Here is a 57,284-nt window from a genome sequence, read left to right as displayed (position 1 = left end):
ACGAGGGGGCGTCATATGGACGCGTTCACCACCGGAATCCTGCAGCGCATACACAGCACCGAGTCCGACCTGCGTCTTGCGAGGGAGTCAGGGGACGACTTCCTTGCCGAGGTCGAGCAGGCCGAGCTCGAGGATCTACGTCGTCTTGCCGCCGAGCACGGCGTCGACGTCCTGCCGAAGATCGCCTGACAGGTCCCGGCCCGCTCGCCCCGGACACCCACTGGGTGCCGGGGCGTTTGCGTGTCTGCGTCTACGCACGTAGACAGTCCCGGGGGCCGGCCTGGCTAGTCGTGCCAGGCGCCTAGGTCGTCCAGCAGGCGCTGCAGGCGCTCGAAGGTGCCCGGGACGGCCGCGACGGTCAGGTCGGGGTTGGGCGGCTCGCCGGGGCGGCCACCGGTCAGGGCGCCGCCCTCGCGGGCGAAGAGCGCGCCGGCTGCGTAGTCCCAGGCATGGAGACCGCGCTCGTAGTAGCCGTCCAGGCGGCCCGAGCCGACGTCGCAGAGGTCGATGGCGGCGGATCCGGCGCGGCGGATGTCCCGCACCTGCGGGATCAGGCGGTGCGCGACCGCGGCCTGGTGGGTGCGCACTTCCAGGCGGTAGCCGAAGCCGGTGGAGACCAGGGCGTGCTCGAAGGGCGGGGCGGGGCGGCTGTGCACGCGCTCGCCGTTCACGAAGGCGCCCTCGCCGAGCACGGCATGGCAGGTCTCGCCGCGCATCGGGGCCACGACCACGCCGACGACGGTCTCGCCGTCGACCTCGGCGGCGATGCTGACGGACCAGGAGGGCAGCCCGTAAAGGTAGTTGACGGTGCCGTCCAGCGGGTCGATGACCCAGCGCACTCCGCTGCTGCCCTCGCTGCTGGCCCCCTCCTCGCCCAGCAGGCCGTCGTCGGGCCGGCGGTCGGTGATGACGCCGGTGATGAGCTTCTCGGCGGCGATGTCCATCTCCGTGACGACATCGATCGGGCTGCTCTTGGTGGCGGCCACGCCGAGATCGGCCGGCCTGCCGTCGCGCAGCAGCGCGCCCGCCCTGGCGGCCGCCTCCAGGGCGATGGCCAGAAGCTCATCCTTCAGGCGGCCGGTCACTCGGCACCCGCCGCGGCGGGGCGCGGGCTGCGGCCCGGGCAGCAGCCGACCGGGCAGACGTCGTGGCTCGCGCCCAGCGCGCCCAGCGCGCAGCGCTCCACCGCGAGCCCCCGCTCGGTCGCGGCGCGCTCGAGCACCAGCTCCCGTACGGCCGCCGCGAAGCGCGGGTCCGCTCCGACGGTCGCGGCGCGGGCGACCGGGAGGCCGAGCTCTGCGGCCTTGGCGGTGGCCTCGGTGTCGAGGTCGAACTTGACCTCCATATGGTCGGAGACGAAGCCGATCGGCACCATGACGGCGGCCGGGGTGCCGGCGGCGTGCAGCTCCTCCAGGTGGTCGCAGATGTCGGGCTCCAGCCACGGGATGTGCGGGGCGCCGCTGCGCGACTGGTAGACCAGCTTCCAGGGGCGGTCGACGCCGGTGGCCTCGCGTACGGCGTCGGCGATCACCCGGGCCGTGTCGAGGTGCTGGGCGACGTAGGCGCCGCCGTCGCCGTGGGCCTCCACCGGGCCGGAGGTGTCGGCGGCGGCCGTGGGGATGGAGTGGGTGGTGAAGGCGAGGTGCGCGCCTTCCCGTACGTCCTCCGGCAGTTCGGCCAGCGCGGCGAGCACCGCTTCCGTCATGGGCGTCACGAAGCCGGGGTGGTTGAAGTAGTGCCGCAGCTTGTCGACGCGCGGTACGGGCCGGCCCTCGGCCTCGAGGGCGGCCAGGGAGTCGGCGAGGTTCTCGCGGTACTGGCGGCAGCCGGAGTAGGAGGCGTAGGCGCTGGTGGCCAGGACGAGGATGCGGCGGTGGCCGTCGTCGGCCATATGGCGCAGGGTGTCCGTGAGGTAGGGCGCCCAGTTGCGGTTGCCCCAGTAGACGGGGAGGTCGAGGGCGTTCTCCGAGAAGTCCTTGCGCAGCGCGTCGAGCAGCTCGCGGTTCTGCGCGTTGATGGGGCTGACGCCGCCGAAGAGGAAGTAGTGCTGCCCCACCTCCTTCAGGCGTTCACGCGGGATGCCACGGCCGCGCGTGACGTTCTCCAGGAAGGGGACGACGTCGTCGGGCCCTTCGGGGCCGCCGAAGGACAGCAGCAGCAAGGCGTCGTAGGGGCCGGCTGTGGTGGGATCGAGCTGATCGGACATGCCTCCGATCCTGCCACTCGTCAGGCGGCCCGCGAGCGGACCCCATGCCGACAAATGGCTTGCGCCTGCTCCGTAAGCTGTGTCCAGCAGCTACATTCCTGACCAACTTCGGCAACGCCGCTGTGGAGACCCCTTGCCCAGCCCCTACCGCGCGATCTTCGCCGCCCCCGGCACCAGGGGCTTCTCCGCCGCCGGGTTCGTCGGGCGGATGCCGATGTCCATGCTTGGTATCGGCATCGTGACGATGATCTCCCAGGTCACCGGCCGCTACAGCCTCGCCGGCGGGCTGGCCGCGGTGTTCGCGCTGACCGAGGCGGCGGCCGGCCCGCAGATCTCCCGCCTGGTCGACCGCTACGGGCAGCGGCGCGTGCTGCGCCCGGCGGCGGCGGTCACCGTGGCGGGCGTCGCCGGGCTGCTGGCGTGCGTACGGGCCGGGGCACCGGACTGGACGTTCTTCGCCTGCACCGTGGTCGCGGGCTCCAGCACGCCGACCATGGGTGCGCTGGTGCGGGCCCGCTGGGCGGCGATCCACGGGGGCTCGCCGGAGCTGCTGCACACGGCGTACGCCCTCGAGTCGGTCGTGGACGAGATCTGCTTCATCATCGGCCCGATCCTGTCCATCGGGCTGTGCACGGTCTGGTTCCCGGAAGCCGGCCCGCTGCTCGCCGCGCTGTTCCTCGCCGCGGGCGCGTATCTGCTCGCCGCCCAGCGCTCGACCGAGCCGCCCCCGCATCCGCGCGGGCCGCACTCCGGCGGCTCGGCGCTGAGCTCGCGCGGGCTGCGGGTGCTGGTGCTCACGTTCGTAGCGACCGGGACGATCTTCGGGGCGGTCGATGTCGCCACGGTGGCCTTCGCCGCCGAGAGCGGTCACAAGGCGGCGGCCAGCCTGGTCCTGGCGACGTACGCGGCCGGATCGTGCACGGCGGGCGTCCTGTTCGGGCTGTTCCGCCCGAAGGGTCCGGCGGCTCTTAGGTTTTTGCTGGGCGTTTCCCTGATGGCGGTGAGTATGATCCCGCCACTACTGGTCGGAAACTTGCGGTTCCTGGCCGTGGCGCTGTTCGTCTCGGGCCTGACCGTCGCACCGACGTTGGCGACCGCGATGGGCCTGGTCGAGCAGCTGGTACCGCGCGCGAAGCTCACCGAGGGCATGACGTGGACGATCACCGGGCTGGCGGTCGGAGTGGCGCTGGGCGCCTCGCTGGCCGGGTCGGTGATCGACTCGGCCGGCGCCCGGGCGGCGTACGCGGTACCGGCTTCCGCAGCGGCGCTCGCCGCAGTGGTGGCCTTGCTGGGGTACCGCCGGCTCCGGCCGGTGCCGGAGCTGGAGCTGGAGGGGTCTCGCAGTGATGAGCAGCAGCACCACGAGCACGACGGGCACGACCGCCGGGAAGGCCGTATGGCGTAACTGGGCCGGGAACGTCGCCGCCCGGCCGCGTCGGGTCGTCTCCCCGGCCTCCGTGGACGAGCTGGCCACGGCGGTCGTCAAGGCCGGCGAGGACGGGCTGACCGCCAAGGCCGTGGGCACCGGACACTCCTTCACCGCTGCCGCCGCGACGGGCGGTGTGCTGATCCGGCCCGAGCGGCTCAGCGCGATACGCGCGATCGACCGCGCGGCGGGCACCGTCACCGTCGAGGCGGGCGTGCCGCTCAAGCAGCTCAACGCCGTCCTCGCCGCCGAGGGGCTGTCGCTGACCAACATGGGCGACATCATGGAGCAGACCGTCGCCGGCGCCACCAGCACCGGCACGCACGGCACCGGCCGCGACTCCGCCTCGATCGCCGCCCAGATCAAGGCACTTGAGCTGGTGATCGCCGACGGCTCGGTGCTCTCCTGCTCGGCGGACGAGAACGCCGACGTTTTCGCCGCCGCCCGGGTCGGCATCGGCGCGCTGGGCGTCCTCAGCGCGATCACCTTCGCCGTCGAGCCGCTGTTCCTGCTGACCGCGCGCGAGGAGCCGATGACCTTCGACCGGGTCGTCGGGGAGTTCGACCGGCTCGCCGCCGAGAACGAGCACTTCGAGTTCTACTGGTTCCCGCACACCGACGGCTGCAACACCAAGCGCAACAACCGCAGTCAGGGCCCCGCCGCCCCGGTCCCGGCCGTCCGTGGCTGGATCGACGACGAGCTGCTGTCCAACGGCCTCTTCCAGGCCGCCTGCGCGGTGGGCCGCGCCGTGCCGTCGGTCATCCCCGGGATCGCCCAGCTCAGCAGCCGTGCCCTGTCAGCGCGTACGTACACCGACATCCCGTACAAGGTCTTCACGCATCCCCGCCGGGTCCGCTTCGTCGAGATGGAGTTCGCGGTGCCGAGGGAGGCGGCGGTGGCGGTGCTGCGCGAACTCAAGGCTCTCGTCGAGTCCTCCGACTTCCGCATCAGCTTCCCGGTCGAGGTCCGGATCGCCCCGGCCGACGACATCGCCCTCTCGACGGCGTCGGGTCGCGACAGCGCGTACGTCGCCGTGCACATGTATCGCGGCACGCGCTACCAGGAGTACTTCACGGCGGTCGAGAAGATCATGACCGCCCATGAGGGGCGTCCGCACTGGGGCAAGATCCACACACGGGACGCGGCGTATCTGGCGGGTGTGTATCCGCGCTTCGGCGAATTCACCGCCCTGCGGGACCGGCTCGACCCCGTGCGGCTGTTCGCCAACGACTACCTGCGGCGGATCCTCGGCGAGTAACGGGGCGCCGGGCCGACACTCCTTCCGTTCGCTCCACTTTCGAGTGACGTGTGAAGATCGCCCACTCAACTCCCTTGAGACGGGAGAAGTTCGGCGGCGCGGCGGCCCACCCGCGTGGCCCAAATGGAGTACTGTGACAAATCCTGGCTCCGGGAACCTTCCGGTTGCCCGGGCATGGGAGGGAACCCGAGTCGGCGCTCGTGACGCTGGGTGATTCGGTTGGTCACGCAGAGTTGCAAATAGGTAACCGTGCCATAACGGCGAGTCACGGCACATGCCCGACACGCCGGGAAACTCAGCAAGGTTGTGGCAGGCTGCACCCGGGCAGGTCACACTCGTCCATCGGGAGCAGCGACGCACGTGACGTCGGCAGGCACCACCCGGGAGGTAACCGTGCCCGAACTGCGTGTCGTGGCCGTCAGCAACGACGGCACACGACTGGTGCTCAAGGCTGCCGACAGCACGGAATACACGCTTCCCATCGATGAGCGGCTGCGCGCCGCCGTGCGCAACGACCGGGCACGGCTGGGCCAGATCGAGATCGAGGTCGAGAGCCACCTTCGTCCGCGCGACATCCAGGCGCGGATACGAGCCGGTGCCTCCGCCGAGGAGGTCGCACAGCTCGGCGGCATCTCCGTGGAGCGGGTCCGTCGCTTCGAGGGGCCGGTGCTCGCCGAGCGGGCCTTCATGGCCGAGCGGGCGCGCAAGACGCCGGTACGTCGCCAGGGCGAGAGCACCGGACCACAGCTCGGCGAGGCCGTCGCGGAGCGGCTGCTGCTGCGCGGCGCCGAGAAGGACACCGTCCTGTGGGATTCGTGGCGGCGCGACGACGGCACCTGGGAAGTGCTGCTGGTCTACCGGGTGGCCGGTGAGCCGCATTCGGCGAGCTGGACGTACGACCCGCCGCGGCGGCTCGTCCAGGCCGTCGACGACGAGGCTCGCGCCCTGATCGGCGAGACCACGCCCGACACGCAGGAGCCGAGCTTCCCCTTCGTGCCGAGGATCGCCCGGCTTCCGCGGGACCGTCCGCTCGACCGTGCGATGGACCGCCAGCTCGGCGGACCCGACCGGCCCGCGCCCTCCACTCCGGAAGAGCGCGGTGCGGCGTCCGCGTCTGCGTCTGCCTCCGGGGTGGTCTCTGCGGAGGACGAGCGCGACTCGCTCACCAGCCTGCTCGAGGCTGTGCCGAGCTTCCGCGGCGACATGGTCGTGCCGGCGTCGGCCACCGCGCCGGACGTGGTGCCGGGAGCCGAGCCCGGTGAGGACGACGAGTCCGTCGAGGACGCGCCTGCGGCCCCGGCCGCCAGTGCTGGGGCCGGTTCGGCCTACGCCGACGTCCTCATGCCGCGTGCCGTCGCCGGCCACCGCGACCGCCTCGTCGGCACCACGGACCGCCAGGCGGAGGCGGACGGGGTCCGCCCGGGTCGGCGTGCGACGGTGCCGAGTTGGGACGAGATCGTCTTCGGCTCGCGCCGCAAGAAGCAGGAGTAGTCGGCGAGGGTTCCGCTGCGGCGCTGTTGCGCCTGCGGCGGGCTCCTCCCACCCTCCCCCAGCCTTCGGCCGGGGGACTCCCATCTCGCTTCGCTCGCCCCTTCGCCCAACAGTTGGCTTCTGGCCTGTCGTGGGTGGCTGATCACCGTCGGCGACTGCACCGCCCTCCCGGGTCGGGGGTAGGCCGTCCGTCCAGCAGTTGGCTCTGGCCTCTTGTGAGGCTGATCTCCGTCGGCGACTGCACCCAACCTGGTTGGGGATAGACCGCCCTCCCCCGCTAGATCCGTACTTCGCGGGTGGCTGATTCAGGTGAACCGGGCCGCTCCCGGAAGCTACGGCGCGATCGGATTCAATCGACATTCATGCTTCCTCACACCGACTCGATACACGTCGATCACCCGACCCGTCACACTCGGTCGCGCACTCCCGGGGAAACCAACTGAACGGGTGACCCGCGAAGTACGAAGCCAGACACTCGGTGGAGGTCCTCCCCCAGGCCGAAAGGCTGGTGGGGGTCCCCCCAGACGGAGTCTGGGGGAGAGTGCCCCCAAGGCGAGCGAAGCGAGGTGGGGGTCCCCCCTCGCGAAGCTGAGGGAGAGGGCCGGCCCAACCCGGCCACGGACACGAGGCCGCCTACGCACCCCCGGCCACTCGCTTTCGGGGTGCGGCCGTTGCCGGGTGGCCAACCCGCCATGGCGGGCTCAGCCGGGCTGGGAGCCCGTTGCTACGGGGCGGTTCGGGTCGGAGGACCAGTCACTCCAGGAGCCGATGTACAGCCCAGCAGGAATGCCCGCGACTGCGAGGGCGAGCACCTCGTGGGCGCCGGAGACGCCGGAGCCGCAGTAGACGCCGACCTCGGCGTCGGGGGCGGCGCCCAGGTCGGCGAAGCGGAGCGCGAGCGCGTCGGCGGGGAGGAAGTGGCCGTCGGGGGCGAGGTTGTCGACGGTGGGGGCGCTGATGGCACCGGGGATGTGGCCGCCGACGGGGTCGATGGGCTCGAGGTCGCCGCGGTAGCGCTCGGCGGCGCGGGCGTCGAGGAGGACGCCGCGGCGGGCGAGGGCGGCGGCGTCATCGGCGGAGAGCAGCGGGAGGGCGCCGGGGGCGGGGGTGAAGTCGCCCGGGGCGGGGGCGGGGGTGTCCTTGGCGAGGTCGTGGCCGGCGGCGAGCCATGCGGGGAGGCCGCCGTCGAGAACGCGGACGCGGTCGTGGCCTGCCCAGCGGAGCAGCCACCAGGCGCGGGCGGCGGCCCAGCCGAGGCCGCCGTCGTAGACGACGACGTCACGCCCGGCGCCGACCCCCGCGCGCCGCATCGCGGCGGTGAAGACCTCCAGGCCGGGCAGCGGATGCCGGCCCCCGGCCCCGGGCGCGCCGGCGAGTTCGGAGTCGAGGTCGACATAGACCGCGCCGGGGAGGTGGCCGGCATCGTAGTCCGAGCGGCCGGGCGGGCCGCCGAGCTGCCAGCGGACGTCCAGCAGGACGGGCGCTGAAGGGCCGGACAGTTCGCTCGCCAGCTCGGCGACGTTGATGATGGGATGCATACGTCCATTGTGGGCGCCCGGAGGACAACCTTTGGCGGATTGTCACTGCACGGCAACGGTCGCGAAATGGACCGGAAATGCCAAATCGGGCATTCTCCTGCGGGAACACGGTGATTGCGGCGCGGCCGGAGCGCGCGCCGCACCAGGTGGTGGAAGCATCGGCTCTGGCACCTCCCCCCACAGCCCCGTGCGCTGCTCCCCAGGAGAGAACCGATGACCGAGGTACCGACCCGCCGCCCCCCTGGCGCACCGTGCTGGGTCAGCCTGCTCGCGCACAATCTGGAAGCGACCCAGGACTTCTACGGCCAGCTGTTCGGCTGGGAGTTCGAGTCCGCGCCGCAGCCCTTCGGTCCGTACGCACGGGCCACCCTGAACGGCCGCGGTGTGGCCGGGATCGGCGGCATGCCCAGGGACCGGCATCTGCCGATCGCCTGGACGACCTACTTCGGCACCGACGACGCCGACATGACGGCAGAGCTGATCAGGGGCTGCGGGGGCACGGTCGGCGTCGGGCCGCTGGACGCGGACGACGCGGGGCGGATGGCGATCGCCTCCGATCCGCTGGGCGCGGTGTTCGGGATCTGGCAGCCGCTGCGGTACACCGGCGTCGAGGTGCTGGGCGAGCCGGGGTCACTGGCCTGGAACGAGCTGATCACCCGGGAGACTTCGACCGTGGGGAAGTTCTACGCGGCGGTCTTCGGCTTCGATACGGAGGCCGTGGTGTCCGCCAACTTCGACTACCTCACCCTCCACCTTCAGGGGCAGCCGGTGGCCGGGATTCACGGCGTGGGCCAGGCGCTGCCGCGCGACCGGGGCGCGTACTGGATGACGTACTTCGCGGTGGCCGACACCGATGCCGCCGTCCGGCACGTCGCCGAGCTGGGCGGCCGTGTGGTGCGCGGGGCGCGCGATTCGGCCTACGGGCGGCTGGCCACGGTGGCCGATCCCGAGGGCGCGGTCTTCACCGTGATCCGTACGGCTCACTGACCGATCGGCAGGACGTCCGGGGAGATCGCGGCCGCGCGGGCCGTGGCGGCGGTCATACGGCGGATGTGGTGCCGGCGGCACAGCACCTCGTAACCCACCTCGCCGCCCTGGCCGTTGACGTCGCCGACGACGACCTGCTCGCCCTCGACGACCATCACCCCATCCACCGTACGGCCGTTGTGGGTGGCGCGGGCGCCGCACCAGCACAGGGCCTCGACCTGGAGGACCTCGACGCGGTCGGCCATTTCGACCAGGCGGCGGGAGCCGGGGAAGAGCTTGGTGCGGAAGTCGGTGGTGATGCCGAAGGCGAAGACGTCCAGGCGGAGATCGTCGACGATGCGGGCGAGCTGGTCTATCTGGTCGGGGGTGAAGAACTGGGCCTCGTCGACGAGTACGTAGTCGGCGCGGCCGCCGCCGGAGAGGTGGGCGACGAGGTAGGCGTAGAAGTCGAAGTCGTCGGTGGCCTCGACGGCCTTGGTCTCCAGGCCGAGGCGGGAGGACAGGACGCCTTCGCCGGCCCGGTCGTTGCGGGTGAAGATCATGCCTTCCAGGCCCCGGGCGGAGCGGTTGTGCTCGATCTGGAGAGCGAGGGTGCTCTTTCCGCAGTCCATGGTTCCGGAGAAGAACACGAGCTCGGGCATGAGGTGGCAACGGCCTTTCGGGCGGGCGGCGATGAGGTTCAGGAGCGTACTTCGAGCAGCGGGACGAGCTGCTCCCCGGGGGCCATCGAGCCGTGCAGGCCCACCATGGAGGACTCCCCCGGCTCCGTGCGGGTGGCGACGATCGCGATGTCGTCGCGGGCCACGGCGACGACATCGCCGATCCGGCCCCGTACCCGCTCGTCGACGACCGGGCCGAACCAACCGGCCTCGATCGCCTCGTCCCGGGTGGCGACCCACATCTGCTCGCCCAGGACCTCGCTCCAGACGGTGTGCACGTCGGTGGCGGCACCCGGCACCGCGTAGACGTGGCGGGCGCGGGCCTCGCCGCCAAGGATGGCGACGCCGGCGCTCAGCTCCCAGTCCTCGTCGAAGTCGATCCGCGACTCGGGGTCGAAGGGGATGTCGATCATGCCGTGATCGGCGGTAATGTACAGCGCGGAGCGCGGCGGCAGCTGCTCGGCGAGGCGCTGCGCGAGCCGGTCGGCCATCATCAGCTGGCCGCGCCAGGCGTCGGAGTCGACGCCGTGGCGGTGGCCCATGGAGTCGAGTTCGCTGTAGTACGTGTAGACCAGCGCGCGGTCGGCGGCGGCGAGCCGGTCGGCGGCGAAGTCCATCCGCTCGTCGCCGGTGAGGCGGCCGTGGAAGCTGCCGCCGCTGAGGGCGATCTTGGTGAGCGGGGTGTGCTGGAAGGTCGGCGAGGTGACCTGGCAGGTCTCGATCCCGGCGGCTTCCGCGAGCTGGAAGACGGTCGGGTACGGCTGCCACTTGTGCGGGTCGGTCCAGGGCTGCCAGCGCAGCTGGTTCATCAGTGCGCCGCTGTCCGGGTCCAGCACGGTGTACCCGGCGAGGCCGTGCGCGCCGGGCGGCAGGCCGGTGCCGACGGAGGCGAGCGAGGTCGCGGTGGTGGACGGGAAGCCGGCGGTGAGGGGCTGCCCGGTGCGGTTCAGCGATGTGCCGAGGAGGGAGTTGAGGAACGGCGCCTCGTCTGGGTGCGCACGCAGCAGCTCCCAGCCCATGCCGTCGACCAGCAAGACGCACACCCGGTCGGCGGGAGGCAGGTCGAGGCCGGTCGGCGGGCCGGTGGTCACGCCGAGGCCGGCGCTGACGGCGGGCAGCACGTCGCTCAGGGAGGCCGTGCCGTAGCGCGGGGCGGGGGCGGCGCGGGGATCCAGCGGTTCGTAGGCCGGTGCGGGCTGGATCATCAGCCGGCGGAGGCAGGGGTCGCCGCGGTGGCCTCGGACAGCGCCTGCGCGAAGGCCAGCGTCTGGCGGACGGTCTCCGGGCCGTCGCCCGCCTCGCTCACGCGGAGGCTGAGGTCGTCGGCGGTGGAGGAGCCGGTGTAGCCGTGGTCCGCCTCGCAGTTGGGGTCACCACAGGCCGCGGGCTCCAGGTCGAGGCGGCTGACGGCGCCCCAGCCGATCGTCAGCACGACCTCGCGCGGCAGCGTGCCGGGGGTGTACGACTCCGGGTTGGCGACGACGCGGCTCAGCACCACCGAGGAGATCCTGGCGAGCTTCACGGACTCGGTGGAGGTGGTGGCGTAAGGCGACGGGGACGTGTCGTCGGCGGCCTGCTCGTCGGTGTGGCTGACGATGAAGCGGGTGGAGGTGAGCACCAGGACCGTGACATGCCGGCGTACTTCGTTGGCGTCGAACGTCGTCTCCTGATGCACCAGGTACGACGCAACCGGCTCCCCGCCGACCGCCGCCTCCACGGCCTCGGCCACGAGGGTCGGGTAGTAGCCGCTGCGCTCGATCGCCGCGCGCAGCCCCTGGGTCGTCGTACCGGTCTTCGCCATGCGCACCATCCTAGTGCGGCCCGCGCCCCCAGCCGCGCGCCGTGCGTCGGCCTCCCGCCCGCCGGGGGCTCCGCCCCCTGCCCCCCGTGCCCGAGGGCTCCGCGCCGGGTGCCTTTCTTTCCACCGGGTTGTGGGAGAACGTTACACAAGGCGAGCGAAGCGAGGCGGGGGCACCTCCCAGACGGAGTCCAGGGGTGGGGGCACTCTCCCCCAACCTTCGGTCGGGGGGTGCCCCCACCAGCCTTCGGCCGGTGGGGGTACCCCCGGCGAAGCCAGGGGGAGGACCCCCACCCAAAGGAAGCTTTGGGGGAGGCTCGCACAACCCGGCCACGGACGCGAGGCCGTCGACGCACCCTCGGACACCCACCGTCGGGGCCGTCGCCGGGTGCGGGCGGGTTGGGCCAATCTCCCCCAGCTAGACGCTGGGAGGTGCCCCCACGGGCGGCCTACTACCCCCAACCCGGTTGGTTTGATCAGAAGGAGGACAGGGCCCGCGGCCCTAGGTCCGTGCGGGCGGGCGGCCTCGCCAAGCGCACCGTCGCGCCCAGGACCGCGAGGCCCCGGGTGGCGACGACGACGGGCTCGAGGTCCACGGAGACGACCTCGGGGAGGTCGTCGGCGAGCAGGGAGACGCGGAGCAGAAGCTCCTCAAGGGCGTCGGTGTCGACGGGGTCGGAGCCGCGCCAGCCGAAAAGGAGGGGGGCAGCTTTGATGGAGCGGACCAGCTCGGCGGCGTCGCGGTCGGTGGCGGGGACGAGGCGGTGGGCCATGTCGCCGAGGAGCTCGGAGGGGGCCCCGGCGAGGCCGAAGGAGAGCACCGCGCCGGCGGCGGGGTCCACCGTGGCGCGGACGACCGTGTCCACGCCGCGCGGAGCCATCGGCTGGACGACGAGCCGCAGCTCCTCGGGCTTGCCAAGGCGGGCGGTGAGCTCGTCGTAGGCGCGGCGCAGATCGTTCTCGTCAGCCAGGTCGAGACGTACGCCGCCGAGGTCGGCCCGGTGCCGCAGGTGGGGGGCGGTGGTCTTGAGGGCCACGGGATAGCCGAGGCGGCGGGCGGCGTGGGTGGCGGCGGCGATGTCGGGGGCGGGGAGGGCGGCGCGTACGGCGATGCCGTACCGGCCGAGGAGGGCGGCGGCCGCGGTGTCGTCCAGGGTGAGCTGCTCCTCCCCCGCCCCGCTGATCAGCCGGGCCACGTCCTGCTGGGCGGCGCCCTCCTGGGCGTCCTCGAACTCCGGTACGCGGCCCGGCTGCCCGGACTCCCGGCGCCACTTGGCGTACGCCGCCGCCTCCGCGAGGGCCCGGGCGGCCCGTTCGGCGGCGGGGTAGGCGGGGATACGGGCGCCGGTGCCGTCCGCGGCCGCGAGGCGTGCGGCCATGGCCTCCAGGGCGAGGTGGACGACGACGAACGGTTTCGCGGCGGACGCCTCGGCCGCCGCCTGGCGGAGCGCGGCGGCCAGCGCCGGGTCGTCGCCCGATTCGGGGTCGGAGACGTCCTCGGAGCCGACCCGGGGGATGGCGGTGACGACGACGGCGTCGGAGGCCGGGTCGGCGAGGGCGTCGGCCAGGGCGGCGCGGAAGTCGCCTGGGCCGGCGAGGGTGGTGAGGTCGAGCGGGGCGGCGGGGGCCAGGCCCGCGGTGAGGCAGGCGTCGTACGTCAGCAGGCCGAGGGATTCGGAGTTGCCCAGGATCGCGATGCGGTCGCCGGCCTCACCGGCCTCGCCCACCGGGAGCGGCTGGGAGGACAGCAGCAGCCCGACGTCGGCCAGCTCGGTGACGGTGTCCACGCGGATCACGCCGGCCTGCCGGAAGAGCGCGGAGACCGTGCTGTCGGGGATCCGCCCGGGCGCGACCAGCTGGCCGGGCGGGACGGCCCCGGAGTGACGGGCGCCCTTGACGACGACGACCGGCTTGGCGACGGCGGTCCGCCGGGCGAGGCGGTTGAACTTGCGCGGGTTGCCGATGGTTTCGAGGTACATCAGCACGACATCGGTGGACGGGTCGTCGTGCCAGTACTGGAGGATGTCGTTGCCGGAGACGTCCGCGCGGTTGCCCGCCGAGACGAAGGACGACAGCCCGGCGCCGCGCCGGTGCAGGCCGCTCAAAACGGCGATGCCGATCGCGCCGGACTGGGTGAACAGGCCGAGCCTCCCGGTGGCGGGCAGTTCGGGCGAGAGCGACGCGTTGAGCCGTACGGCGGGCGAGGTGTTGAGGATGCCGAGCGCGTTGGGGCCGATGACCCGCATGCCGTACGAGCGGGCCTGCCGTACGAGCGCGCGCTGCCGTTCGCGGCCTTCCGGGCCGGACTCGGCGTAGCCGGAGGTGACCACGAGCAGGCCCTGCACGCCGTGTTCGCCGCAGTCGGCGACGGCCTCGGGGACCCGCTCGGCGGGCACGGCGATGACCGCGAGGTCGACGGGCTCGGGGATCTCGGAGATCGAGCCGTAGGCGGGGACGGCGTCGACGGTGCCCTGGTCGTCCGGGAAGGAGTGGTTGACGGCGTGCAGCCGACCCGTGAAGCCGGCGGCGGCGATGTTGCGCAGCAGCGTGCGGCCGACCCCGCCGGGGCGGCGGCCCGCGCCGATCACGACGACCGACTGCGGGGCGAGCAGCCGCTGCACGGAGCGGGCCTCGGCGCGCTGCTCGCGAGCCCGCATGACGGCGAGGGAGGCGTCCGTGGGTTCCAGGTCGAGTTCGAGGCGTACGACGCCGTCGGTGAAGCTGCGCTGCTGGGTGTAGCCGGCGTCCGTGAAGACCTTGATCATCTTGCGGTTGGCGGGCAGCACCTCGGCGATGAAGCGGCGGATCCCGCGTTCCCTGGCGACCGCCGCGATGTGCTCCATCAGCGCCGAGGCGACCCCCCGGCCCTGGTGCGCGTCCTGGACCAGGAAGGCGACTTCGGCCTGGCCCTCCTCCGTACGGTCGTAGCGGACGGTCGCGATGAACTCGCCGCCGACGGTGGCCGCCAGGCCGACCCGGTCGTCGTAGTCGTGGTGGGTGAAGCGGTGCACGTCCCGGTCGGACAGGCGGGGGTACGGCGCGAAGAAGCGGTAGTACTTGGACTCGTCCGAGACCTGCTCGTAGAAGCTGACCAGCCGCTCAGCGTCGTCCGAGGTGATCGGGCGGACGTGGGCGATGCCGCCGTCGCGGAGCACGACGTCCGCCTCCCAGTGCACCGGGTAGGGCCGCGCCGACGGCGGAGTGGTCATGGGGCCAGCGTAAGGGGACGTACCGGAACAGTGCGACGATATGAGAAGACCAGTCTCCCACTCGTGGGAGACTGGTCTAGACAACTTGGAACGACCCGGAGGGCAACACCATGGCTGAGCGCCACGTCACCGTCGGCTGGCCGGAGGGCCTGCACGCACGTCCCGCTTCGATCTTCGTCCGCGCGGTGACGGGCCTCGGCGTCCCCGTGACGATCGCCAAGCCCGGCGGCAACCCCGCCAACGCCGCGTCCATGCTGGCCGTCCTCGGCCTCGGTGCGCACGGCGGCGAGGAGATCGTGCTGGCCTCCGACGCCGAGGGCGCCGACGCGGCCCTCGACCAGCTCGCCGAGCTCGTCACCAAGGGGCTCGACGAGCTCCCGGAGACCGTCTGACCCGGTCTCCCCGGCAACAGAGGCGGGGCCGCGTAAATCCGGTGGATTTACGCGGCCCCGCCTCTTCGTCATTCGGCGCAGGATTCAGCGCACGGCGCAACAGAATTACGGACGCGAATAGCGCGAACACAATTCCCCCAGTTGTATACGGCACTTCTGTTAAACGCGGCCGCTCGGCGTGTGTACGCCATGTTTCCAATTCCTCACCGCGCTTGTCAGCGCGCCGACGCGCCCCGCGCGACCCGTTCCGGACGCCGCAGCCGGTGTGCCCCGGCCGACCGCTCCACATGCCCGGCGGCCAATTTGCGGGCCCGCTCGGCGTCCCCGCGCGCCACCGCGTCCACGATCGCCCCGTGCTCCTCCCAGGACTCCACGGCACGCCCCGGCGAGTCGACCGCGTACACCCAGGCGATCTTGTGCCGCAGCTGTGTGAGCAGCGCGACCAGCGTCGGACTGCCGGATGCCTGGGCCAGCGTCTCGTGGAACCAGCCGTCCAGCGACGGCAGATCCGACAACTGCCCCTGCAGGGAACGCTCCTGCCCCAGCCGGACCAGCCCGCGCAGCACCTTGATGTGCGCCTCCGTGCGGCGCTGGGCGGCACGCGCCGCACCCAGCGGCTCCAGCACGCCACGGATCTCCAGCAGGTCGGCCGCCTCCTGGTCGGTGGGCTCGGCGACGGACGCCCCGGCGTGTCTGCGTGTGCGTACGAACCCCTCGGACTCCAGCGTCCGCAGCGCTTCGCGCACCGGGACCCGCGACACCCCGTACCGCTTGGCCAGCAGCTCCTCGGTCAGCCGGCCACCCGGTGAATAGAAGCCGCTGATGATGTCGTCACGGATCGCCGTGCACACCGCTTGGGCGGAAATACGACGCCCCGCGCCGCCCGTCCCGTTCACATCCGATCCCACATCGCCGGTCCCTTCATTTCCCCGTCCGGATTAATCGCCGCGTAACGCAGGTCTAGACGTTTCTTCGGCGACTCTATTCCAACACGACCGGGATTCCGAGGGCAGCCCCTAATTCGACGAGTATTTTCGGACACACGAAGGCCCCGGCGGGTGGGGGGCCGCCGAGGCCTTCGTTGTGGGGGGAGGATCGCAGGAGCGTCATCCCCAGGCTCACGCCCTGCGGGGACTCGGCGATCGTTGCTCCGGTGCCGCGTGCTGCGGCTGCTTCTGCCGGACAACGAGCGATGACGCTAGCCGCGACCTGCGCCGGTAACCAAAAAAATCGGACCATTTGTGCCGTATGCCACACCGGCCCCGCCGGGCCTGGTCTCCCCCACCCCTCCCTTCCCCTCCCCGAACCAGGGGCTCCGCCCCGAACCAGGGGCTCCGCCCCGGACCCCGGGCCACGCCCCTCCCGGGGCCACGCCCCGGACCCCCAGCGCCCTGGCGGGCGTGGGGGGACAAGGGCGCGGCGGCGGCCCCGGTAACGACGGACGGAGTCCGGCGTTAAGAGGAAACGACCTCCATGGGGCCGATGCCGAGGGCCTTGACGGGCTCGGCGATAGCAGCCGCGTCGCCGACGAGGACGACGACGAGGCGGTCGAGGGGGAAGGCGCTGACGGCGGCGGCGGTGGCTTCGACGGTGCCGGTGGCGGCGAGGCGGGCGTAGAGCTGGGCCTGGTAGTCGTCGGGGAGGTGCTGCTCGACCTGGTCGGCGAGGGTGCCGGCGACCGCGGAAGCGGTCTCGTAGCGGAGCGGGGCGACGCCGACGAGGTTCTGGACGGCGACGTCACGCTCGGCGTCCGTGAGGCCGTCCGCGGCCAGCGTGCGGAGCACCTGCCAGGTGTCGGCGAGCGCGGGGGCCGTGACGTCGGTGGCCACGGAGCCGCTGATGCCGAGCAGTGAGGCGCCGGTGCCCTCGGGGGTGGAGAGGAGGACCTGGCCGAAGGCCCGTACGCCGTAGGTGTAGCCCTTCTCCTCCCGCAGGACGCGGTCCAGCCGGGACGTCAGCGTGCCGCCCAGGCAGTACGTGCCGAGGACTTGGGCCGGCCAGACCGGGTCGTGGCGGTCGGAGCCGGTGCGGCCGATGAGGACCTGGGTCTGGACGGCGCCGGGGCGGTCGACGATCACAACGCGCGCGTGGTCGTCGGAGGTGATCGACGGCAGCGGACGGCGCTCGGCCGGCTTGCCGGTCCACTCGCCAAGTGTCTCGGCGAGCAGCGCGTCGAGGTCGATGCCGGTGAGGTCACCGACGACCACGACGGTCGACGTGGAGGGCCGCACGTGGGTGTCGTAGAAGGTCCGGACCGCCGCCGCGTCGATCCGGGCGACCGTCTCCTCCGTGCCCTGGCGGGGCCGGGAGCAGCGCAGCTCGGGCGCGAACAGCTCCTTGGACAGCGCCATGGCGGCACGGCGGGCGGGGTTCGCCAGCTCGTGGGGGATCTCGTCGAGCCGGTTGTTGACCAGCCGTTCGACCTCACTGTCGGGGAAGGCGGGGGCCCGCAGGGCGTCCGCCAGCAGCCCGAGGGCCTTGTCGAGCCGGGAGGCGGGGACCTCGAGCGAGACCCGTACGCCCGGGTGGTCGGCGGCGGCGTCGAGCGTGGCGCCGCAGCGCTCCAGCTCGGCGGCGAACTCCTCGGCGGTGTGCTTGTCGGTGCCCTCGGAGAAGGCGCGGGCCATGATCGTGGCCACGCCGTCCAGGTCGTCGGGCTCGGCGTCGAGCGGCGCCGAGAGCAGCACCTCGACGGCGACGACCTTCTGGCCGGGGCGGTGACTGCGCAGGACGGTCAGCCCGTTGGGCAGGGTGGAGCGGCCGGGGGCGGGGAAGTCCCACGGCTTGGGCTCCCCTGCCTGCGGCTGCGGGTGGAACGTCATGGTGGGTGCGACGTCGGTCACTGGTCCGCGCCTTTCTCGTCCTGGTCGTCGTCATTGGCGGCGCCCGTCGGCTCGTACACGAGCACGGCCCGATTGTCGGGTCGCAGGGTCGCGGCCGCGACCTCCTTGACCTCCTCCGGGGTGATCTCCAGGACCCGCTGTACGGCGCTGAGCGCCAGCTGCGGGTCACCGAAGAGCACGGCGAAGCGGGCGAGCTCGTCGGCGCGGCCGCCGACCGTGGCCAGCCGGTCCAGCCATTCGCGCTCCAGCTGGGCCTGGGCGCGCTCCATCTCCTCCGGAGTCGGGCCCTCCTTCGCGAAGCGGGCCAGCTCCTCGTCGACCGCCGCCTCGATGGCGGGCACCTCGACGCCGCTGGAGGTCTTCACGTCCAGCCAGCCCAGCGACGGCGCCCCCGCGAGCCGCAGCAGGCCGAAGCCGGCCGCGACGGCGGAGCGGTCGCGCCGCACCAGCCGGTTGTGCAGCCGGGAGGACTCCCCGCCGCCCAGGATGGTCAGCGCCAGGTCGGCGGCGTCGGACTCCCGGGTGCCGTCGTGCGGCAGCCGGTACGCGGCCATCAGCGCCCGGGACGGTACGTCTTCCTCGATGACCTCGCGCAGTTCCCCGCCGATCGCTCCGGGGAGTGAACCGTCGCGCGGCTCGGGCTTGCCGTCGTGGGCGGGGATGGACCCGAAGTACTTCTCGACCCAGGCCAGCGTCTGCTCGGGGTCGATGTCACCGACCACCGTGAGGACGGCGTTGTTGGGCGCGTAGTACGTACGGAAGAACGCCTGGGCGTCCTCCAGCGAGGCCGCGTCCAGGTCGGCCATCGAGCCGATCGGAGTGTGGTGGTACGGGTGGCCGTCCGGGTAGGCGAGGGCGGTCAGCCGCTCGAAGGCGGTGCCGTACGGGACGTTGTCGTACCGCTGGCGGCGCTCGTTCTTGACGACGTCGCGCTGGTTGTCCAGGCTCTCCTGGTCCAGCGCGGCCAGCAGGCTGCCCATGCGGTCGGCCTCGAGCCACAGGGCCAGTTCCAACTGGTGGGCCGGCATGGTCTCGAAGTAGTTGGTGCGCTCGAAGCTGGTGGTGCCGTTGAGCGAGCCGCCCGCGCCCTGGACGAGCTCGAAGTGGCCGTTGCCCTTGACGCTCGCGGAGCCCTGGAACATCAAGTGCTCGAAGAGGTGGGCGAGTCCGGTACGGCCCTTGACCTCGTGGCGGGAACCGACGTCGTACCAGAGGCAGACTGCGGTGACCGGGGTGAGATGGTCCTCGGAGAGCACCACGCGCAGGCCGTTGGCCAGGCGGTGCGCGGTCGCGGTGAGGCCGCCGGATTGTGCCTCCGGCGTGGCCGTGTGACCCATGGGCAAGCTGTCCTTCCGGTCGCAAGCTCTGTCTTTTGTGCTGAGTCCTGCCACTCTAGGCAGCGTGCCGACCGTGCGCGAAGTTCCCGATCGGGGCGTCTTGAACCCGGGGGGGTGGTCGGCAGTGTCAGTAGGGCGGTCCACAATGGACCGCATCACGTTACGCAGTACCCGCCCAGGTCCAGCCGAAGGAGCAGCGCCGAGATGGCCCGCCGCACCACGAAGACCCCGCCGCCGGACGACTTCGAGGAGCGCATCCTCGACATCGACGTTGTCGACGAGATGCAGGGTTCCTTCCTTGAGTACGCGTACTCGGTCATCTACTCGCGTGCGCTGCCCGACGCCCGCGACGGGCTCAAGCCCGTCCACCGCCGCATCGTCTACCAGATGAACGAGATGGGGCTGCGCCCCGAGCGCGGTTACGTCAAATGTGCGCGCGTCGTCGGTGAGGTCATGGGCAAGCTGCACCCCCATGGCGACGCCTCGATCTACGACGCCATGGTGCGCATGGCCCAGCCGTTCTCCATGCGCCTCCCGCTGATCGACGGCCATGGCAACTTCGGCTCGCTCGACGATCTGCCCGCCGCCATGCGGTACACCGAGTCGCGGATGTCGGGCGCCGCGCAGCTCATGGTCGAGTCGATCGACGAGGACACCGTCGACTTCGCGCCCAACTACGACGGCCAGGAGCAGGAACCGGGCGTCCTGCCCGCCGCGTATCCGAATCTGCTGGTCAACGGCGCCTCCGGGATCGCCGTGGGCATGGCGACCAATATGCCGCCGCACAACCTGGGCGAGGTCATCGCCGCCGCCCGCCACCTGATCCGGCACCCGGCCGCCGACCTCGACGCCCTGATGCGCTTCGTACCGGGCCCCGACCTCCCGACGGGCGGCCGGATCATCGGGCTGACCGGCATCCGGGACGCGTACGAGAGCGGGCGCGGCACCTTCAAGATCCGCGCGACGGTGTCGGTGGAGGATGTGACCCCGCGCCGCAAGGGCCTGGTCGTCACCGAGCTGCCGTTCACGGTCGGCCCGGAGAAGGTCATCGCCAAGATCAAGGACCTGGTCGGCTCGAAGCGGCTGCAGGGCATCGCCGACGTGAAGGACCTCACCGACCGCGAGCACGGTCTGCGGCTGGTCATCGAGATCAAGAACGGCTTCAACCCGGAAGCGGTGCTGGAGCAGCTCTACAAGCTGACGCCGATGGAGGACTCCTTCGGCATCAACAACGTGGCGCTGGTCGACGGGCAGCCGCTCACCCTGGGCCTCAAGGAGATGCTGGAGGTCTACGTCGACCACCGCTTCGAGGTGGTCCGGCGGCGCAGTGAGTTCCGGCGGCGCAAGCGCCAGGACCGGCTGCACCTGGTGGAGGGCCTGCTGGTGGCCCTGATCGACATCGACGAGGTCATCTCGATCATCCGCTCCAGCGACAACGCGGCGGCCGCGAAGGAGCGGCTCATGGAGCGCTTCTCGCTGTCCGAGATCCAGATCCAGTACATCCTCGACACCCCGCTGCGGCGCCTCACCCGCTTCGACCGGATCGAGCTCGAGTCCGAGCGCGACCGGCTCAACACGGAGATCGAGGAGCTGACCCGGATCCTCGACTCGGACGCCGAGCTGCGCAAGCTGGTCTCCAACGAACTGGCCGCCGTCGCCAAGAAGTACGGCACCGAGCGGCGCACAGTGCTGCTGGAGTCGGCGGGCGCCCCGGTCGCCGCGGTCCCGTTGGAGGTCGCCGACGACCCGTGCCGGGTGCTGCTGTCCTCGACCGGTCTGCTGGCCCGCACCACGAACGGCCAGGCCTTCGAGGCCGGCGACGGCAAACGCTCCAAGCACGACGTGATCGTCTCCGCCGTGCCGACCACCGCCCGGGCCGATATCGGCGCCGTCACCAGCGCCGGGCGCCTGCTGCGACTCACCGTCATCGACCTGCCGCAGCTGCCCGACACCGCGGGGGCGCCGAATCTGGCGGGCGGCGCGCCCGTCTCGGAGTTCCTGTCGCTGGAGACCGGTGAGGAGGTGCTCTGCCTCACCACGCTCGACGAGTCCTCGCCGGGGCTGGCGCTGGGCACCGAGCAGGGCGTCGTCAAGCGGGTCGTCCCGGACTACCCGGCCAACAAGGACGACCTGGAGGTCATCGGCCTCAAGGACGGCGACCGCGTCGTCGGCGCGGTGGAGCTGCGTACGGGCGAGGAGGACCTGGTCTTCATCACGGACGACGCGCAGCTGCTGCGCTACCCGTCCTCGCAGGTCCGCCCGCAGGGCCGCCCGGCCGGCGGCATGGCGGGCATCAAGCTCGCCGACGGCGCCAAGGTCATCTCCTTCACCGCCGTCGACCCCTCGGCGGACGCGGTCGTGGTGACCGTCGCCCGCACCGAGGGCACCCTGGACGGCGGCGAACAGGGCACCGCCAAGCTCACCCCCTTCGATCAGTACCCCCGCAAGGGCCGCGCGACGGGCGGCGTGCGCTGCCAGCGCTTCCTGCGCGGCGAGACCGGCCTCGCCCTCGCCTGGGCCGGCCCTACCCCCGCCCGCGCCGCCACCTCCGCCGGCCTCCCGGCCGACCTGCCCCCGAAGGACCCGCGCCGCGACGGCTCGGGCGTGGAGCTGATCAAGCCGGTCTCGGTGGTCTCCGGACCGGTGTGACGGGCGGTGCCTGACGGACAGGTGTGAGGGGCGCGGCACGATGCGTGTGCCGCGCCCCTCGGCGTACGCGCTGTCAGGACGTGTACGCCTCCAGCTCGCCGAGTTGCGCGGCGGGCCAGCCGGTGTTGCCCGTGAAGGTCAGCCGCAGATAGCGGGCGTCGGTGGTGGAGGGCAGGGTGATGATCACCTTGTTGCCGCTCGCCGGGTCGAAGGCGTAGCCCTTGGACGCGACGAGCGTGCTGTAGGAGGAGCCGTCGGTGCTGCCGAGGACGGACAGGGTCTGGGTCCTGGCCGCCCAGGCGGTGGCCGGGGGCAGCTTCAGGACCAGCCGGGCCGGTTCAGGGCGACCAGCCGTAGCGGGAGGTCAGCGCCAGGTCCTTGGTCTTCTGGCCGTTGACGTAGAGCGAGAGCGGGCGTCGATGCCCTTACCGTCGGCGGAGTCGGGCAGGGAATAGCGCAGGACGAGCGAGTTGGCGGGCTGGGTCAGGGTGAACTCTACGTATTCGCCCTGCACGTCGCAGGGTGACGGCCTTGCGCTCGGAAGCGGGATGGGTGAAGGTGCGGTCGGGGCCGATCTTCGTGCCGTTGGTGGCGGCGTTCTCCGCCCGCTGCTCGACGTACGGGTGCCCCTTTTGGTGATCTCGAGGGCGATCCTGTCGCGCGCATGACATATCTGGAGAGGGTGGGGGGAGAGTCAGGCGACAGCGTTGTCCTATTCGTCCAGGCGCACCCAGACCGCCGTGTCCTGCGGCAGCAGCCCTTCGCCCAAGGGGCCACTGGCCAGCAGGATCTGCCGGTGCTGTGGGAGCGCCACCGGGCCTGGGGAGGTGTTCAGTACGCAGCCGAATCCGCCGTCCCGCGTGAAGGCCAGCACCCCGTCGGGGGCGTCCAGCCAGCGCAGCGGGCCGTCGCCCAGGCCCGCTTCCGTACGGCGGACGCGCAGGGCCGTGCGGTACAGACCGAGCATGGAGTCCTGGTCGGCGGCCTGCGCCTCGGCGGTCAGCCCGGCCCAGCCGTCCGGCTGCGGCAGCCACGTGTCGGCGCCGCCGAAGCCGTACGGAGGCGCCGTCCCGGACCAGGGCAGGGGCACCCGGCAGCCGTCACGGCCCGGGTCGGTGCCGCCGGAGCGGAAGTACATCGGGTCCTCGAGCCGGTCGGCGGGGATGTCCTCGACCTCGGGGAGCCCCAACTCCTCCCCCTGGTAGAGGTAGACCGAGCCGGGTAGGGCGAGGGTCAGCAGGGCGGCGGCCCGGGCCCGGCGGGTGCCGAGCGCCAGGTCGGTGGGGATGCCGTGCGCCTTGGTGGCGAAGTCGAAGCCGGTGTCGGCCCGGCCGTAGCGGGTGACCGTCCGCGTGACGTCGTGGTTGGCCAGCACCCAGGTGGCGGGTGCGCCGACGGGCGCGTGGGCCGCCAGCGTGCCGTCGATGGCGGCGCGCAGCCGGGGCGCGTCCCAAGGGCAGGCCAGGAAGGCGAAGTTGAAGGCGGTGTGCAGCTCGTCGGGGCGCAGATAGCGGGCGAAGCGCTCGGTGTCGGGGAGCCAGATCTCACCGATGAGCACGCCGCCGTAGGAGTCCGCGACCGCGCGCCAGGAGCGGTAGATGCCGTGCAGTTCGTCGCGGTCGATGTACGGATGGGGGTCGCGGCCCTCCACGAAGTCGGGCAGCGCCGGGTCCTTGGCCAGCAGTGCGGCCGAGTCGATCCGCACCCCGGCGGCGCCTCGCTCGAACCAGAAGCGCAGCACGTCCTCGTGCTCCTGGCGGACTGCCGGGTGGTTCCAGTTGAGGTCGGGCTGCTCGGGCGTGAAGAGGTGGAGGTACCACTCACCGTCCTCGACCCGGGTCCAGGTCGCCCCGGCGAACTGGGACGGCCATTCGTTGGGCGGCAATTCGCCGTTCTCGCCGCGCCCGGGACGGAAGTGGAAGAGCTCCCGCTCCGGGCTGCCGGGGCCGGCCGCCAGCGCCGCCCGGAACCAGGGGTGCTGGTCGGAGACATGGTTCGGCACGATGTCGACAATGGTGCCGATGCCGAGGGTGCGGGCCTCGGAGATCAGCTTCTCGGCCTCGGCGAGAGTGCCGAAGGCCGGGTCGACGGCGCGGTAGTCGGCGACGTCGTATCCCCCGTCGGCCATCGGCGAGGGGTACCAGGGGTTGAACCACAGGGCGTCGACGCCCAGTTCGGCGAGGTACGGCAGCCTGGCGCGGACCCCGGCGAGATCGCCGGTGCCGTCCCCGTCGCCGTCGGCGAAGCTGCGTACGTACACCTGGTAGATGGCGGCGCCGCGCCACCAGTCCGACGTGAGCACACGAATTCCTTTCAGCCCTTTGGAAACCAGCCCTGGGAAACCCAGCCCTTGGCGACCCAGCCCTTCGGACTCAGCCCTTGAGACCGCCGGCGGTCAAACCGCCCATGATGTTGCGCTGGAAGAGGAGGAAGATCAGCAGCGTCGGGAGCGAGGCGATGCCGAGCGCGGCGACCAGCCAGTTCTCGGGCACGCCGCTGGCCAGCGAGTAGATGCCGACGTTGAGCGTCTGCTTGCCCGGGTCGGGCAGCGTCAGCATCGGCCAGAGGAAGTCCTTCCAGACGCCGACCACCGCGAAGATGGAGACCACGCCCAGGATCGGCCGGGAGATCGGCAGCACGACGGACCACAGGGTCCGCAGCCGCGACGCCCCGTCCATGGCCGCGGCGTCCAGCAGCTCGCCCGGGATCGAGTCGAAGAATCTCTTCAGCAGGAAGATGTTGAAGGCGTTGGTGACGGACGGCAGCCAGATCACCCAGGGTGAGTTGAGCAGATTGCGGTGGAAGAGCGGCACATCGAGCACCGTGATGTACTGCGGTACGACCAGGACGGTCGCCGGGATCATCAGCGTGGCGAGCATCATCCCGAGAATCAGCTTGCCGAACACCGGCCGGAGCCGGGAGAGCGAGTAGGCGGCGGCGACGTCGAACACCAGCTGGAAGGCGAGCGCGCCGAAGGCGTACCAGAGGGTGTTGAGCAGCAGATGGGAGAGGTCCATCACCCGCCAGGCTTGCGAGTAGTTCCCCGGGTGCAGCGACTTGGGGAAGCTGGTGGGCGGGGCCTGCACGAACTCCTGGGCGGACTTGAGACCGCCGGTGGCCATCCAGTACAACGGCCCGAGGAAGACCAGCGTGAAGACCGCGATCACCACGGCGAACACGGTCCAGTACACGACCTTGCCGCGGGTCCGGCCCAGTTGTGCGGGCGAAATCAGCGTTCTCGTTGTCATCGTCCGCCGCCTAGTCCTCGCTGCTGCGGCTCAGTCGCACGTACGCCGCGGAGAAACCCGCGAGCAGTACGAGCAGGACCAGGCCGAGCGCCGCCGCGCTGCCGTAGTTGTTGAAGTAGAACGCGTACTGGTAGATCAGGTAGACCACGGTGGTCGTGGAGCCTTCGGGGCCCTCGCCACCGGTGAGCAGGAACGGCTCGGTGAAGACCTGCATCGTCGCGATGATCTGCATCAGCAGCATCAGCGAGAGGATCAGCCGGGTCTGCGGGATCGTCACATGCCAGATCTTCCGCAGCAGTCCGGCCCCGTCGAGCTCGGCCGCCTCATAGAGCTCGCCCGGGATGCCCTGCAGTGCGGCGAGATAGATCAGGGTCGCTCCGCCCATGTTCATCCAGGTGGCGGCGATCACGACGGAGAGCATCGCCGTGTGGGTGTCTTGCAGCCATTGCTGCTGGGGCAGGTGCAGGATCTGCAGGACGCGGTTGAACAGGCCGTATCCGGGGTCGTAGAAGTACTTGAAGAGCAGGACGGAGGCGACCGGCGGCAACATCACCGGCAGATAGACCAGCATGCGCAGGTAGCCCTGGCCGTGCCGGAACTCGTTCAGCGTGACGGCGACGAGGAACGGCACGGCGAAGCCGAACACCAGCGCCAGCCCGGTGAAGAGCAGGGTGTTGCGCCATGCCTGCCAGAAGGCCGGGTCGTTGAAGATGTACGTCAGGTTTGACCAGCCGGCCCAGGTGGTTTGGCCGCCCTTGGTCTTCTGGAAGGCCAGGATGAACTCCCTGACCATCGGAAACCAGGAGAAGAACGCGAAGCACAGGACGGCGCCGATCAGGAAGGCGTGGGCCGACAAGTTGCGCCGCAGCGCCCGGGCGAACCCCTCACGGGAGTTCTTCGCCCGGCTGCTGCCGAGCTGCCCGGGGCGCTGCTGCGCCTCGTTCGTGGCCAGCGTGGGTGCCGACATCGTCAGCCGTTCGCCAGGACCTGGTTGACCTGCTTCTCCGCGTCGGAGAGCAGCTTGCCCGGGTCGGCGTTCTTGTTGGTGAGCACACCGGACATCACATTGTCCAGCACCTTGTAGATCTCCTGGGCCTTCGGGGGCTCTGACTTGCCGGGGACGGGGTTGTCCATGAAGACCTTGAAGTTCTCGACCGGCATGGTCGCGCTCGCGGCCTTGAGTTCGTCGTCCTTCGTCTTGCTCGCGCCGGTGAGGAAGGCCGGCTGGGGCAGGCCGACGGGCAGGCCGTCCGCCTTGCGGCGGGAGTAGTCGAACGTGCCCTTGCCGGGGGTGAGGGTCTCGAAGTTCAGCCAGGCGATGGCGGCCTTGATCTTGTCGGGCGAGCTGCCCTTCTTGATCATGTAGTCGTTGCCGCCGAAGAGCGTCGCCTTGCCGCCGGGAATCGGTCCCATGCCGAAGTTCTCGTACTTCGCGTTGAGTTGCTGGACCATGTAGGTGATGTCGTCGGGGGCGGCGAGGAACATTCCGAGCTTGTCGGTCGCCATCTGCTTCTGCAGGTCACCCCACTTGAGCAGCTGGGTCTGGCCCATGCTGTTGTCGTCCCAGCGCATGGCGTGCAGATTGTCGACGATCTGCTTGCCCAGGTCGTCGTTGAAGGCGGCCTTGGTGCCGTCGGAGGAGACGACGTCTCCGCCGAGGCCGTACATGGCGGCGGTGAAGTGCCAGCCGCCGGTGTTGGCCGCGCTGTAGTCGCCGTAACCGGCGATGCCGTTGCCGAGCTTGGCGATGGCCTTGGCGTCGGTGCGGACCTCGTCCCAGGTCGTCGGCGGGTTGTTGGGGTCGAGCCCGGCCTGGGTGAAGAGCTTGCGGTTGATCAGCAGGCCCATGCGGTAGTTGCTGGTGGGCAGGCCGTAGAGCTTGCCGTCCTGCTTGAGGACGCCCAGCACGTTGGGGTCGATGTCGCCGAGGGCGGGGACGGTCTTGTCGGTGACGTACGCCGAGATGTCCTCGGCGCCGTTGTTGTCCAGCACCTGCTGGAGGTCGGTGAAGTAGGTGTAGAAGACATCCGGCTGGGAGTGCGCCTTGATGGCAGCGGTGAAGCGGGCCGGCTCCTCACACTGGCCGGGCGTCGACCTGCCCTGGATGGTGACGTTCGGGTACTTCTTGTTGAACGCCGCCACATCCTCATTCCACTCTTTGAGCTCCGGCTTCTTGGTGGCTGGCGGCATGCAGTCGATCGTGAGCGTCACCTTGGTCTTCGGGTCCAGGGGGGTGGACGCGTCGGCCGAGCCTCCGCCACCTGAGTTGTCGCCGCCGCCGCTGCTGCTCGTACCGCAGGCCGCGACCGTGGTCAGGGCGAGTGCGGATACGAGGACAGCCGCGGCGTAGCGGCGGGGAGGGCGCAACCAGGAGCTTCTCATCGGTGGTCCCCTTCGAGCATGAGCGTGTGAAGGCCCGCGGCTGTGCGCAGCGGGGGCGCCGCACACTCAAGCACTCACGACAGAAGCCCGCAAGATGTCGCGCAGATTCCGCAAAAGATTGACCGGCTGGTGCAGCTCAGCGGCGGGCGGGCCCCGTGGTCCCGCGCACAACCAGCTCGGGTTCGTACAGCAACTCGTCCGGAGCGACCGCCTTGCCCGAGATCTGCAGCGCGAGGAGTTCCACGGCGGCCCGCCCCATCGCCTCGATCGGCTGGCGCACCGTCGTCAACGGCGGTTCCGTGCACGTCATGAACGCCGAATCGTCGAATCCTACGATCGATACGTCACCGGGCACCGACAACCCCTGCCGTCGCGCGGCCCGTACGGCGCCGAGCGCCATCGGGTCGTTCGCGCAGATGATCCCCGTCACCCCGCGCTCCCACAGCTTCGCCGCCGCCGCCTGACCGCCCTCGAGCGTGAACATCGCCCGGCCCACCCGCTCCTGCGGCAGATCCGCCCCCGCCGCCGCGGCCACGGCACGCGCGGCGGCGAGCTTGCGCTGCGACGGCACATGGTCCAACGGCCCCAGCAGCAGACCGATCCGCTCATGTCCGAGCGAGGCCAGATGGCGCCACGCCTGCTCGACGGCCACCGAGTCGTCACAGGAGATCCGGGGGAATCCCAGATCCTCGATGGCCGCGTTCATCAGCACGACCGGCAGATTACGCCCCGCGAGCATCCGGTAGTGATCGTGCGGCGCGTCCGCCTGCGCGTACAGCCCGCCGGCGAACACCACCCCGGACACGTGGTGCTGGAGCAACAGCTCGACGTAGTCAGCCTCCGACACCCCACCCGCCGTCTGCGTGCACAGCACCGCCGTCAGCCCCTGCTGCGCCAGCGCCCCGCCCACCACATCTGCGAACGCCGGGAAGATCGGGTTCTGCAGCTCCGGCAGCACCAACCCCACCAACCGCGCCCGCTCCCCCCGCAACTGCGTCGGCCGCTCATACCCCAGCACATCGAGCGCCGTCAGCACCGCCTGGCGTGTCCCCTCCGACACCCCCGGCTTCCCGTTCAGCACTCGGCTGACGGTGGCCTCGCTGACCCCGACCTTCTTCGCTACCTCGGCAAGCCGTCGCGTCATGTGCGCAAGCATACGACAACTTCTGCAAGCCGTTTGCATCGGTGCGCAAACCTATTGTCAGAGGCGTGGGCGTTAGGCTCCGCGCATGAGCACGTGCACCGCCGCCTCCGCCGAGCTGGGCGAGCCCATTGCCGCGACGGCGGCCACCGCCCGGACCTGGCTGCTGGTGGAGCAGCCGGGGCCGTGGGGCGCCAAGGCGCTGAGGGCCAGCCATATGGACCCGGATGTGGGGCGGGCGCTGGAGAAGTTGGCGGCGGAGGCGGATGTGCGGGTGGGGCTGATCCGGCGGCCGGGGCGGCATGCGGACGGCCATGAACCGCAGCGGCGGCGGGTGTACCTGGCCGGGGCGTCGTGGGTGCGGACGGCGGTGGTGGACGATCCGGGCAAGCTGCTCGGGTGGGATCTGACGGCGCCGGCCGAGCAGGGGGAGCCGTACGAGGGCGAGCCGCTGGCCTTCGTGTGCACCAATGGCAAGCGGGACCGCTGCTGCGCGTTGTACGGAAGGCCGCTGGCCGCGGAGTTGGCGGCGGGCGCGGGCCGGGGCAAGGTCTGGGAGACCACGCATCTCGGGGGGCACCGCTTCGCGCCGACGATGCTGGTGCTGCCGTACGGCTACGCCAATGGCCGGCTCGATCCGGACCGGGCCGAGGCGGTTCTGGCCGCCGCCCGCGACGGCCGCGTCGTCCTGGACGGGTGCCGGGGCAGGTCGGCGTACGACCGGCCGGGGCAGGCGGCGGATCTGGCCGTACGGGCGCTGACCGGGGAGGACCGGGCGGACGCGCTCACCGTGGAGGGCACCCGCGTGACGCATGTGGACGGCCGGCAGTGGGACGTCGACGTGGTCCAGGTCGCGGCGGAGCCGCCCCGGCCGGAGAGTTGCGGGGCGGCTCTGATGACGCCGGTCCGTATGAAGGTGACCGGCGTGCGCGCGGTCAGCCGGCGTTCTTGACGAACTCGGTGGTGTAGGTCTTGCTGAGGTCGACCTTGGCGTTCTTCAGGTTCGGGTTGAAGGACTTCAGGACCCGCTCCACGGTCGCCGGGCCGTCGGCCGGCATGACGCCGTCCGTCGTGAACATCGGCAGGGTGCTCTTGATGGCCTGGGCGTAGAGGTCCTTGCCGCCGCCCTGCGCGTAGTCGGCCGGCATCTTGGCGGCGATCTCGGCCGCGCTGTGCGTGGACATCCAGTTCAGGGTCTTGACGAAGGCGTTGGCGAGCTTCTGCACGGTGTCCTTGTGGCTGTTGACCCACTCGGTCTGCATGTAGAGGCTGGAGGACGGGTACAGCCCGCCCAGAGCGGCCTTCGAGCCCTCCGGGGTGCGCATGTCGATGAGCACCTTGCCGAGCTTCTTGTCCAGGATCGTGGCGACCGTCGGGTCGGTGGTCATGCCGCCCTGGATGGAGCCCTGCTGGAGCGCCGAGATGAAGGTCTGGCCGGCGCCGACCGCGACGGGCGTGAACTCGCTCGTCTGCACACCGCTGTTGACCGCCAGGTACTTCGTGAGGAAGTCGGTCGACGAGCCGATGCCCGTGACGCCGAGCTTCTTGCCCTTGAAGTCCTTGGGATCGGCGATGTCAGCGGCCGCCTGGTTGGAGACGATCTCGACCTCGCCCGGAGCCTGCGAGAACTGCACGACCGACTCGACCTGCTTGCCCTTGACCTGCAGGTCGAGGGTGTGGTCGTAGAAGCCGACGGTGCCCTGCACATCGCCGGAGACCAGGGCCGTCTCGGCCTGGACGCCGGCCGGCTCGGTGAGGAGCTGGACGTCCACGCCCTCGGCCTTGAAGTAGCCGAGCTGCTGGGTGAGCATCGCGGGCAGGTAGATGACCTTGTCGAGCCCGCCGACCATGATCTTGACCTTGCCACCCTTGCCCCCGGAGGCGGAGGCGGAGGAGTCGCCGCACGCGGTGAGCGTGGAAAGGGCGAGCGCTCCGACGACGGCGGCGGCCGAGATCTTGGCGATTCTGCGCATCTGGTTCACGTCCTTGTGAAGTGGATCCGTGTGAAAGTTGAGGTACGAAAGAGGTACGAAAGAGGTACGGGTCAGCGGTCGGCGCCGGATTCGGCCGGCTTCCAGCGGAAGAGCCGCTTCTCGAGGAAGGTGAGCAACCCTTCGGCGAGCAGGGCGACGACCGCGAGAATCGCCATGGCCGCGTACACGCCGGCGGCGTTGAAGGTGCCCTGCGAGGCGGCGACCAGCAGACCGAGCCCCTTGGTGGCGCCGATGTACTCGCCGACGATGGCGCCGATGAGCGCGAAGCCGAAGCTCACGTGCAGGCTGGTGAAGATCCACGACGTGGCCGAGGGAATCACCACCTGGAAGGTGACCTGCCGGTTGCTGGCACCGAGGATGCGGGAGTTGGCGACGAGGTTGCGGTCCACCTCCCTGGCACCTTGGAAGGCGTTGAAGAAGACCGGGAAGAAGACCAGGACCACCGCGGAGGCGACCTTCGAGGCCGGCCCGAGGCCGAACCAGATGAGGAAGATCGGCGCGAGCACGATACGCGGCAGCGCGTTGAGCACCTTGATGTAGGGCCCCAGCACATCGGCGAGGAAGCGGATCCGGCCGAGCGCGATGCCCAGGAGCACGCCCGCGACCACACCGATGATCCAGCCGAGCAGGGCCTCGTAGAGCGTGTACCAGATCTGCTCCCAGAGGGATCCTTGGGCGGTGCCGTCCACGACCCAGGTGTGGATCTGGTCCCAGATCTTCGACGGCATCGAGAAGTTGAAGGGGTCGATGACGGCGGCCCGGGCGAGCCACTCCCACAGGCCGAGTACGGCGAAGAGCAGGGCGACCCGGCTGGCGAGGACGAGGTACTTGCGGTTGCGGGCGGCCCGCGCCCTGGCCTGCGTACGCTCGGTCTTGACCGGGGAGGCGGCCGGAGCCGTGACGGTCTCAGGCGACATTGACGGCACCCCTCTCACGGGTGATCCGGACCTCTTCGCCGAGCGAGGACCAGATCTCGCGATAGATCTCGATGAACCGGGGCTCCATCCGCACCTGCTCGACCTTGCGCGGCCGGGGCAGGTCGATCTCGAAGACCTCCTTGACGGTCGCCGGACCCGCGGTCATGACCACGACCTTGTCGGCGAGCGCGATGGACTCCTCCAGGTCGTGCGTGACGAAGACGACGGAGGCGCCGGTCCCGGCCCACAGCTCGAGCAGCTCGTCCGACATCAGGGCCCGGGTCTGCACGTCGAGCGCCGAGAAGGGCTCGTCCATGAGCAGGATCTCGGGGTCGTTGACGAAGGTGGCCGCCAGCGCGACGCGCTTGCGCATGCCGCCGGACAGCTGGTGCGGGTAGCGGTCCTCGAAGGAGCTCAGGCCGACCCGGGCGAGCCATTCGCGGGCCCGCTCCTTCGCCTCGGCCTTCGGTACACCACGGAAACGCGGCCCTGCCATCACGTTGGACAACACGGTCCGCCAGGGGAAGACCGCGTCCTGCTGGAAGACGAAGCCGACCTTGTCGCCGATGCCCCGGACCGGCTCGCCGGCCACCAGCACCTCGCCCTCGGTGGGCTCCTCCAGACCGCTGACCAGGGTCAGGGTCGTCGACTTGCCGCATCCGGTGGGACCGACCACCGCGACGAACTCGCCGCGGCCGACGGTCAGATCCAGATCTCGTACGGCGGTGTGGAGCGCCCCCGACGGAGTCCGGAACGCTTTGCTCGCCCCCCGCAGCTCGATGGCGGGGCTCGTTTGGCTGTTCATGGAGCGGGACGCTAGATGTGGCCCGGACCACAGCGGCAGCCTTGCGATCACAACTCCGGCTTCTGCCCACAACCCTCCGTTCTGCTCGTTTTGCTCGCGCCACGACAACGAAAGCGATACGAGGGCTGGGCAATACCCCCACGGGCGTTTACGTTGCGTTCACAGCGAGGCAAAACGGAGCAGCCCCTTCCGCGACGCGGAGGAACGGCGGAAGGCAGGAGCGAAGGCATGCGGATCCGATGGCCCCGCCGTGTTTTCGCCCAGGTCCTGCTGGTGCAGCTGGCCATCACCACCGGGGTGATCATGCTGGCCACCGGGCTCTTCCTCGCCACGCTCAGCGCCCAGCTCGACGACCAGGCGATGCGCCAGGCACTGTCCATCGCCCAGACCACCGCCGCCGAACCCAGCCTCGCGTACGACCTGACCAGCACCGAGCCGACCCCGGCCGGCGCGGTCCAGGTCAAGGCCGAGCGGATCCGGCGGGCCACCGGCGCGCTCTACATCGTCGTCATGGACACCAACGGGGTCCGCTGGTCGCACACCGAGACGACCCAGATCGGCAGGCACGTCTCCACCGACCCCAGCGTGGCCCTGGCCGGCCAGGACATCATGCAGATCGACCGCGGCACCCTGGGCCGCTCGGCCCGCGCCAAGGTCCCGCTCCGTGACGACGAGGGCAGCATCGTCGGCGCCGTCTCGGTGGGCATCGCGTACGACAGCGTCCACGAGAGCCTCATGGCCACCCTGCCCAGCCTGCTGCTCTACGCGGGCGCCGCGCTGGCCGTCGGTGTGCTCGCCGCCTTCGGGGTCTCCCGGCGGCTGCAACGGCGGACCCACGGGCTGGCCTTCGCCGACATCTCGGCACTGCTCGATGAGCGCGAGGCCATGCTGCACGGCATCCGCGAAGGAGTCGTCGCCCTCGACCGCTACGGCTGCATCCGGCTGCTCAACGACGAGGCGCAGCGGCTGCTGGGCCTGGGCCCGGAGGCCACCGGCCGCGCCCTGGACGACGTGCTGCCCCCGGGCCGTACGACCGACGTGCTGGCCGGCCGGGTCGACGGCGCCGACCTGCTGACCGTCAGCGGCGGCCGCGTACTGGTCGCCAACCGCATGCCGACCGGCGACGGCGGGGCGGTGGCCACCCTGCGCGACCGGACCGAGCTCGAACTGCTCGGCCGGGAACTGGACTCCACGCACGGCCTGCTCGACGCGCTGCGCGCCCAGGACCACGAGCACGCCAACCGCCTGCACACCCTGCTCGGGCTGCTCGAACTCGGCCTGCACGACGAGGCCGTGGACTTCGTCGCCGAGGTCGCCGACGGCCACCGGGCCTCGGCCGAGCAGGTCGCCGAACGGGTCCATGACCCGCTGCTGTCGGCGCTGCTGGTCGGCAAGTCGGCCATCGCGGCGGAGCGCGGCGTGTCCCTGCGGATCTCCCCCGGGACGCTGCTGCCCGACCAGGTGGTGGACCCGCGCGACCTGGTGACCGTCCTGGGCAATCTCATCGACAACGCGCTGGACGTCGCCTCCTTCGTCGAGGTCGAACTGCTCGCCGAGGGCACCACCGCAGTGCTGCGGGTCAGCGACAACGGCCCCGGGGTGTCGCCCGAGATGCGCGAGCGGATCTTCGCCGAGGGCTGGACCACCAAGCAGTCCCCCGCGCACCGCGGCCGGGGCCTCGGGCTCGCCCTGGTGCGCCGGCTCGCCGAGCGGTACGGCGGCATGGCCCGGGTCACCGCCAGGGCGGGCGGCGGCGCGGTGTTCACCGTCGTCCTGCCGGAGGCACTGGCCGTCCGTGAACTGACCGCAATGACCGCAATCCCAGGGGGAGAGTCACGATGATCGACGTCCTGGTCGTGGACGACGACTTCCGCGTCGCCGAAATCAATGCCGCGTACGTGGCCAAGGTTCCCGGCTTCCGGGTCACCGCCCGCGCCCACACCGCCGCGCAGGCGCTGGCCACCCTGGAGCGGGTCCATGTCGACCTGGTCCTGCTCGACCACTACCTGCCGGACGAGACCGGGCTGACCCTGGTGCGGCGGATGCGGCAGCTCGGCCACACGGCCGACGTGATCATGGTGACGGCGGCCCGTGATGTCGCGACCGTGCAGACCGCGATGCGCTACGGCGCCCTGCAGTATCTGGTCAAGCCGTTCAGCTTCGGCGGCCTGCGGGCCAAGCTCGACGGCTACGCCGCGCTGCGCCGCACCCTCGACGGCGTCGGCGGCGGCCGGGGCGAGGCGGGCCAGGAGCAGGTCGACCGCATCTTCGGCGCGCTGCGCACCCCGGAGACCTCACCCGCCGCCGGGCTGCCCAAGGGCCACTCCGCGCCGACCGCCGACCTCATCCGCCGCGTCCTCAACGAGGCCGACCACCCGCTGTCGGCCCACGAGGTCGCCGAACGGGCCGGGCTCAGCCGCTCCACCGCCCAGCGCTACCTCAAGTACTTGGAGAGCGCGGGCCGCATCAGCCTCACCCTCAAGTACGGCGACACCGGCCGCCCCGAACACCGCTACGCCTGGGCGCGCGCCAGCTGATACGACAGCGCCCGCGCGGCTGCGCAGACGACCGGCGAGATGCGGTCGAGCCGCAGGCCGCCGCAGATGCCCGGCGAGCGAGGCGAGGGGGCCGGTCAGGCCGAGAGTGACGGGGAAGTTGCGGCCAGGCTCGGCGGGTCGGTGTCGATCTGGTGCCGTACCGGCGACGGCTTACCGTCCCGACGGCGCAATGACGCTGGTAATGACGGCAGTTGCATGACCAACGGCTCCCGCCCTCTGCGCTGTCGGCACAGCATCGGAGCGGGGGCGCGGCGGCGGCAAGGCGGGCATTCCGCCACGTGGAACGGGCGCCGTCAGGGATACGTCAGACGGCCCCGGCACCCGTCAGCGAACGGACCTCCGCCTCGGCGTGCTTGCCCTCGTCGGCGGGCTCGGGCGACAGGACCGTGCCGAGCCAGCCCGCCAGGAAGCCGAGCGGGATGGAGACCAGGCCGGGGTTCTGCAGCGGGAAGAGATGGAAGTCGACCCCGGGGAAGAGCGCGTCAGGGCTGCCGGAAACCACCGGCGACAGGATCACGAGCAGCACCGCGGGGCCCAGGCCGCCGTAGACCGCCCAGAGCGTGCCCCGGGTGGTGAACCGCCGCCAGAAAAGCGTGTAGAGCAGTGCCGGGAGGTTGGCGGACGCCGCCACGGCGAAGGCCAGGCCCACTAGGAAGGCGACGTTCTGACCCTGCGCGTACAGGCTCAGCACGATCGCCACTGCGCCGATGCCGAAGGCCGCGACCCGGGCCACCTTCACCTCCTCCTGCTCCTTGGACTCCTTGGAGCGGCGCCGGCTGCCGCTGCGGCGGCGCACCGTCGCATACAGGTCGTGGGCCACCGAGGCCGAGGACGCCAGGGTGATCCCCGCGACGACGGCGAGGATGGTGGCGAAGGCCACCGCTCCGACCACGGCGAACAGAACCGTTCCTCCGGTTGTCCCCGCCCCGCCTCCCAGGTCCAGGGCGAGCAGCGGCACCGCGGTGTTCCCGGCCTGATTGGAGCTGCGCACGGAGTCGGAGCCGACCACCGCGGCGGCCGCGAAGCCGAGCACGATCGTCATCAGGTAGAAGGAGCCGATCAGCCCGATCGCCCACACCACCGACCGGCGGGCCGAACGCGCGGTCGGCACCGTGTAGAAGCGGGACAGGATGTGCGGCAGCCCGGCCGTGCCCAGCACCAGCGCGAGGCCCAGGCTCATGAAGTCCAGGCGGGCGGTCCAGGTCCCGCCGTATTTCAGGCCGGGCGCGAGGAAGTCCTTGCCGTGGCCGCTGCCGGCCGCCGCCGAGCGCAACAGGCCGCCGAGGTCACCGTGGAACCGCACCAGGACGAGCACAGTGAGCGCGACCGACCCGGCCATCAGCAGAACGGCCTTGACGATCTGGATCCAGGTCGTGGCCCGCATCCCGCCGAAGGAGACGTAGAAGACCATCAGTCCTCCGACGCCGATCACCGTCCAGGTGCGGACGGCCGCTCCCTGCCCGCCGAGCAGCAGGGCCACCAGGCTCCCGGCCCCCACCATCTGCGCGACCAGGTAGATCACCGACACGATGACCGACGACGTGCCGAGCGCGATCCGCGCAGGCCGCTGACGCATCCGGACGGCAACTACGTCGGCAATGGTGAACCGCCCGCAGTTACGGACCAGTTCGGCGATCAGCATGAGCACCACGAGGAACCCCACGAGGAACCCCACGCAGTACAGCACCCCGTCGTATCCCACCAGGGCCACCAGACCGGAGACCCCCAGCAGCGAACCGGCGGAGATGTAGTCGCCGGTGATGGCGAAACCGTTCTCCAAGGGCGAGAAGAGCCTGCCGCCCGCGAAGAACTCCACCGACGAGCTGCGCCGCCGCCCAGCCCACGCCGTGATCGCGAGGGTGACGGAGACGAAGACGGTGAAGAGGACGAGTGCCAGCCCCTGATGATTGCCCGTCACCGCATACGCTCCTGCGTGTCCCAGCGCAGATCCAGCGCGGCACGGTCCCGGCGCAGCCGCGCGTGCCGCGCGTACGCCCAGGTCAGCAAAAACGTTGAGGCGAACTGCGCCAGTCCCGCCACCATCGCGACGTTCAGCTCCCCGGCCACCGGACGAGCCATCAGCCCGGGCGCCGTCGTCGCCAGCACGACATAGAGCAGATACCAGGCGAGAAAGGCGGCCGCCGCGGGAAACACAAACCGCCGGTACCGGCCTCGCGCCTCCTGGAAGGCGGCGCTGTGCTGGACCTCCAGATACACCGCCGTACGGTCCTCACGGCCGGGCTCCTCGTGGCTCACAGGAGCCTGGACGTCGGCCTCCTGCTGCCACTCCCCGGCGACCGGGACGGCGTACCACGGATCGTCCATCCGGAGCGCTCCCGGCCCGGTCCCGTCGTGCTCGTTCACAGACTCTCCTCGCTCTGACCGTGCGCCCCAGCATGGACAGATCGGGAAGATCCGGAGACATCAAGCCGAAAGGTTCACCCCATTAGGTGACGCCGTCGGTGATGCCGTGCTGATAGGCATATTTCACGGCCTGCGCCCGGTCGCGTGCCCCCGTCTTGGCGAAGAGATTGTTGATGTGGGTCTTGACCGTCGTGACGCTCACATACAGCCGCGAGGCGATCTCGGAGTTCGACAGTCCCTGTGCGACCAGCGCCAGCACCTCGGCCTCACGAACCGTCAGCCCGTCGGGCAGCTCCAGCACCTCAGGAACGTCCGGACCCTCAGCCGCCTCCACCCCCTGCGCCGACAGCCGCTCCAGCAGCCGCCGTTGCACCTGCGGCGCGAGTCCGGCCTCGCCCGCCACGACGGCCTTGATCGCCCGCACGATCTCGTCGCCCCCGGCGTCCTTGGTCAGATATCCGCGCGCCCCCGCCCGCAGCGCCGGGAACAGCGAGTTGTCATCGGCATACGTGGTCAGGACGACCACCTGTGTGCCCGGATACTCCGCCCGGATCCGGCGGGTGGCCTCCACGCCGTCACAGCGCGGCATCCGCAGATCCATCAGCACAACCTCGGGCCCGAGCTCGCCGACCAGCCGCACCGCCTCCTCCCCGTCCGCCGCCGCGCCCACCACCTCGATGCCCGGCAGCAGCCCCAGCAGCATCACGATCCCTTCACGCACCACCGTCTGGTCGTCCGCGACCAACACCCGCGTCATACGGGCACCCTCAGGCGCACCACGAAACCCTCCTCAGCCGGTCCGGCGTCCAGCGCGCCGCCCAGCAGCTCGGCGCGCTCCCGCATCCCCCGAAGACCGTAACCGGCGCCCGACACCTCCAGAGAGTTATCCACAGGCCGCCTCCCGCCCGAGTCCCGCACCACCAGCTCCACTTCCCGCGGCCGGTACTCCAGCCGCAGGTCGACCTGCGCGCCCGGCGCGTGCTTGCGTACGTTCGTCATCGCCTCCTGCGCCACCCGCCGCACCGCGAGCCCGGCCTCAGCCGGCAGCGCCCGGCTCTCCCCCGCCAGCTCCAACCCTGCGCCCTCGATGGAGACCAGCTCCCGCAGGAACTCCTCGACGGGAGCCATCTCACCGCGCAGCGCCGACAGAGCCTGCCGGGTCTCGGCCAGCCCCTCGCGTGCCATCCGGCGCGCGTCGACCACCCTGCGCAGCACCTCCTCGCGCTCGGCGCCCCGCTCGATCAGCATCCGGGCCGCCTCCAGATGCACCGCCTGCGCCGACAGGCTGTGCGCCAGTACGTCATGGATCTCCCGCGCGATCCGCGCCCGCTCGGCCAGCGCCGCGCTCTCCGCCTCCGCTTTCCGGGCAGCCCGTTCCTGGACCAGGAGTCGCTGGGTGTTGCCCCTGGCCTCCGAGTCCAGCCGGCTCACATAACCCACGAGGACGATCCCGGCCGAGGTCATGACGCCGGTCAGCGCGTTGTCGCTGCCCTGCAGCGCACCGTAGGCCGTGAGCGCCACCACAGCCATCGGCAGCGCGGCGAAGAGCGGGAGGCGTCCCATGGCGACGATGACGCTGCCGAACCACAGCGCTGCCGCGCCGAAGCCGCTGCCCGCGGTATGGGCCACGAAGCCCCCGCCGACCAGCGCCGCCAGGAGACCGACGGACGGCCACAGCCGGTGCTCCAGCGTCGTCCGGAAATACCCCCACAGCACGGCCCCCGCCGCGCCGTAGCCGCACAGCCCCCCGGCCACGAGTCCGACGGAGGTCCAGCCACGAACCTCGGCGTCCGCGATCGCGGCCCACAACAGACCGCCCAGGGTCAGTATCCGTGTCAGCCAGGCGAGAGCCCGCCGGGCACCCGTCCGCGCCTCCCGCGACAGCGCCTCCCGCGACGGCCAGACCAGCCACGTGTCCAACGGCATTGGCAGAACCTCCGCGACGCCCAAGGGATCAGTCGGCGACGCTGACACGGTGTGCCGGGGCCGTCGCCTGCGCCCGCCACAGCAGAACCCCGGTCCGGACCAGCAGCGAAGCCGCCATGGCCATCATGAACGAGCCGCTCCCACTCCGGACACCTATCAGCGCGCCGATACCTATCAGGCCCACGCGCAGGGCTATCCCGCCGATCCACACCAACGCGGTCGTCTTCGTGCCCTTGGCCCACACCACGCCCGACGCGTCCCGCCAGACCCGGGTCGTCCAGGCCCACGCCACGCCTATCGCCGCGCCGGTAGCGATCTCGACGACGAGCATCGCCACCGCCCGTGCCCGGTGATCCGCGTCGATCAGGTCGGGCCTGCGCGCCGCGAAGAAGGCAAGGACCACGGGAGCGGCCCACCAGCGGCCGCCCCCGGTCACCTGCCGCGCGGAGAACTGCTGCACGAGCACATAGCCGACAACGGCGAGAACAACGACAGCGGTGACCGGTTCGGACATCGCGGCGACACCTCCGGAGAGCGGGAAGACCAGCCGTCTTCGACCTTCTTCGACGCTACGCGGAAGCCCAGCTCAGAGGATCAAACCGGGGGTGGAGCCAGGGTGGAGACCGCTTCTCCACCCACGGGTGGAGAAGCGGTTCCGAGCGGGATCTGTCACACGTCGATACGCGAACGGTCCAGCGTCGCCGCCGAATTGGTGATGAATTCCTTGCGCGGCGCGACGTCATTTCCCATCAGCAGGTCGAAGGCCTGCTCCGCAGCCTCCAGATCGCTGATGTTGATCCGGCGCAGGGTGCGGTGGCGGGGGTCCATCGTGGTCTCCGCGAGCTGGTCGGCGTCCATCTCGCCGAGGCCCTTGTAGCGCTGGATGCTGTCCTTGTAGCGGACATTCCGGCGCTGGAGGTCCATCAGGGTCTGCCGGAGTTCGTTGTCGGAGTACGTGTAGATGTACTTGTCCTGGCCCTTCCGGGGGTTGGACAGCTCGATGCGGTGCAGTGGCGGCACCGCCGAGAAGATCCGTCCCTGCTCGACCATCGGCCGCATGTACCGCTGGAACAGAGTGAGCAGAAGAGTACGGATGTGTGCACCATCGACATCGGCGTCGGCGAGGAAAATGACCTTCCCATATCGCGCTTGGTCGATATCGAAGGTCCGGCCGGAACCAGCTCCTATCACCTGGATGATCGCGCCGCATTCGGCATTCTTCAACATGTCCGAGACGGACGACTTCTGGACGTTCAGAATCTTGCCGCGGATCGGCAGCAGCGCCTGGAACTCCGAATTGCGCGCCAGCTTGGCCGTGCCGAGCGCCGAGTCGCCCTCGACGATGAAGAGTTCGCTGCGTTCCACGTTGTCGCTGCGGCAGTCGGCGAGCTTGGCCGGCAGCGACGAGGACTCCAACGCGGTCTTACGGCGCTGCGCCTCCTTGTGCTGGCGGGCGGCGATACGCGTGCGGGCGGCGGCGACCGCCTTCTCCAGGACCGCCCGGGCCTGCTGCTTGTCGTCGCGCTTGGTGGAGGTCAGGAAGGCCTTGAGCTCCCTGGAGACCACGTTCGCGACGATCCGGTTGGCCGCCGAGGTGCCGAGCACCTCCTTGGTCTGGCCCTCGAACTGCGGCTCGGCTAGCCGCACCGTGACGACAGCGGTCATGCCCTCCAGGGCGTCGTCCTTGACGATGTCGTCCTCGGCGACGCGCAGCAGCTTGCTGGTGCGCAGCACCTCGTTGACCGTCTTGGCGATGGCGCTCTCGAAACCCCTGATGTGGGTACCGCCCTTGGGGGTGGCGATGATGTTGACGAAGGAGCGCAACGTGGTGTCGTATCCGGTGCCCCAGCGCAGGGCGATATCGACGCCGAGTTCGCGGGTGACCTCGGTGGCGGTCATGTGGCCGCGGTCGTCGAGGACGGGGACGGTCTCCTTGAAGGTGCCGCTGCCGGTGAGCCGCAGGACGTCGCAGATGGGCTTGTCCTGGGCGAGGTAGTCGCAGAACTCGCTGATGCCGCCGTCGAAGTGGAAGACCTCCTCGACCGCGGCGCCCGGGCCGCCCTCGACCGCTCCCTCCCCCGCCGGTCCCCGCTCGTCGCGTACGACGATGGTCAGGCCGGGCACCAGGAAGGCGGTCTGGCGGGCGCGCTGGTGCAGGTGCTCCAGGGAGAGCTTGGCGTCCTTGAGGAAGATCTGGCGGTCGGCCCAGTAGCGGACGCGGGTGCCGGTACGGATCCTGGGGACCTTTTTGGTCTTGCTGAGGCCGCTGGCGGGGTCGAAGGGCGCGTCGGGGCCGGGCTCGGTGAAGATCCCGGGGACGCCTCGGCGGAAGCTGATGGCGTGGGTGTGGCCGCCGCGGTCCACCTCGACGTCGAGCCGCGCGGACAGCGCGTTGACCACGGAGGCGCCGACGCCGTGCAGACCGCCGGAGGCAGCGTAGGAGCCGCCGCCGAACTTGCCGCCAGCGTGCAGCTTGGTCATGACGACCTCGACGCCGGACAGGCCGGTCTTGGGCTCGACGTCCACCGGGATGCCCCGGCCGTTGTCGCGGACCTCGACAGAGCCGTCCTCGTGGAGCACTACCTCGATGCGGTCGCAGTGGCCGCCCAGGGCCTCGTCGACAGAGTTGTCGATGATCTCCCAGACGCAGTGCATGAGGCCTCGACTGTCGGTCGAGCCGATGTACATGCCAGGGCGCTTGCGGACCGCTTCGAGGCCTTCGAGTACGAGCAGGTGCCGCGCGGTGTAGTTGGAGCCGTCGCGATCTGCACCGGTCAGCAGCGCGGTGGACGGCACGGATGTTTCGGCGGTCACGCGGGCGTCTCCTCGATGAAGTTCTTCAGCCGTGTCGGTGAGAGGGTACCGAGACCCGGTGGAGCGGGTTCGCCGCGACCCGGTATGAGGCCTCATGTTAGCCCTCGGTCGATCGTACGTTCGATCCCTCTTTCGAGTGATACACATGTCACGTTCCCATAGAGGCATGAACCATTTAGGCTCCGGGCACGTCCTCATCATCAACCGGCAAGCCAGCCGGGGGGCTAAAACCAGACAGATCCACCTAAAAACGACAACGAGCGCACCAGAGACCTATTCGCCGCCAATCGGTAGCATCCGGCACATACGAGATTCGTTTTCGAGATAAAGCCACGAGCGGGAACGTTTTCGGCCTGGTTGGATGTTGACCCTGGTACGACAGCTCGTCGAGCTAGAGAAGAGGCGACGTGACTACTGTTCTGACCCCCGCAAGCCCGCTGACGGCGGCAGACCGCTGCGACCGTTGCGGCGCCCAGGCCTACCTGCGCGTCGTTCTGATCAGCGGCGGCGAGCTGCTCTTCTGCGCGCATCACGGGCGTAAGTTCGAGCCCGAACTGAAGAAGATCGCTTCGGAAATACAGGACGAGACCGGTCGCCTGACCGACTCTCCGTCTGCCGCGGCGCCCGACGACGACCACTGACGAATAGCCCCTGCGACGAGCTCCGTACGTGCGGGCGGCCTCCCCCGCGGGAGGCCGCCCGCACGCGTACGCAGATCACGTCAGGAGGAGTGGGCCGCGACCAGCCCCGCGACGGCTGACATACGCGTGTAGACCCCCGGGTGCGCGGGGTCGGCGCAGCCCGCACCCCAGGAGACCAGACCCACCAGCTTCCCGCCGGCCACCAGCGGGCCCCCGCTGTCGCCCTGACAGGCGTCGTGGCCGCCTGCGGGGTCGCCGGCGCAGACCATGTCCTGGCGGTTGTACTTACCGTCTCCATTGCCCGGGTAGGCCCGCTCACAGGTCTCGTCGGCCAGCACGGTCAATCCGGCGGCCCGCAGCACCGTCGAGTAGCTCGCGTAGCCCGTCGTGTCGCCCCAGCCGTACACCTCGGCCGCGGTGCCCGCGCGGTAGTCCTGCGTGTCGTCGGCACCGGCCATGCGGATGGTGGAGGCGGCAGGCAGCGACTCTCCAAGTGTGACGACCGCCACATCACCGCTGTTGGTCACCGGGTCGTAGCCCGGATTGACCCAGACGTTGCTCACATCGGTCTCGCGGCCCGACGTGCCGCTCAGATCGGTGCGCCCGAAGATGATCCGGAGATCGTGTACGTCCGACCAGTTACCGCCGAGCGCGGCCTGGCCGAAGCAGTGCGCCGCGCTGACCACCGTGGTGGGACCGACGAGGACACCACCACAGAACTGACCCGACCGCGCCGAGCCGAACCGGGACTGACTGGCCACCGCCACCGTCCAGGGGTACCGCTCGGCCGTTACCGGGCCCCCGCCGATGATGCTGCGGTCGGAATCCTCCCCTGCCTGGGCCACAGGGGCCCCCAATGGCACCGCCAGGACCGGCAGCAGCGCCACCAGCCCGCCCAGCAGCGCGCGGAACGAGGAACGCATGCACTCTCCTGACCCCGGATCTGACCCTACGGATATCCATGGATACCCAGAGTGATACAGGCTGGCCGAGCACGCATCCGGAGCAGTCCACACGAGCGCCGGGAAGACGGCGGGCCCGTGACCGCCGGCGGCGGTCACGGGCCCGTACGAAAACCCCAGGAACTCAGTCCAGGTAGTCCCGCAGAACCTGGGAGCGGGACGGGTGGCGCAGCTTCGACATCGTCTTGGACTCGATCTGGCGGATGCGCTCACGGGTGACCCCGTAGACCTTGCCGATCTCGTCCAGCGTCTTCGGCTGGCCGTCGGTGAGGCCGAAGCGCATGGAGACCACGCCCGCCTCGCGCTCACTGAGCGTGTCCAGCACCGAGTGCAGCTGCTCCTGCAGAAGGGTGAAGCTCACCGCGTCGGCCGGGACCACGGCCTCGGAGTCCTCGATGAGGTCGCCGAATTCGCTGTCACCGTCCTCACCCAGGGGAGTGTGCAGGGAGATGGGCTCGCGACCGTACTTCTGGACCTCGATGACCTTCTCGGGGGTCATGTCGAGTTCCTTGGCCAGCTCCTCCGGGGTGGGCTCGCGGCCCAGGTCCTGGAGCATCTGGCGCTGGACGCGGGCCAGCTTATTGATGACCTCGACCATGTGCACCGGGATACGGATGGTGCGGGCCTGGTCGGCCATGGCGCGGGTGATGGCCTGGCGGATCCACCAGGTCGCGTACGTGGAGAACTTGAAGCCCTTGGTGTAGTCGAACTTCTCGACCGCACGGATCAGGCCCAGGTTGCCCTCCTGGATGAGGTCCAGGAAGAGCATGCCGCGGCCGGTGTAGCGCTTGGCCAGCGAGACCACCAGGCGGAGGTTGGCCTCCAGGAGGTGGTTCTTGGCCCAGCGGCCGTCCTCGGCGATGATCTCCAGCTCGCGCTTGAGCTTGGGGGCGAGCTTGTCGGCCGCCGCCAGCTTGTCCTCGGCGAACAGGCCGGCCTCAATGCGCTTGGCGAGCTCGACCTCCTGCTCGGCGTTGAGGAGGGGGACCTTGCCGATCTGCTTCAGGTAGTCCTTGACCGGGTCGGCGGTGGCGCCGGCCGCGGCGACCTGCTGCGCCGGGGCGTCGTCCTCGTCCTCGTCGGACAGGACGAAGCTCTCGGCCTCGGGCTTGTCGGGGCCTTCCTCGTCCTTGCCGGGCGCGGCCTCGTCGAGCGGTTCCTCGCCCTCGGCCTCTTCACCGTCCGTCTTGCCCTTGGCCGCGGTGGTCTTCTTCGCCACGGTCTTCTTGGCGGTCGTCTTCTTGGCCGCCGCCTTCTTGGCGACGGTCTTCTTCGCGGGAGCCGCGGCCTCGTCGGCCACGTCTGCCACGGCCTCGGTCTCCACGGCCGCCACAGGAGCTGGGGCGGCCTCGGCGGCGACGGTCTTCTTGACCGGTGCGGCCTTCGTGGCGACGGTCTTGGTGGCAGTACGCTTCGCCGGGCTCTTGGCTGCGACGCTCTTACGGGTGCGCTTGGGCGCCTCAGCGGCACTCACCATCAGCGTCACACCCTCCTCGTCGAGGACCTGGTTGAGGCTGCGCAGAACGTTCTTCCACTGGGTTGCCGGAATCTGGTCCGCTTCGAAGGCTCGACGCACGTCGTCGCCGGCGATCTGCCCCTGGGCCTTACCCCGCTCGATGAGCGCCAACAGAGACTCGGACTCGGCGATCTCCGGCGGGAGCGTACGGGATGTGCTGGCCGACACGAACAACCTCTCGGAACGATGGGAACGACTACGGTGGGAACCGCTCAGCAACTCAGCGTCATACATGTCGCGGAAATTCCTCGCACGGCTGCCACCTCTAACCTCATCGCGCTGCGCGGCAGAGCGTTACGCCCGACCCACGTGGCCCCAGTCACATCCCTTTCCGGTACGAGCCGGACATAATCGAGCATTCTTCACGGATTGCGCGGGGATGGCTCCGCCGCCGGCCCGGGAGCAAGGGGTCCGGCGGCGGCTGGGGCGGGCGGGGGCGTACGGCTGGCGCGGTCAGTGCTCGCGGGGGGCCGGCACCACGTGCTCGGCCGCGCCCGGGACCTCGGAGTGGACGCCGAGCAGTTGGCGCATGGCCGACTCGGCCTCGGCCCCGTCACCGGAGGCGAGGGCCTCCACGATCCGCAGATGCAGCCCAACCGAGTGCTCGCCGGGGCGCTCGCAGCCGATCGCCGGGCCGCCGGAGACCTGAAGCGCGGAGGAGACGATGCCCGAGAGGTGCTCGAGCATGCGGTTTCCGGCGATCTGCAGGACGAGTGCGTGGAATTCGGCGTCGGCGCGGGAGAACGTGAGGGAGTCGCCCTGTCCGGCGGCGTGCCCCATGATCTCCGCCATGTCGTTGAGGCGCTGCTGCAGCTCCTCACGGCCGTGACCGGCGGCGAGCCGGGCGGCCAGCGGCTCGATGGTCCAGCGGAGTTCGAAGAGCTCCCGGCGCTGGTCCTCGCGCTGCGGTCCGAAGGCCCGCCACTCGATGATGTCGGGGTCGAGGAGGTTCCAGTCGCTGACCGGGCGGACCCGGGTGCCGACGTTGGGGCGGGCGCTGACCAGGCCCTTGGCCTCCAGCACGCGCAGGGACTCGCGCACCACGGTGCGGGAGACCTCGAAGCGCTGACCGATCTCCTCGGGGACGAGCGGACGGTCGGCGCCCAGGTCACCGGAGACGATCATCTGGCCGAGCTGTTGGACGAGTTGGCCGTGCAGCCCGCGGCCCCGGCTGCCGCCGGCCCGGCGGCCGACCCGGCCCATGTCGGAGTCGCCCCCGTCCCAGGAGGGAAGTCCCGGGACGCCGGGTCGGTCGACGGCTGGTGCTTCGCCGTACGGATAGCGGTCGAGCTCGCCCGGGCCGACGATGCTGGAGTCGGCGGAGCGGGCCGCGGTCATCATGGTGTGCGCAAGGGTACTCACGCATCCTTTGTCGGCGATGCCGCAGGGCGCCTTGAGGGCTTTGCTGAAAAGCACACGAAAGGGTGAGCGCTCATCACCTGATAATTGACGCTTTATCGGAAGGAAATGGGCTTTCTTGCGGTGTTCTGGAGCACTTCGGTTTATCTGACCGCAAGTTGGACGCCGTCAACCGGCGCGACCCCGCAACACCGTTGCCACATAGGCGCACAGCAGAGCGACCAGCGCCAACCCGAAGGAATACCTGACCGGTTCCGCGGCCAGTCGTACGGCGTCGATCGCCGGAGCGGAGGCCGCCTTCCGCACGACGGGCGCGACCAACAGCGGCACGGCCAGCACCCCCGCCATTCCGAGCGCGGTCGTACGGAACACCCCGGCCGCCAACACCCCCGCCCAGGCACACCCCACGTTGAGCGCGGCCCAACCCACAGTCACGGCAGTGTGGTCCACCGGTGACGGAACGCTGCCGGGCCCTTCGAGGAGCCATACGGCAGCCGCGCCGAGCCCCGCGGCGAGAGCGGCCAACAGCAGGGCCACCGCGCTGTTGACGGCGAGTTTGGCGGCAAGCAGCCGGAGTTGGCGCGGGACGGCCGCACGGTCGGGCGTGAGCGCGGGATAGCGAAACTCCTGGCCGTACGCGAGCGCACCGAGCAGGCCCGCCCCGAGGGCCGCGGGCGGCAGCGGCAGGAGGTGCGGCCAGCCGGTGACCGCGCGCAGCGAGAGGTGGTGGCCGGTGCGCAGCAGCACGAGGGCTCCGGCGAGCGAGGCGAGCAGGGACGCGGCGGCGATCAGCCAGGGGGTGCGTACGCCGGCGAGGCGCCGCAGTTCGTAGCGCAGCGGGCGGACGGGGCCGGGCGGGGGCACGGCCTCGCGGGCCGGCGGGATGGGCATGGTGTCGTAGGCGGCGGGCGGGACGGGCGGCGGCCCGGAGTCGGCGGTGGCGTCGGCGAGCTGGTGCAGGAGGATGCCGTGCCGGAAGGCGGTCTCGCCGACGTGCGCGGGCGTGGTGCCGTAGACGGCGATGCGGCTGCCGCTGTCGCTGACCACCTCGGTGCCGTCGTGGGTGAGCAGGGCGGCGAGGCGCTGGGCCTGTGGGGAGCGCACGGCGACGTACGGGCGCAGCCGGGTGCGGCCGAACTCGGCGGCGGGCTGGTCGGCGACGAGGCGGCCGCCATGGAGGGTGACGACACGGTCAGCGATCCTGGCGACCGCCTTGGGGTCGCGGCCGGTGATGACGACGGCGCCGCCCTGGGCGGTATAGGACCTGAGGAGGCCGTGCAGCCAGCCGGTGTCGCGGGGGGTCAGGTCGCGGGCGGGGTCATCGAGGATCAGGGCGGCGGGGTCGGCGAGGAGGGCGGCGGCGAGGCCCAGACGGCGGTCCACGCCGAGCGAAAGGCTGCCGAGCCGGTGGCCGGCCATGTCGCTGAGGCCGACGACCTCGAGGACCTGTTCGGCCCGGGTGGCGGGGACGCCGGCGGCCGCCGCGAGCATCCGCAAGTGGCCGCGGACGGTGCGTGCAGGGTGACCAGGGACGTCGCCGAGCATTGCGCCGGCCTGCCGGGCGGGGTGTTGGTGGCGATGCAGGGGGCGGCCGTCGAAAAGAGTGACGCCGCGGCCTGGTTCGAGTTCGAGCATGAGGCGCAGGGCGGTTGACTTGCCGGCCCCGCTCTCGCCGAGCAGGGCGGTGACCTCCCCGGGGCGGGCCTCGAAGCTGAGGTCGTCGACGGCGGGAGGTCGGTCGCCCCGGGATGCGCTGGTCAGTCCAATGGCCTGGATCACCTTTGCACGATAACGCCGCTTTTATCAAAACTGCCCGGATTTCACACCTCAGGGCGCAACATGGGCGGATTCAGCAGTGCGGCACCTCCGGCCCTGAACAGCTGTGCGGGCCTACCGCCCTGACGGGTCGTCGTGCCGCCGGTGGGGACGAGAAAGCCCGGGGTGCCGGTGACCTTGCGGTGGAAGTTGCGCGGGTCCAGGGCGACGCCCCAGACGGCCTCGTAGACCCGGCGCAGTTCGCCGACCGTGAATTCGGGCGGACAGAAGGCTGTGGCGAGGGAGGAGTACTCGATCTTGGAGCGGGCGCGTTCGACGCCGTCGGCGAGGATGCGGGCGTGGTCGAAGGCCAGGGCGGCGCCGTCGTGCAGCAGCTCGGTCACCGGGGCCCAGCGGGCACTGCGGGCGTCGCCGCCGGCCCGGGGGGCGGGCAGGTCGGGGGCGAGCACGAGGTGGGCGACGCTGACCACTCGCATCCGGGGGTCGCGGTGCGGGTCGCCGTAGGTGGCCAACTGCTCCAGGTGGGCACCGTTCTGGGCGCGCAGCCCAGTTTCCTCGGCCAGTTCCCTGGCCGCCGCGTCGCCCAGGTCCTCGTCGACGCGGACGAATCCGCCGGGCAGCGCCCACCGTCCCTGGTAGGGCGGCTCGCCCCGGCGAATCGCCAGTGCGCACAGCGCGTGATGGCGCACCGTGAGCACGACGAGGTCGACGGTGACGGCGAACGGCGGGAAAGCTGACGGGTCGTAGGGCGGCATGGCGCGATCTTAGTCGTCTGCCTGACGATAAGCAGCTGCTTGGCGCACTGGATCACGCTCTGGGTCATGTGCTGCGTCAAGCACCGGCTCACGCACCGAACTGCAGGCCGGGGGCGGCCTCCTCAACCATGGCCATGCCGAGCCTGCTGATCCGTACGGCGAAGGGCTCCCCGGCGACCCTCAGCCCCGACAGCTGCACCGCGCCGAGCGGCGCCGTGCCCATGGGCCGTACGGCGACGATCCGCTCGGGGGCGTCGGGGCGTACTCCGGCGAGGGACATCAGCAGATGGACCGCGCCCGCCGCGGCCACGGCGGCGGGGCGGCAGGCGGAGGGGTGCGGGGCGGGCACCCGGCCGACGGCCCGCTGCTCCCCGGCGTACATCTCAGGCAGCCGGTGGCCGAAGGCCTCCGCCGCGTCGAGCAGGCCCCGCAGCAGGGCGGCGGCTTCTTTCTCGTACCCGGTGGCGGCCAGGCCTGCGGCGGCGACGGCCGTCTCGTGGACGCGTACGGCTCCGCCACGGTGGCCGAAGGGGTTGTGCCCGGGGGCCTTGGCGGACAGCGTGCGCAGTCCCCAGCCGGAGTCGAGGTCCGGGGCGCCGAACAGGCGGGCGAGCTGCTCGGTCTGCACCTTGTCTAGCAGGCCCTCGGCGAGGTCGCCGCCCCCGAGCAGCCCGGTGTCGAGCAGGTGGCCGGCAGCAGAACCGAGATGCGGTGCCGGTCTGCCGTCCGGGGCCAGAGCGGCCGCAGGTCTGCCACCGGCCCGGTCGTCGAGCCAGAAGTCCTCGCGGAAGGCCCGTCGCAGCTCGGCCGCCCGCTCCCACCAACTGTCGGCTCCGGGGCGGTCGTAGGCGTCGAGCAGGTCGGCGCCGTGCAGCATGGCCCGGTGGGCGTGGGCCTGCACCTCGCACCGGGCGGGGCCACCGGGGGCCGGGTCGGGCACATAGCCGTCGTCGCCGGCGGCGGTGAACAGCCAGCGCAAGCAGCGCTCGGCGGCCGGCAGCAGCGGCTCGGCCTCCCGCTCCGGTAGCCCCCACCGCCGGGCCTCGGCCAGGACGGTGACGAAGAGCAGCGTCGCCTCCACGCCCGAACAGGTCGGGGGCAGATGAGGCCCCGCGTGCCGCAGGAGCCCGGGGATGCGCCCGCTGCCGGGGTCCTGGCGGCGGGCCAGGGTGCGCAGGGTGCCCGCGGCGAGGCGGGTGCCCAGCGGCAGCAGCATGCGGGCCGCCCACAGGGCGTCGGCCGGCGCCAAACCGAGCCGCCATGGGGCCCCGGCCGCCGTGTGGAGGTCGGAAGGCTGGGCCGGGTCGCGCAGTAGCAGGGCGCTCAGGTCGTCAAGGCTCGCGCCCAGCAGTGCCTCGGCCCCCGCGTCGTCACAGGACATCTCGGCGGCGGACCAGAGCACGGGAACCGTCGCCTCCCGGGCGCCCGGGCTGCGTGCGGACGGCGCGTCCGGCAACGGCTCCAGGACCGCGCGCAGCTCGATGACCCGGGAGCCGCCCGGCGGCACGGCCAGGTCCCAGCGCAGCAGGCCGGCCGAGGCCAGCGCACTGTCCGGCGCCGGATGAGCGGTGATCCGCGCCCCCGCCCCATCCCGTGACCAGCGCAGCCCCGAGGCGCAGACGCTGGCCGGCAGATCGGGCCCGGGCCGCCCGGAAGCGACCGCGGCAAGGTCCGCCAGGTCCGTGCCCAGCGCCACCTCCAGCGGCAGCCGCAGGCCCCGTGGACCGGTATTGTGCACGGTGATCCGCTCGGCTCCGGCGGCCGTGCGCACCCGCTCCACGGTGACCGCCGGGTCCGGGCCGGTGTCCGCCCCGGTGCGCACGACCGCAATGAATCGGGCCCGACCCGCCGTGACCAGCCTGCCCTGCACCGGAATCGGGGCCGAGCCGGCGATCCGCAGCTCGCAGCGGGCCAGCACCCGACGGCCGTCCTGGTAGAAGCCGTCCAGGTCGTGCCCGAGCAACTGCCCGTGCCCGGCGGAGACCGCGAGCGACGGCGCCGCGACGCACATCACCGCGTCGTGCACCGGTTTCGGACCCCGGTCCGGCCGGCCGGGCGGGGTCGGCGGAGTGTTCTGCTGCGGGCTCATGCCATCTCCTCGGACGCCTTCCGCGGTTCGACACCACCCACCTGAACGGCCGGGTGGGCGCTCGGGTCACGGGGCGTCTACCGTTCCGCTCGGGAAACCGTCAGCACCGTTGGCACGCATCACCGGAAAGAAGCAAGCATGGCCGTGTACCGCCAGCCCGGAACCGTTGTCACCGATCACACCTTCGAGGTGCCGCTGAACCACGCGGACCCGGCGGGTGAACGGATCCAGGTCTACGCTCGCGAGGTCGTGGCGACCCCGAAGGCGCGCGATGCCGACCGGGAGGAACTGCCCTGGCTGCTCTTCCTGCAGGGCGGACCGGGCGGCCGTTCGCCGCGCCCACTTGGCCGCGACAGCTGGCTCACCCGCGCCCTGGAGGACTACCGGGTGCTGCTGCTCGACCAACGCGGCACCGGCCGCTCCACTCCGGCCACCCGGCAGACCCTGCCGTCACGCGGGGACGCCGCCGCCCAGGCCGCGTATCTCGCGCACTTCCGCGCCGACTCGATCGTGGCCGACTGCGAGCTGATCCGCCGTGAGCTCCTCGGCGAGAACGGCCGGTGGAGCCTGCTCGGCCAGAGCTACGGCGGCTTCTGTGCGCTCACCTATCTGTCATTCGCCCCCGAAGGGGTGCGGGAGGCCTTCATCACGGGCGGCCTCGCCGGGCTGCGCAGCAGCGCCCAGGACGTCTACCGCGCCGCCTACCCGCGCGTCGAACGGAAGGTGGCCGCGCATTACGACCGCTATCCCGAGGACGCCGCGACGGTGCGGGCGGTCGCGAGGCATCTCCGCGACACCGAGGTGACCCTGCCCGGCGGCGGGCTGCTCACCGCCGAGGCCTTCCAGTCGGTGGGCCTGCTCCTGGGCACCGGCACCGGCTCGCACACCCTGCACTATCTGCTGGAGGACGCCTTCGTCCCGGACACACCGGAGCCGGTCCTTTCCGACTCCTTTCTCGCCGAGGCGCAGGGGCATCTGTCCTTCGCGGGCAACCCGCTCTACGCGGTGCTCCACGAGCCGATCTACGGCCAGCGCTCGGTGTCGCCGGCTCCCACCGGCTGGGCGGCTGAGGCGGTGCGCGCCGAATTCCCCCGGTTCGACGTGAACAAGGCGCTGGCGGGAGACGCTTCCGTGCTGCTGACCGGCGAGATGATCTACCCCTGGATGTTCACCACCGATCCTGCGCTGGCGCCGCTGCGCGAGACCGCCCAGCAACTGGCGGCGTGGGAGAACTGGCCCGATCTGTACGACCCGGAGCGGCTGGCCCGCAACGAGGTTCCGGTGGCGGCGGCCGTCTACCACGACGACATGTATGTCGACACGGCCGACTCGCTGGCCACCGCGCGCGCCGTACGCGGGCTGCGGACCTGGGTCACCGACGAATACGAGCACGACGGACTCCGGGTGAGCGGCGGCCGGGTCCTCGACCGGCTGATCCGGCTGGCCCGCGGTGAGCTGTAGCGCAGGCCACCGTCGGCCCCAGGCGCTTTCGCCGTAGACCCCGCAGGCATCCGCGCAGTGGCTCGGGGTCGACTCCGGCGTTGAGCGCGGCATACAGCAGCCGGGCGAAGGTGTAGTCGGCGTCGAGCTGCAGGGCACGGCCGAAGGCGACCCGCGCTGTGGCCTCGTCGCCGACGGACCAGGCAACCCAGCCGGCGAGAGTGAGCGGGGCCGCCGCGTGGTCCTGGAATGGCTTGACGCAGCACCTGGCCAGTGCGCGCCACAGCCGCAGCGCCGGTTCGGTGTGCGGAGGCTCCATCCACTCAGCGGCGTGGTCACGCGTGATGCGGTCCTGAAGCCCGAGGATGATCGCCGCGGCCTCCGCTGCGTCGAGCAGCGCGTCGTCACCGGCGTCGCCGCGCGGCCCATCGTCCTCCGCCGGGGCCTCGCGGAACCGTTCCAGGGCGGACTCCACCAGGGCAAGGGTCTCCCGCCGTACCGTCTCGGCGGCGTCCTTTCCTCGGCCGAGCATGCGCGGCACCAGGTCCGCCGCGGCCGCGTCGAGGGCCTGTTCCTGGGCGGTTGACGAGGATGTCTCCGGCGGAGTGAGCCGAGCCTCCATCTCCCGCAGCGAGCCGCGTACTTGGATGCCCACGTAGGCGGCGGCCGCAGCCATGACGGAGCTTCCGGAGGACCTGATCTCGGCACCGTCTGGCGGGCAGGTGCAGCCGGCGTCCGAACAGGTGTAGGACCACCAGCGGCCGCCTGACACGCACAGCGCCTCGATGACGGGGACGTCAAGGGCACCGCAGGCGACGCGCAGTCCCTGGGCGAGTGGTCGCAGGCGCTCCATGGTCCGCCCCGGCTGCTCCCCTTCGACAGGGTCCTGGCAAAGGAACACGACGATGGACTCGGGGCGGTCCCCGCGCTGCTCGCTGCCGCGCACGAGGCACTCGGCGAGCTCGGTGGCGACCTCGGGCCACTCGCGCGGGTCGGTGGGAATGCCGAGGCGCAGTCGGCCGCCGAAGCGGCTGCGCTTGCCGTGCAGCGCCACCATCACGATCGAGTCGGTCGGATGGAAGCCGAGCAGGTACGGAAGCGCGTCGGCCAGCTCGGCCGGGCTGCGAAGGGTGACCTTGTGCTCGTCGGCGGGGCGGGCGGATTCGTCGGGCTGGATTTCGTTGTGCTGAGTCATGATCCGAAGGTGACGCAGGCCGGCGATCTACGCCAGGCCCCTCTCCCAGCCTGTGGATAACCACGTCAATATCGTCATATAGGCAGTCCGCAAGTTATCCACAGGCGGGATCATCGGCGTTCGCGCTTTGTCGGTCCCATCGGGTTCCATGGGCGCATGACGGAAACGACCAGCACCGCACTCCGCGCCGAGGCGGACACCATCCTCGCCCGCCTCGTCGGTGACGGCACCGGCACCGCCCGGCTGCGCGAGGACCAGTGGCGCGCGGTCGAGGCGCTAGTCGCCCACAGCAGGCGGGCGCTGGTCGTGCAGCGCACCGGCTGGGGCAAGTCCGCCGTCTACTTCGTGGCCACCGCGCTGTTGCGCCGGCGCGGCAGCGGCCCGACGGTGATCGTCTCCCCGCTGCTCGCGCTGATGCGCAACCAGATCGATGCCGCCGACCGCGCCGGGATTCGCGCCCGCACCATCAATTCGGCCAACCCGGAGGAGTGGGAGACCATCCAGGCCGAAGTCGCCGCAGGTGAGGTGGATGTGCTGCTGGTGAGCCCAGAGCGGCTCAACAACCCTGATTTCCGGGACCAGGTGCTGCCCAAGCTCTCATCGACGACCGGCCTGCTCGTGGTCGACGAGGCGCACTGCATCTCGGACTGGGGCCATGACTTCCGACCGGACTACCGCAGGCTGCGCACCATGCTCGCCGACCTCCCGCCGGGCGTGCCGGTGCTGGCCACCACCGCCACCGCCAACGCCCGGGTCACCGCCGACGTCGCCGAGCAGCTCGGCACCGGGGACACCGAGGGCGCCCTCCTGCTGCGCGGCCCGCTCGACCGGGAGAGCCTGTCGCTCGGTGTGCTGCGTCTGCCGGACGCCGCGCACCGGCTGGCCTGGCTGGCCGACCACCTAGGGGAGCTGCCGGGCTCCGGCATCATCTACACCCTGACGGTGGCGGCAGCCGAGGAGGTCACGGCCTTCCTGCGGCAGCGCGGCTACGAGGTGGCCTCGTACTCGGGCCGGACCGAGGACGCCGACCGCAAGGCCGCCGAGTCGGCTCTGCTGGCCAACGAGGTCAAGGCGCTGGTCGCCACCTCCGCGCTCGGCATGGGCTTCGACAAGCCCGACCTGGGATTCGTCGTCCACCTCGGCTCGCCGTCCTCCCCCATCGCGTACTACCAGCAGGTCGGACGCGCCGGTCGCGGTGTGGACCACGCAGAGGTGCTGCTGATGCCGGGCGCCGAGGACGAGAAGATCTGGGAGTACTTCGCTTCCCTGGCCTTCCCGCCCGAGGAACAGGTCTGGCGCACGCTGGAGGTGTTGGCCGCCGCCGGCAGGCCGCTCTCCGCCCAGGCGCTGGAGCCACACGTCGATCTGCGCCGCAACCGGCTGGAGATCATGCTCAAGGTGCTCGATGTCGACGGTGCGGTGCACCGGGTGCGCGGCGGCTGGACCGCCACCGGACAGCCGTGGTCGTACGACACACAGCGGTACGAGTGGGTCGCCCGCCAGCGCAAGGCGGAACAGCAGGCGATGCGGGAGTACACCACGACCACCGACTGCCGGATGGAGTTCCTGCGTCGCCGGCTCGACGACCAGGAGGCCGCGCCTTGCGGCCGCTGTGACAACTGCGCGGGCGCGCGCTTCGGTGAGCAGGTCTCCGCCGCCGCTCTCGACGCAGCCCGGGCCGCGCTGGGACGGCCTGGAGTCGAGGTGGAGCCGCGCCGGATGTGGCCGTCAGGACTCGAAGCGGCCGGTATAACCCTCAAAGGCCGGATCCCCCCGGGGGAGCAGGCCGCGCCCGGGCGGGCTCTGGGCAGGCTCTCGGACATCGGATGGGGTAACCGGCTGCGCCCGATGTTCGCCGACGGTGCCCCGGACGGTCCGGTGCCGGACGATGTGGCGCAGGCGGTGGTGCGCGTGCTCGCCGACTGGGCGAAGGGACCGGGCGGCTGGGCGGCCGGAGGGCCGGAGGCGCCGGCGCGGCCGGCCGGGGTGGTCACGATCGCCTCGCACACCCGTCCCCAGCTGATCGCCTCACTGGGCGCCCGGATCGCGGAGGTAGGCCGCATACCGCTGCTCGGCCAGGTCGCCCACGCGGACTGTGGTGCGCCGCTGCGGGTGCCGCGGAGCAACAGCGCTCAGCGGCTGCGCGTGCTGCACGAGGCGTTCGTCGTGCCACCTGAACTCGCCCGGTCACTGGCCGAGTCACCCGGTCCGGTGCTGCTGGTCGACGACTTCACGGAGACCGGGTGGACCCTCGCGGTGGTCGCGCGGCTACTGCGCCGATCGGGTGTAACGGGTGTGTTTCCGCTGGTCCTGGCCCTGCAGAGCTGATCGGACGTCAAAAAGTCTCCAGAGGGCGGGATCTAAGCGGCGGAAAGGTCGATACCAGGTCGAGTCGACAAATTGACCGTTGCCGCTCGCCCGCGCGGGAGCCAGAATTGAGACCGGATCCCCCGACCGGCTCCTGGAGCCCTTGACCGGCGTGCGCCCGCGCCCGGCGGCCTGGGGAGCCACCCACGAAGGGAGGACCGTGGCCATCGGTTTCGCTCCGGCGACCACTGCCGGCACCTCCTCCCGCCTGGCCCGCTCCCTGGAGCCGGCCGAGTGGGTCGCGGCGAATGTCCCCCTGCTCAGCAATCCGCGCGACATCGTCAAGGATCTGTACGCCCGCCATCTCCCGATGCCCGGCACCGCTGTGGTCGCCGTGTTCTCGGCGGACGGGCGGCTGGAGGCCAGCGCATCGTTTACCCAGCGGGCCGGTCACACCGACGGCTGGGAGCGCCGCAACGCGATCCTCGCCCACCTGCGCCGGGTGACGTCCGACGACCTGCGGCGCCGCCGCCCGGTGCGCACCGCCGTACTGCTGGTGTGCCGGGACGGGGACGCCGGCTGGACGGAGGCCGACGGTGCCTGGATGTGGGGGCTGCGAGACGCCTGCTCGCTGTACGGGCTGCGCTGCGGCGCGTACCTCACGCTGACCCGCGACGGCTGGCACGTGATCGGCGAGAACCGTGGCGGACGCACGCCGAAAGCCGCGTCCTGGTCGGAAACGCCCGGCGGCGCAGCCGCCCTGCGCCCCACCGGGGCGCCCGAGGCACTGCGCCGCGCGGCGGCCCGCTGAGTCAGCGGTTCAGGCGCTCGCGCCGAGCAGGCCGTTGATCCGCTGCGGGTCTCCGCAGACGATCAGCAGCGCACCCGCCCGGGCCATCGCCGTGGGCAGCGCCCGCGCGATCGCCTCGTCCGCACCGCCGTTGACGGCGACGATCACCACCGGGCGGCCCAAGGCCCGCTCGGCGTCGCCGATGGCCGCGTAGAACACGTCGTCGCCGGCATCGTGCTGCGCCCAGTAGGACGCCTCGCCGAAGGAGACTTCGTGAGCGGCCCAGGGGTGCTGTTCGCCAGTGGTGAGGACCAGGACGTCGCCGGGCGAACGGCCCGAGTCCAGCAGCAGGTCCACCGCTTCGTCGGCGGCATCGATCGCGCCGTCGGCGGGGGCCGGGATGAGCTGGATCTGCGCGGCCACGGCGCCGTCGGCGGCAGCGGCCGGGCCCGCCGGCTCACCGTCGCGCGACGACCGTTGCTGCGGCGGCACGACCGGACCGCGGGCCGGGC

The 57,284-nt window shown here is 71.2% G+C and carries 47 protein-coding genes and 1 pseudogene; 14 read left to right on the top strand and 34 right to left on the bottom strand.

Translation table 11 applies throughout. The annotated features are described in order from the left end of the window. The first annotated feature begins 15 nt into the window (after positions 1-15). The gene (locus EFK10_RS47960) at positions 16-189 is read left to right on the top strand and encodes a hypothetical protein (protein WP_164836240.1); all 174 of its coding nucleotides are present in this window, start codon (positions 16-18) and stop codon (positions 187-189) included. Positions 190-284: 95 nt separating this feature from the next. Here the strand turns inward: EFK10_RS47960 and EFK10_RS32650 are convergent, their stop codons facing one another. Together EFK10_RS32650 and EFK10_RS32645 are read right to left on the bottom strand one after the other, a co-directional pair. Beyond that, entirely contained in the window at positions 285-1,085 is an 801-nt protein-coding gene (locus tag EFK10_RS32650; RefSeq protein ID WP_127359271.1) for an inositol monophosphatase family protein, read from the bottom strand. Further along, positions 1,082-2,206 (bottom strand): ferrochelatase, encoded by a 1,125-nt coding sequence (locus EFK10_RS32645; protein ID WP_127359270.1) that lies wholly within the window; start codon positions 2,204-2,206, stop codon positions 1,082-1,084. Before EFK10_RS32645 ends, EFK10_RS32650 begins: the two co-directional genes overlap by 4 nt. Positions 2,207-2,339: 133 nt before the next feature. Between EFK10_RS32645 and EFK10_RS32640 the strand changes: the two genes are divergently transcribed. The 3 genes from EFK10_RS32640 (at position 2,340) to sepH (ending at position 6,381) form a co-directional block, all read left to right on the top strand. Next, positions 2,340-3,611 carry an MFS transporter gene (locus EFK10_RS32640; RefSeq protein ID WP_127359269.1) on the top strand — a complete coding sequence of 424 codons (1,272 nt, stop codon included), beginning with the start codon at positions 2,340-2,342 and terminating at the stop codon, positions 3,609-3,611. Then, positions 3,553-4,890 (top strand): D-arabinono-1,4-lactone oxidase, encoded by a 1,338-nt coding sequence (locus tag EFK10_RS32635; protein WP_127359268.1) that lies wholly within the window; start codon positions 3,553-3,555, stop codon positions 4,888-4,890. The genes EFK10_RS32640 and EFK10_RS32635 overlap by 59 nt, the downstream gene beginning before the upstream one ends. Positions 4,891-5,250: 360 nt before the next feature. Then, complete coding sequence (sepH, locus tag EFK10_RS32630; protein WP_127359267.1) at positions 5,251-6,381, top strand: septation protein SepH; 1,131 nt, start codon at positions 5,251-5,253, stop codon at positions 6,379-6,381. 701 nt (positions 6,382-7,082) lie between these two features. On the opposite strand, the gene EFK10_RS32625 is transcribed toward sepH, so the two are convergent. Further along, positions 7,083-7,919 carry a sulfurtransferase gene (locus EFK10_RS32625; protein WP_127359266.1) on the bottom strand — a complete coding sequence of 279 codons (837 nt, stop codon included), beginning with the start codon at positions 7,917-7,919 and terminating at the stop codon, positions 7,083-7,085. A 213-nt stretch (positions 7,920-8,132) separates the two neighbouring features. On the opposite strand from EFK10_RS32625, the gene EFK10_RS32620 reads away from it, so the two are divergent. Beyond that, on the top strand, positions 8,133-8,906 hold the full coding sequence (locus EFK10_RS32620; RefSeq protein ID WP_127359265.1) for a VOC family protein: 774 nt from the start codon (positions 8,133-8,135) through the stop codon (positions 8,904-8,906). Here the strand turns inward: EFK10_RS32620 and EFK10_RS32615 are convergent. The 4 genes from EFK10_RS32615 to EFK10_RS32600 all read right to left on the bottom strand — a co-directional run bounded on the left by EFK10_RS32615 (position 8,900) and on the right by EFK10_RS32600 (position 14,572). Further along, the gene (locus EFK10_RS32615) at positions 8,900-9,547 is read right to left on the bottom strand and encodes a thymidine kinase (RefSeq protein WP_127359264.1); all 648 of its coding nucleotides are present in this window, start codon (positions 9,545-9,547) and stop codon (positions 8,900-8,902) included. The two genes, EFK10_RS32620 and EFK10_RS32615, sit on opposite strands and share 7 nt — an antisense overlap. A 38-nt stretch (positions 9,548-9,585) precedes the next feature. Next, positions 9,586-10,770 carry an alkaline phosphatase family protein gene (locus EFK10_RS32610; protein WP_127359263.1) on the bottom strand — a complete coding sequence of 395 codons (1,185 nt, stop codon included), beginning with the start codon at positions 10,768-10,770 and terminating at the stop codon, positions 9,586-9,588. Next, complete coding sequence (locus EFK10_RS32605; RefSeq protein WP_127359262.1) at positions 10,770-11,366, bottom strand: DUF5998 family protein; 597 nt, start codon at positions 11,364-11,366, stop codon at positions 10,770-10,772. Before EFK10_RS32605 ends, EFK10_RS32610 begins: the two co-directional genes overlap by 1 nt. A 473-nt stretch (positions 11,367-11,839) precedes the next feature. Beyond that, on the bottom strand, positions 11,840-14,572 hold the full coding sequence (locus EFK10_RS32600) for a bifunctional acetate--CoA ligase family protein/GNAT family N-acetyltransferase (protein ID WP_127359261.1): 2,733 nt from the start codon (positions 14,570-14,572) through the stop codon (positions 11,840-11,842). Positions 14,573-14,682: 110 nt separating this feature from the next. On the opposite strand from EFK10_RS32600, the gene EFK10_RS32595 reads away from it, so the two are divergent. Beyond that, entirely contained in the window at positions 14,683-14,964 is a 282-nt protein-coding gene (locus EFK10_RS32595) for an HPr family phosphocarrier protein (RefSeq protein ID WP_127359260.1), read from the top strand. Positions 14,965-15,179: 215 nt separating this feature from the next. Here the strand turns inward: EFK10_RS32595 and EFK10_RS32590 are convergent, their stop codons facing one another. From EFK10_RS32590 to EFK10_RS32580, 3 genes are all read right to left on the bottom strand, one after another. Next, the gene (locus tag EFK10_RS32590; protein ID WP_127359259.1) at positions 15,180-15,872 is read right to left on the bottom strand and encodes a GntR family transcriptional regulator; all 693 of its coding nucleotides are present in this window, start codon (positions 15,870-15,872) and stop codon (positions 15,180-15,182) included. A gap of 546 nt (positions 15,873-16,418) precedes the next feature. Then, the gene (locus EFK10_RS32585) at positions 16,419-17,807 is read right to left on the bottom strand and encodes a M16 family metallopeptidase (protein ID WP_127359258.1); all 1,389 of its coding nucleotides are present in this window, start codon (positions 17,805-17,807) and stop codon (positions 16,419-16,421) included. Further along, a complete protein-coding gene (locus EFK10_RS32580) occupies positions 17,804-19,144 on the bottom strand; it encodes a M16 family metallopeptidase (RefSeq protein ID WP_127359257.1) in 1,341 nt (446 codons plus the stop codon). The genes EFK10_RS32585 and EFK10_RS32580 overlap by 4 nt, the downstream gene beginning before the upstream one ends. A gap of 204 nt (positions 19,145-19,348) precedes the next feature. Here EFK10_RS32580 and EFK10_RS32575 point away from each other — a divergent pair, with 204 nt between their 5' ends. Continuing rightward, on the top strand, positions 19,349-21,793 hold the full coding sequence (locus EFK10_RS32575) for a DNA gyrase/topoisomerase IV subunit A (RefSeq protein WP_127359256.1): 2,445 nt from the start codon (positions 19,349-19,351) through the stop codon (positions 21,791-21,793). Positions 21,794-21,866: 73 nt separating this feature from the next. Here the strand turns inward: EFK10_RS32575 and EFK10_RS32570 are convergent. The 7 genes and pseudogenes from EFK10_RS32570 to EFK10_RS32545 form a co-directional block, all read right to left on the bottom strand. Next, a pseudogene (locus tag EFK10_RS32570) lies at positions 21,867-22,124 on the bottom strand (discoidin domain-containing protein); the annotation flags it as partial. Between the two features lie 33 nt (positions 22,125-22,157). Then, positions 22,158-22,307: a carbohydrate-binding protein gene (locus EFK10_RS53535; RefSeq protein ID WP_407647196.1), complete on the bottom strand. Its 150-nt coding sequence runs from the start codon at positions 22,305-22,307 to the stop codon at positions 22,158-22,160. 198 nt (positions 22,308-22,505) lie between these two features. Then, positions 22,506-24,095 (bottom strand): glycoside hydrolase family 13 protein, encoded by a 1,590-nt coding sequence (locus tag EFK10_RS32565; protein ID WP_206305673.1) that lies wholly within the window; start codon positions 24,093-24,095, stop codon positions 22,506-22,508. Between the two features lie 70 nt (positions 24,096-24,165). Continuing rightward, the gene (locus EFK10_RS32560) at positions 24,166-25,041 is read right to left on the bottom strand and encodes a carbohydrate ABC transporter permease (RefSeq protein WP_127359253.1); all 876 of its coding nucleotides are present in this window, start codon (positions 25,039-25,041) and stop codon (positions 24,166-24,168) included. 10 nt (positions 25,042-25,051) lie between these two features. Further along, positions 25,052-26,008 carry a carbohydrate ABC transporter permease gene (locus EFK10_RS32555; protein ID WP_127359252.1) on the bottom strand — a complete coding sequence of 319 codons (957 nt, stop codon included), beginning with the start codon at positions 26,006-26,008 and terminating at the stop codon, positions 25,052-25,054. A gap of 2 nt (positions 26,009-26,010) precedes the next feature. Continuing rightward, positions 26,011-27,423, bottom strand: a complete 1,413-nt coding sequence (locus tag EFK10_RS32550; protein WP_127359251.1) for an extracellular solute-binding protein — start codon at positions 27,421-27,423, stop codon at positions 26,011-26,013. A gap of 136 nt (positions 27,424-27,559) precedes the next feature. After that, the gene (locus tag EFK10_RS32545; RefSeq protein ID WP_127359250.1) at positions 27,560-28,567 is read right to left on the bottom strand and encodes a LacI family DNA-binding transcriptional regulator; all 1,008 of its coding nucleotides are present in this window, start codon (positions 28,565-28,567) and stop codon (positions 27,560-27,562) included. Between the two features lie 85 nt (positions 28,568-28,652). Between EFK10_RS32545 and EFK10_RS32540 the strand changes: the two genes are divergently transcribed. Beyond that, positions 28,653-29,516 (top strand): sucrase ferredoxin, encoded by an 864-nt coding sequence (locus tag EFK10_RS32540; RefSeq protein WP_127359249.1) that lies wholly within the window; start codon positions 28,653-28,655, stop codon positions 29,514-29,516. Here EFK10_RS32540 and EFK10_RS32535 read toward each other — a convergent pair. From EFK10_RS32535 to EFK10_RS32525, 3 genes are all read right to left on the bottom strand, one after another. Beyond that, entirely contained in the window at positions 29,500-30,537 is a 1,038-nt protein-coding gene (locus EFK10_RS32535; protein WP_127359248.1) for an ABC transporter substrate-binding protein, read from the bottom strand. The two genes, EFK10_RS32540 and EFK10_RS32535, sit on opposite strands and share 17 nt — an antisense overlap. Before the next feature lie 71 nt (positions 30,538-30,608). Further along, complete coding sequence (locus tag EFK10_RS32530; protein WP_127359247.1) at positions 30,609-31,475, bottom strand: ABC transporter permease; 867 nt, start codon at positions 31,473-31,475, stop codon at positions 30,609-30,611. Then, positions 31,465-32,280 carry an ABC transporter ATP-binding protein gene (locus EFK10_RS32525; protein WP_127359246.1) on the bottom strand — a complete coding sequence of 272 codons (816 nt, stop codon included), beginning with the start codon at positions 32,278-32,280 and terminating at the stop codon, positions 31,465-31,467. The genes EFK10_RS32530 and EFK10_RS32525 overlap by 11 nt, the downstream gene beginning before the upstream one ends. A 228-nt stretch (positions 32,281-32,508) precedes the next feature. On the opposite strand from EFK10_RS32525, the gene EFK10_RS32520 reads away from it, so the two are divergent. Beyond that, on the top strand, positions 32,509-34,122 hold the full coding sequence (locus tag EFK10_RS32520) for a sensor histidine kinase (protein ID WP_127359245.1): 1,614 nt from the start codon (positions 32,509-32,511) through the stop codon (positions 34,120-34,122). Then, entirely contained in the window at positions 34,119-34,817 is a 699-nt protein-coding gene (locus EFK10_RS32515; protein ID WP_127359244.1) for a response regulator, read from the top strand. The genes EFK10_RS32520 and EFK10_RS32515 overlap by 4 nt, the downstream gene beginning before the upstream one ends. A 325-nt stretch (positions 34,818-35,142) precedes the next feature. On the opposite strand, the gene EFK10_RS32510 is transcribed toward EFK10_RS32515, so the two are convergent. The 6 genes from EFK10_RS32510 to EFK10_RS32485 form a co-directional block, all read right to left on the bottom strand. After that, a complete protein-coding gene (locus EFK10_RS32510) occupies positions 35,143-36,756 on the bottom strand; it encodes a solute symporter family protein (RefSeq protein ID WP_127359243.1) in 1,614 nt (537 codons plus the stop codon). Continuing rightward, complete coding sequence (locus tag EFK10_RS32505) at positions 36,753-37,202, bottom strand: DUF485 domain-containing protein (RefSeq protein WP_127359242.1); 450 nt, start codon at positions 37,200-37,202, stop codon at positions 36,753-36,755. Before EFK10_RS32505 ends, EFK10_RS32510 begins: the two co-directional genes overlap by 4 nt. A gap of 82 nt (positions 37,203-37,284) precedes the next feature. Beyond that, positions 37,285-37,959, bottom strand: coding sequence for a response regulator transcription factor (locus EFK10_RS32500; protein WP_127359241.1), 675 nt, complete (start codon positions 37,957-37,959; stop codon positions 37,285-37,287). Continuing rightward, complete coding sequence (locus tag EFK10_RS32495) at positions 37,956-39,128, bottom strand: sensor histidine kinase (RefSeq protein ID WP_127359240.1); 1,173 nt, start codon at positions 39,126-39,128, stop codon at positions 37,956-37,958. Before EFK10_RS32495 ends, EFK10_RS32500 begins: the two co-directional genes overlap by 4 nt. A 28-nt stretch (positions 39,129-39,156) precedes the next feature. Next, the gene (locus tag EFK10_RS32490; protein ID WP_127359239.1) at positions 39,157-39,642 is read right to left on the bottom strand and encodes a DUF1453 domain-containing protein; all 486 of its coding nucleotides are present in this window, start codon (positions 39,640-39,642) and stop codon (positions 39,157-39,159) included. A gap of 155 nt (positions 39,643-39,797) precedes the next feature. Next, positions 39,798-41,942: a DNA gyrase/topoisomerase IV subunit B gene (locus tag EFK10_RS32485; RefSeq protein WP_127359238.1), complete on the bottom strand. Its 2,145-nt coding sequence runs from the start codon at positions 41,940-41,942 to the stop codon at positions 39,798-39,800. A 407-nt stretch (positions 41,943-42,349) separates the two neighbouring features. Between EFK10_RS32485 and EFK10_RS32480 the strand changes: the two genes are divergently transcribed. Then, a complete protein-coding gene (locus EFK10_RS32480) occupies positions 42,350-42,583 on the top strand; it encodes a DUF7455 domain-containing protein (RefSeq protein ID WP_127359237.1) in 234 nt (77 codons plus the stop codon). An 80-nt stretch (positions 42,584-42,663) separates the two neighbouring features. On the opposite strand, the gene EFK10_RS32475 is transcribed toward EFK10_RS32480, so the two are convergent. From EFK10_RS32475 to EFK10_RS32450, 6 genes are all read right to left on the bottom strand, one after another. Continuing rightward, on the bottom strand, positions 42,664-43,506 hold the full coding sequence (locus EFK10_RS32475; RefSeq protein ID WP_127359236.1) for a S1 family peptidase: 843 nt from the start codon (positions 43,504-43,506) through the stop codon (positions 42,664-42,666). A gap of 163 nt (positions 43,507-43,669) precedes the next feature. Continuing rightward, on the bottom strand, positions 43,670-45,229 hold the full coding sequence (locus tag EFK10_RS32470; RefSeq protein WP_206305672.1) for an RNA polymerase sigma factor: 1,560 nt from the start codon (positions 45,227-45,229) through the stop codon (positions 43,670-43,672). Positions 45,230-45,514: 285 nt separating this feature from the next. Next, positions 45,515-46,423 carry a FadR/GntR family transcriptional regulator gene (locus EFK10_RS32465; RefSeq protein WP_127359234.1) on the bottom strand — a complete coding sequence of 303 codons (909 nt, stop codon included), beginning with the start codon at positions 46,421-46,423 and terminating at the stop codon, positions 45,515-45,517. 165 nt (positions 46,424-46,588) lie between these two features. Beyond that, entirely contained in the window at positions 46,589-48,199 is a 1,611-nt protein-coding gene (locus EFK10_RS32460; protein WP_127359233.1) for an ATP-binding cassette domain-containing protein, read from the bottom strand. Positions 48,200-48,240: 41 nt separating this feature from the next. Next, positions 48,241-48,951 carry an NUDIX hydrolase gene (locus tag EFK10_RS32455; RefSeq protein ID WP_127359232.1) on the bottom strand — a complete coding sequence of 237 codons (711 nt, stop codon included), beginning with the start codon at positions 48,949-48,951 and terminating at the stop codon, positions 48,241-48,243. 88 nt (positions 48,952-49,039) lie between these two features. Further along, positions 49,040-51,040 (bottom strand): amylo-alpha-1,6-glucosidase, encoded by a 2,001-nt coding sequence (locus EFK10_RS32450; RefSeq protein ID WP_127359231.1) that lies wholly within the window; start codon positions 51,038-51,040, stop codon positions 49,040-49,042. A 138-nt stretch (positions 51,041-51,178) separates the two neighbouring features. On the opposite strand from EFK10_RS32450, the gene EFK10_RS32445 reads away from it, so the two are divergent. Further along, entirely contained in the window at positions 51,179-52,501 is a 1,323-nt protein-coding gene (locus EFK10_RS32445) for an alpha/beta fold hydrolase (protein ID WP_127359230.1), read from the top strand. Here the strand turns inward: EFK10_RS32445 and EFK10_RS32440 are convergent. Continuing rightward, positions 52,413-53,675 carry a DUF4192 domain-containing protein gene (locus EFK10_RS32440; protein ID WP_127359229.1) on the bottom strand — a complete coding sequence of 421 codons (1,263 nt, stop codon included), beginning with the start codon at positions 53,673-53,675 and terminating at the stop codon, positions 52,413-52,415. The genes EFK10_RS32445 and EFK10_RS32440 overlap by 89 nt on opposite strands. Before the next feature lie 156 nt (positions 53,676-53,831). On the opposite strand from EFK10_RS32440, the gene EFK10_RS32435 reads away from it, so the two are divergent. Both EFK10_RS32435 and EFK10_RS32430 read left to right on the top strand, forming a co-directional pair. Next, positions 53,832-56,003: a RecQ family ATP-dependent DNA helicase gene (locus EFK10_RS32435; RefSeq protein WP_127359228.1), complete on the top strand. Its 2,172-nt coding sequence runs from the start codon at positions 53,832-53,834 to the stop codon at positions 56,001-56,003. A 199-nt stretch (positions 56,004-56,202) separates the two neighbouring features. After that, on the top strand, positions 56,203-56,793 hold the full coding sequence (locus tag EFK10_RS32430) for a hypothetical protein (protein ID WP_127359227.1): 591 nt from the start codon (positions 56,203-56,205) through the stop codon (positions 56,791-56,793). Positions 56,794-56,802: 9 nt separating this feature from the next. Here EFK10_RS32430 and EFK10_RS32425 read toward each other — a convergent pair whose 3' ends face one another. Further along, a complete protein-coding gene (locus EFK10_RS32425; RefSeq protein ID WP_127359226.1) occupies positions 56,803-57,264 on the bottom strand; it encodes a hypothetical protein in 462 nt (153 codons plus the stop codon). Positions 57,265-57,284 lie beyond the last annotated feature (20 nt).

Origin of the sequence: Streptomyces soli (genome assembly GCF_003999195.1) — a bacterium.
Classification (GTDB): domain Bacteria; phylum Actinomycetota; class Actinomycetes; order Streptomycetales; family Streptomycetaceae; genus Actinacidiphila; species Actinacidiphila soli.
Note: the sequence above shows the minus strand (reverse complement) of the source record. Positions and strands in the feature narration are given on the sequence as shown.

What these genes read in the sequence shown, in the direction of transcription:
- EFK10_RS32620 (WP_127359265.1), top strand. Translation starts at nt 8,133, where the DNA reads ATGACCGAGGTACCGACCCGCCGCCCCCCTGGCGCACCGTGCTGGGTC.
- EFK10_RS32445 (WP_127359230.1), top strand. Translation starts at nt 51,179, where the DNA reads ATGGCCGTGTACCGCCAGCCCGGAACCGTTGTCACCGATCACACCTTC.
- EFK10_RS32600 (WP_127359261.1), bottom strand. Translation starts at nt 14,572, where the DNA reads ATGACCACTCCGCCGTCGGCGCGGCCCTACCCGGTGCACTGGGAGGCG.
- EFK10_RS32475 (WP_127359236.1), bottom strand. Translation starts at nt 43,506, where the DNA reads ATGCGTTCCTCGTTCCGCGCGCTGCTGGGCGGGCTGGTGGCGCTGCTG.
- EFK10_RS32580 (WP_127359257.1), bottom strand. Translation starts at nt 19,144, where the DNA reads ATGGGTCACACGGCCACGCCGGAGGCACAATCCGGCGGCCTCACCGCG.
- EFK10_RS32500 (WP_127359241.1), bottom strand. Translation starts at nt 37,959, where the DNA reads ATGACGCGGGTGTTGGTCGCGGACGACCAGACGGTGGTGCGTGAAGGG.
- EFK10_RS32595 (WP_127359260.1), top strand. Translation starts at nt 14,683, where the DNA reads ATGGCTGAGCGCCACGTCACCGTCGGCTGGCCGGAGGGCCTGCACGCA.
- EFK10_RS32615 (WP_127359264.1), bottom strand. Translation starts at nt 9,547, where the DNA reads ATGCCCGAGCTCGTGTTCTTCTCCGGAACCATGGACTGCGGAAAGAGC.
- EFK10_RS32545 (WP_127359250.1), bottom strand. Translation starts at nt 28,567, where the DNA reads ATGACGCGACGGCTTGCCGAGGTAGCGAAGAAGGTCGGGGTCAGCGAG.
- EFK10_RS32605 (WP_127359262.1), bottom strand. Translation starts at nt 11,366, where the DNA reads ATGGCGAAGACCGGTACGACGACCCAGGGGCTGCGCGCGGCGATCGAG.
- EFK10_RS32450 (WP_127359231.1), bottom strand. Translation starts at nt 51,040, where the DNA reads ATGAGCCCGCAGCAGAACACTCCGCCGACCCCGCCCGGCCGGCCGGAC.
- EFK10_RS32550 (WP_127359251.1), bottom strand. Translation starts at nt 27,423, where the DNA reads ATGAGAAGCTCCTGGTTGCGCCCTCCCCGCCGCTACGCCGCGGCTGTC.
- EFK10_RS32520 (WP_127359245.1), top strand. Translation starts at nt 32,509, where the DNA reads ATGCGGATCCGATGGCCCCGCCGTGTTTTCGCCCAGGTCCTGCTGGTG.
- EFK10_RS32560 (WP_127359253.1), bottom strand. Translation starts at nt 25,041, where the DNA reads ATGACAACGAGAACGCTGATTTCGCCCGCACAACTGGGCCGGACCCGC.
- EFK10_RS32490 (WP_127359239.1), bottom strand. Translation starts at nt 39,642, where the DNA reads ATGTCCGAACCGGTCACCGCTGTCGTTGTTCTCGCCGTTGTCGGCTAT.
- EFK10_RS32540 (WP_127359249.1), top strand. Translation starts at nt 28,653, where the DNA reads ATGAGCACGTGCACCGCCGCCTCCGCCGAGCTGGGCGAGCCCATTGCC.
- EFK10_RS32435 (WP_127359228.1), top strand. Translation starts at nt 53,832, where the DNA reads ATGACGGAAACGACCAGCACCGCACTCCGCGCCGAGGCGGACACCATC.
- EFK10_RS32530 (WP_127359247.1), bottom strand. Translation starts at nt 31,475, where the DNA reads ATGTCGCCTGAGACCGTCACGGCTCCGGCCGCCTCCCCGGTCAAGACC.
- EFK10_RS32645 (WP_127359270.1), bottom strand. Translation starts at nt 2,206, where the DNA reads ATGTCCGATCAGCTCGATCCCACCACAGCCGGCCCCTACGACGCCTTG.
- EFK10_RS32515 (WP_127359244.1), top strand. Translation starts at nt 34,119, where the DNA reads ATGATCGACGTCCTGGTCGTGGACGACGACTTCCGCGTCGCCGAAATC.
- EFK10_RS32625 (WP_127359266.1), bottom strand. Translation starts at nt 7,919, where the DNA reads ATGCATCCCATCATCAACGTCGCCGAGCTGGCGAGCGAACTGTCCGGC.
- EFK10_RS32535 (WP_127359248.1), bottom strand. Translation starts at nt 30,537, where the DNA reads ATGCGCAGAATCGCCAAGATCTCGGCCGCCGCCGTCGTCGGAGCGCTC.
- EFK10_RS32555 (WP_127359252.1), bottom strand. Translation starts at nt 26,008, where the DNA reads ATGTCGGCACCCACGCTGGCCACGAACGAGGCGCAGCAGCGCCCCGGG.
- EFK10_RS32610 (WP_127359263.1), bottom strand. Translation starts at nt 10,770, where the DNA reads ATGATCCAGCCCGCACCGGCCTACGAACCGCTGGATCCCCGCGCCGCC.
- EFK10_RS32635 (WP_127359268.1), top strand. Translation starts at nt 3,553, where the DNA reads ATGAGCAGCAGCACCACGAGCACGACGGGCACGACCGCCGGGAAGGCC.
- EFK10_RS32455 (WP_127359232.1), bottom strand. Translation starts at nt 48,951, where the DNA reads ATGCCGCCCTACGACCCGTCAGCTTTCCCGCCGTTCGCCGTCACCGTC.
- EFK10_RS32525 (WP_127359246.1), bottom strand. Translation starts at nt 32,280, where the DNA reads ATGAACAGCCAAACGAGCCCCGCCATCGAGCTGCGGGGGGCGAGCAAA.
- EFK10_RS32495 (WP_127359240.1), bottom strand. Translation starts at nt 39,128, where the DNA reads ATGCCGTTGGACACGTGGCTGGTCTGGCCGTCGCGGGAGGCGCTGTCG.
- EFK10_RS32440 (WP_127359229.1), bottom strand. Translation starts at nt 53,675, where the DNA reads ATGACTCAGCACAACGAAATCCAGCCCGACGAATCCGCCCGCCCCGCC.
- EFK10_RS32575 (WP_127359256.1), top strand. Translation starts at nt 19,349, where the DNA reads ATGGCCCGCCGCACCACGAAGACCCCGCCGCCGGACGACTTCGAGGAG.
- EFK10_RS47960 (WP_164836240.1), top strand. Translation starts at nt 16, where the DNA reads ATGGACGCGTTCACCACCGGAATCCTGCAGCGCATACACAGCACCGAG.